The 57,671-nt window shown below is 62.5% G+C and carries 46 protein-coding genes and 1 other annotated feature (2 of these 47 running past the window's edge); of the genes, 27 read left to right on the top strand and 19 right to left on the bottom strand.

Translation table 11 applies throughout. From position 1 onward, the window contains the following. The 3 genes from PAA8504_RS15860 to PAA8504_RS15850 all read left to right on the top strand — a co-directional run. Positions 1 to 1,737 carry the 3' portion of an HD domain-containing protein gene (locus PAA8504_RS15860; RefSeq protein WP_108895173.1) on the top strand. The gene continues 1,023 nt to the left of window position 1, outside the view, so 1,737 of the gene's 2,760 nt are visible here — the last part of the coding sequence; the start codon falls outside the window, past its left edge; it ends in the stop codon at positions 1,735 to 1,737. 226 nt (positions 1,738 to 1,963) lie between these two features. Then, positions 1,964 to 5,251 (top strand): DEAD/DEAH box helicase, encoded by a 3,288-nt coding sequence (locus PAA8504_RS15855; protein WP_108895172.1) that lies wholly within the window; start codon positions 1,964 to 1,966, stop codon positions 5,249 to 5,251. Positions 5,252 to 5,301: 50 nt separating this feature from the next. Then, positions 5,302 to 7,242 (top strand): tetratricopeptide repeat protein, encoded by a 1,941-nt coding sequence (locus PAA8504_RS15850; protein WP_108895171.1) that lies wholly within the window; start codon positions 5,302 to 5,304, stop codon positions 7,240 to 7,242. A gap of 377 nt (positions 7,243 to 7,619) precedes the next feature. On the opposite strand, the gene PAA8504_RS15845 is transcribed toward PAA8504_RS15850, so the two are convergent. The 3 genes from PAA8504_RS15845 to PAA8504_RS21840 form a co-directional block, all read right to left on the bottom strand. Further along, positions 7,620 to 9,248 carry a P-loop ATPase, Sll1717 family gene (locus PAA8504_RS15845; RefSeq protein WP_146190507.1) on the bottom strand — a complete coding sequence of 543 codons (1,629 nt, stop codon included), beginning with the start codon at positions 9,246 to 9,248 and terminating at the stop codon, positions 7,620 to 7,622. A 462-nt stretch (positions 9,249 to 9,710) separates the two neighbouring features. Next, positions 9,711 to 10,541 (bottom strand): hypothetical protein, encoded by an 831-nt coding sequence (locus PAA8504_RS15840; protein ID WP_108895169.1) that lies wholly within the window; start codon positions 10,539 to 10,541, stop codon positions 9,711 to 9,713. Beyond that, complete coding sequence (locus tag PAA8504_RS21840; protein WP_146190506.1) at positions 10,529 to 11,770, bottom strand: hypothetical protein; 1,242 nt, start codon at positions 11,768 to 11,770, stop codon at positions 10,529 to 10,531. Before PAA8504_RS21840 ends, PAA8504_RS15840 begins: the two co-directional genes overlap by 13 nt. A gap of 522 nt (positions 11,771 to 12,292) precedes the next feature. Here PAA8504_RS21840 and PAA8504_RS15835 point away from each other — a divergent pair. Next, complete coding sequence (locus tag PAA8504_RS15835) at positions 12,293 to 12,781, top strand: GFA family protein (RefSeq protein WP_108895168.1); 489 nt, start codon at positions 12,293 to 12,295, stop codon at positions 12,779 to 12,781. A 433-nt stretch (positions 12,782 to 13,214) separates the two neighbouring features. Then, positions 13,215 to 15,065: a TniQ family protein gene (locus tag PAA8504_RS15830; RefSeq protein WP_108895167.1), complete on the top strand. Its 1,851-nt coding sequence runs from the start codon at positions 13,215 to 13,217 to the stop codon at positions 15,063 to 15,065. A gap of 186 nt (positions 15,066 to 15,251) precedes the next feature. On the opposite strand, the gene PAA8504_RS15825 is transcribed toward PAA8504_RS15830, so the two are convergent. After that, positions 15,252 to 17,510, bottom strand: a complete 2,259-nt coding sequence (locus tag PAA8504_RS15825; RefSeq protein WP_108895166.1) for an adenosylcobalamin-dependent ribonucleoside-diphosphate reductase — start codon at positions 17,508 to 17,510, stop codon at positions 15,252 to 15,254. Positions 17,511 to 17,635: 125 nt separating this feature from the next. On the opposite strand from PAA8504_RS15825, the gene PAA8504_RS15820 reads away from it, so the two are divergent. After that, positions 17,636 to 18,061, top strand: a complete 426-nt coding sequence (locus tag PAA8504_RS15820; RefSeq protein WP_108895165.1) for a DUF1489 family protein — start codon at positions 17,636 to 17,638, stop codon at positions 18,059 to 18,061. Here the strand turns inward: PAA8504_RS15820 and hisG are convergent, their stop codons facing one another. From hisG to hisS, 3 genes are read right to left on the bottom strand one after another with little or no spacing between them, the layout of a single operon-like run. After that, positions 18,062 to 18,748: an ATP phosphoribosyltransferase gene (hisG, locus tag PAA8504_RS15815; RefSeq protein ID WP_108895164.1), complete on the bottom strand. Its 687-nt coding sequence runs from the start codon at positions 18,746 to 18,748 to the stop codon at positions 18,062 to 18,064. Further along, a complete protein-coding gene (locus PAA8504_RS15810; RefSeq protein ID WP_108895163.1) occupies positions 18,742 to 19,815 on the bottom strand; it encodes an ATP phosphoribosyltransferase regulatory subunit in 1,074 nt (357 codons plus the stop codon). Before PAA8504_RS15810 ends, hisG begins: the two co-directional genes overlap by 7 nt. Further along, on the bottom strand, positions 19,812 to 21,281 hold the full coding sequence (hisS, locus tag PAA8504_RS15805) for a histidine--tRNA ligase (RefSeq protein ID WP_108895162.1): 1,470 nt from the start codon (positions 21,279 to 21,281) through the stop codon (positions 19,812 to 19,814). Before hisS ends, PAA8504_RS15810 begins: the two co-directional genes overlap by 4 nt. Positions 21,282 to 21,348: 67 nt before the next feature. Between hisS and PAA8504_RS15800 the strand changes: the two genes are divergently transcribed. Next, positions 21,349 to 21,534: a SlyX family protein gene (locus PAA8504_RS15800; RefSeq protein WP_108895161.1), complete on the top strand. Its 186-nt coding sequence runs from the start codon at positions 21,349 to 21,351 to the stop codon at positions 21,532 to 21,534. Between the two features lie 350 nt (positions 21,535 to 21,884). Here the strand turns inward: PAA8504_RS15800 and dnaE are convergent, their stop codons facing one another. Continuing rightward, positions 21,885 to 25,382, bottom strand: coding sequence for a DNA polymerase III subunit alpha (dnaE, locus tag PAA8504_RS15795; RefSeq protein WP_108895160.1), 3,498 nt, complete (start codon positions 25,380 to 25,382; stop codon positions 21,885 to 21,887). Positions 25,383 to 25,504: 122 nt separating this feature from the next. Here dnaE and PAA8504_RS15790 point away from each other — a divergent pair, with 122 nt between their 5' ends. Continuing rightward, positions 25,505 to 25,684 (top strand): hypothetical protein, encoded by a 180-nt coding sequence (locus tag PAA8504_RS15790; RefSeq protein WP_108895159.1) that lies wholly within the window; start codon positions 25,505 to 25,507, stop codon positions 25,682 to 25,684. Between the two features lie 52 nt (positions 25,685 to 25,736). Here PAA8504_RS15790 and PAA8504_RS22115 read toward each other — a convergent pair whose 3' ends face one another. Further along, complete coding sequence (locus PAA8504_RS22115; protein WP_181375824.1) at positions 25,737 to 26,081, bottom strand: hypothetical protein; 345 nt, start codon at positions 26,079 to 26,081, stop codon at positions 25,737 to 25,739. A 200-nt stretch (positions 26,082 to 26,281) separates the two neighbouring features. On the opposite strand from PAA8504_RS22115, the gene xdhA reads away from it, so the two are divergent. From xdhA to PAA8504_RS15755, 6 genes are all read left to right on the top strand, one after another. Further along, on the top strand, positions 26,282 to 27,766 hold the full coding sequence (gene xdhA, locus PAA8504_RS15780; RefSeq protein WP_108895200.1) for a xanthine dehydrogenase small subunit: 1,485 nt from the start codon (positions 26,282 to 26,284) through the stop codon (positions 27,764 to 27,766). After that, a complete protein-coding gene (locus PAA8504_RS15775; RefSeq protein WP_108895157.1) occupies positions 27,763 to 30,237 on the top strand; it encodes a xanthine dehydrogenase molybdopterin binding subunit in 2,475 nt (824 codons plus the stop codon). Before xdhA ends, PAA8504_RS15775 begins: the two co-directional genes overlap by 4 nt. Positions 30,238 to 30,394: 157 nt before the next feature. After that, a complete protein-coding gene (locus PAA8504_RS15770; protein ID WP_108895156.1) occupies positions 30,395 to 31,915 on the top strand; it encodes an ABC transporter ATP-binding protein in 1,521 nt (506 codons plus the stop codon). Positions 31,916 to 31,930: 15 nt separating this feature from the next. Continuing rightward, positions 31,931 to 33,016 (top strand): ABC transporter permease, encoded by a 1,086-nt coding sequence (locus PAA8504_RS15765; protein ID WP_108895155.1) that lies wholly within the window; start codon positions 31,931 to 31,933, stop codon positions 33,014 to 33,016. 97 nt (positions 33,017 to 33,113) lie between these two features. Further along, on the top strand, positions 33,114 to 33,998 hold the full coding sequence (locus tag PAA8504_RS15760) for an ABC transporter permease (RefSeq protein ID WP_370739699.1): 885 nt from the start codon (positions 33,114 to 33,116) through the stop codon (positions 33,996 to 33,998). A 163-nt stretch (positions 33,999 to 34,161) separates the two neighbouring features. Further along, complete coding sequence (locus tag PAA8504_RS15755; protein WP_108895153.1) at positions 34,162 to 35,238, top strand: BMP family ABC transporter substrate-binding protein; 1,077 nt, start codon at positions 34,162 to 34,164, stop codon at positions 35,236 to 35,238. 59 nt (positions 35,239 to 35,297) lie between these two features. Here PAA8504_RS15755 and PAA8504_RS15750 read toward each other — a convergent pair whose 3' ends face one another. Then, positions 35,298 to 36,149 carry a vWA domain-containing protein gene (locus PAA8504_RS15750; protein ID WP_108895152.1) on the bottom strand — a complete coding sequence of 284 codons (852 nt, stop codon included), beginning with the start codon at positions 36,147 to 36,149 and terminating at the stop codon, positions 35,298 to 35,300. A 255-nt stretch (positions 36,150 to 36,404) separates the two neighbouring features. Between PAA8504_RS15750 and PAA8504_RS15745 the strand changes: the two genes are divergently transcribed. From PAA8504_RS15745 to PAA8504_RS15735, 3 genes are all read left to right on the top strand, one after another. Next, positions 36,405 to 37,337, top strand: coding sequence for an aldo/keto reductase (locus PAA8504_RS15745; protein WP_108895151.1), 933 nt, complete (start codon positions 36,405 to 36,407; stop codon positions 37,335 to 37,337). Between the two features lie 214 nt (positions 37,338 to 37,551). Further along, positions 37,552 to 37,863 carry a hypothetical protein gene (locus tag PAA8504_RS15740; protein ID WP_108895150.1) on the top strand — a complete coding sequence of 104 codons (312 nt, stop codon included), beginning with the start codon at positions 37,552 to 37,554 and terminating at the stop codon, positions 37,861 to 37,863. Positions 37,864 to 37,986: 123 nt separating this feature from the next. Further along, positions 37,987 to 38,754: a GH25 family lysozyme gene (locus tag PAA8504_RS15735; RefSeq protein WP_108895149.1), complete on the top strand. Its 768-nt coding sequence runs from the start codon at positions 37,987 to 37,989 to the stop codon at positions 38,752 to 38,754. A 25-nt stretch (positions 38,755 to 38,779) separates the two neighbouring features. Here the strand turns inward: PAA8504_RS15735 and PAA8504_RS15730 are convergent, their stop codons facing one another. Together PAA8504_RS15730 and PAA8504_RS15725 are read right to left on the bottom strand one after the other, a co-directional pair. Then, the gene (locus PAA8504_RS15730) at positions 38,780 to 39,589 is read right to left on the bottom strand and encodes a hypothetical protein (RefSeq protein WP_108895148.1); all 810 of its coding nucleotides are present in this window, start codon (positions 39,587 to 39,589) and stop codon (positions 38,780 to 38,782) included. 274 nt (positions 39,590 to 39,863) lie between these two features. After that, entirely contained in the window at positions 39,864 to 40,520 is a 657-nt protein-coding gene (locus PAA8504_RS15725) for a DUF1236 domain-containing protein (protein WP_108895147.1), read from the bottom strand. 102 nt (positions 40,521 to 40,622) lie between these two features. Between PAA8504_RS15725 and PAA8504_RS15720 the strand changes: the two genes are divergently transcribed. The 7 genes from PAA8504_RS15720 to PAA8504_RS15690 all read left to right on the top strand — a co-directional run bounded on the left by PAA8504_RS15720 (position 40,623) and on the right by PAA8504_RS15690 (position 48,743). Next, a complete protein-coding gene (locus PAA8504_RS15720; protein WP_181375823.1) occupies positions 40,623 to 41,648 on the top strand; it encodes an aldose epimerase family protein in 1,026 nt (341 codons plus the stop codon). Positions 41,649 to 41,897: 249 nt separating this feature from the next. Beyond that, entirely contained in the window at positions 41,898 to 42,506 is a 609-nt protein-coding gene (locus tag PAA8504_RS15715) for a (2Fe-2S)-binding protein (RefSeq protein ID WP_108895145.1), read from the top strand. Positions 42,507 to 42,510: 4 nt separating this feature from the next. Next, on the top strand, positions 42,511 to 43,509 hold the full coding sequence (locus PAA8504_RS15710; protein WP_108895144.1) for an FAD binding domain-containing protein: 999 nt from the start codon (positions 42,511 to 42,513) through the stop codon (positions 43,507 to 43,509). After that, complete coding sequence (locus tag PAA8504_RS15705; RefSeq protein ID WP_181375822.1) at positions 43,509 to 45,773, top strand: xanthine dehydrogenase family protein molybdopterin-binding subunit; 2,265 nt, start codon at positions 43,509 to 43,511, stop codon at positions 45,771 to 45,773. Before PAA8504_RS15710 ends, PAA8504_RS15705 begins: the two co-directional genes overlap by 1 nt. A gap of 119 nt (positions 45,774 to 45,892) precedes the next feature. Beyond that, positions 45,893 to 47,110: an NAD-dependent epimerase/dehydratase family protein gene (locus PAA8504_RS15700; protein ID WP_108895142.1), complete on the top strand. Its 1,218-nt coding sequence runs from the start codon at positions 45,893 to 45,895 to the stop codon at positions 47,108 to 47,110. Beyond that, complete coding sequence (locus PAA8504_RS15695; RefSeq protein WP_108895141.1) at positions 47,107 to 47,901, top strand: glycosyltransferase; 795 nt, start codon at positions 47,107 to 47,109, stop codon at positions 47,899 to 47,901. The genes PAA8504_RS15700 and PAA8504_RS15695 overlap by 4 nt, the downstream gene beginning before the upstream one ends. Beyond that, positions 47,898 to 48,743: an NAD-dependent epimerase/dehydratase family protein gene (locus tag PAA8504_RS15690; protein WP_108895140.1), complete on the top strand. Its 846-nt coding sequence runs from the start codon at positions 47,898 to 47,900 to the stop codon at positions 48,741 to 48,743. Before PAA8504_RS15695 ends, PAA8504_RS15690 begins: the two co-directional genes overlap by 4 nt. Here PAA8504_RS15690 and PAA8504_RS15685 read toward each other — a convergent pair. From PAA8504_RS15685 to PAA8504_RS15655, 7 genes are all read right to left on the bottom strand, one after another. After that, positions 48,740 to 49,591, bottom strand: coding sequence for a universal stress protein (locus PAA8504_RS15685; RefSeq protein ID WP_108895139.1), 852 nt, complete (start codon positions 49,589 to 49,591; stop codon positions 48,740 to 48,742). The genes PAA8504_RS15690 and PAA8504_RS15685 overlap by 4 nt on opposite strands. A 14-nt stretch (positions 49,592 to 49,605) precedes the next feature. Then, positions 49,606 to 51,087, bottom strand: a complete 1,482-nt coding sequence (locus PAA8504_RS15680) for a SulP family inorganic anion transporter (protein ID WP_108895138.1) — start codon at positions 51,085 to 51,087, stop codon at positions 49,606 to 49,608. A 68-nt stretch (positions 51,088 to 51,155) separates the two neighbouring features. Further along, positions 51,156 to 51,213 (bottom strand) — a sequence feature (sul1 is cis-regulatory element that is thought to sense ions involved in sulfur or methionine metabolism; They are found in Alphaproteobacteria). 50 nt (positions 51,214 to 51,263) lie between these two features. Beyond that, positions 51,264 to 52,511, bottom strand: coding sequence for a TRAP transporter large permease (locus PAA8504_RS15675; protein ID WP_108895137.1), 1,248 nt, complete (start codon positions 52,509 to 52,511; stop codon positions 51,264 to 51,266). After that, positions 52,508 to 52,993, bottom strand: a complete 486-nt coding sequence (locus PAA8504_RS15670) for a TRAP transporter small permease (protein ID WP_245897662.1) — start codon at positions 52,991 to 52,993, stop codon at positions 52,508 to 52,510. Before PAA8504_RS15670 ends, PAA8504_RS15675 begins: the two co-directional genes overlap by 4 nt. An 11-nt stretch (positions 52,994 to 53,004) precedes the next feature. Beyond that, positions 53,005 to 54,003 (bottom strand): TRAP transporter substrate-binding protein, encoded by a 999-nt coding sequence (locus tag PAA8504_RS15665; protein WP_108895136.1) that lies wholly within the window; start codon positions 54,001 to 54,003, stop codon positions 53,005 to 53,007. Positions 54,004 to 54,088: 85 nt separating this feature from the next. After that, entirely contained in the window at positions 54,089 to 54,865 is a 777-nt protein-coding gene (locus tag PAA8504_RS15660; RefSeq protein ID WP_108895135.1) for an EcsC family protein, read from the bottom strand. Between the two features lie 5 nt (positions 54,866 to 54,870). Further along, positions 54,871 to 55,368 carry a GNAT family N-acetyltransferase gene (locus tag PAA8504_RS15655; protein WP_108895134.1) on the bottom strand — a complete coding sequence of 166 codons (498 nt, stop codon included), beginning with the start codon at positions 55,366 to 55,368 and terminating at the stop codon, positions 54,871 to 54,873. Between the two features lie 73 nt (positions 55,369 to 55,441). Here PAA8504_RS15655 and PAA8504_RS15650 point away from each other — a divergent pair, with 73 nt between their 5' ends. The 3 genes from PAA8504_RS15650 to PAA8504_RS15640 form a co-directional block, all read left to right on the top strand. Further along, on the top strand, positions 55,442 to 56,047 hold the full coding sequence (locus tag PAA8504_RS15650; RefSeq protein WP_108895133.1) for a flavin reductase family protein: 606 nt from the start codon (positions 55,442 to 55,444) through the stop codon (positions 56,045 to 56,047). Between the two features lie 188 nt (positions 56,048 to 56,235). Beyond that, entirely contained in the window at positions 56,236 to 56,886 is a 651-nt protein-coding gene (locus PAA8504_RS15645; protein ID WP_108895132.1) for a CatB-related O-acetyltransferase, read from the top strand. Between the two features lie 116 nt (positions 56,887 to 57,002). Beyond that, positions 57,003 to 57,671, top strand: partial view of a zinc-dependent alcohol dehydrogenase family protein gene (locus PAA8504_RS15640; RefSeq protein ID WP_108895131.1) — the 5' portion only. 336 nt of this gene lie beyond the right edge of the window; 669 of the gene's 1,005 nt are visible here — the first part of the coding sequence; it begins with the start codon at positions 57,003 to 57,005; its stop codon lies beyond the right edge, outside the window.

Here is a 57,671-nt window from a genome sequence, read left to right as displayed (position 1 = left end):
GTGATAAGGGAACTACTGCAGAACGCGGTAGAAGCCTGCCGGTATAGGCGGCATCATTCGAGCGAGGCAGACGCCTACCAACCGGCTGTCTCGGTTGTCTTCGACCGGAGTCGGCACGAGATCATGGTCGAGGACAACGGTTGCGGCATGACCGAACGTGTGATCCTAAACAACTTGCTTACTGTAGGAAGCAGCCGCTCGGCCGAGCCCGGCTATTCGACTACCGGCTACGCTCCCATCGCTCGCTTTGGTGTCGGTTTCTGGTCAGTCTTCACCTTGGCAAAGACAGCCTACGTCGAAACCGCTTCGTTCGAACCCCACCGAGGTGACCCAAATGGCGCTATCGAGGCCCGTGGGACGGCGTTCGATGTGTCCCTTGATGAACTCAAAGAGTACACGGTCTTCAGCCCTGTCACCCGCCCTTGCGGCACCAAAGTGCGTCTCAAGCTTAGGGACGACGTCGTAATCGATGATACATTCACCAGCGCCTGTGCCCAGATTCTTTGTTCGGAAGTACCAGTGACACTTCGTCTGGACGAGGAACGGGTAACCGTGCCTCCAGTGGTGCCGGACGTCCCCCTTGAGGCACTCTTGGGCAGCCGGCACCGCGCACTTGAGGAACACGGCATAAGGCTCTTCGAGTGGCGGAACTCGTTCGGCAACACTGAGCTCTCGTTGCTCCTCGCCTATCGAATAGAGAACGGAAGGCCGACATTCCTTCTCAATCCGACCAGCTCGCTGATGACTGCGTTAGGCCATTCCCGTCGTCCGCGGACGACGGTGTGCGGCTTTCCCGCGCCGATAAGGGAACGCCACATATGCTTCGATCTGGACCGCGTCGGCATCTACTTTGCCAATCGGCTCACACCGCAAGGCATTTCCTATTCTCTCGACCGCAATCAGCTCGTTGAAAGCGCTTCCTCGGAAGAGTTCTCGCGGGAAGTGACGCGCCTCATCCACGATGGTTATCGGGCGTTCCTCGACGAGACTAACGGGCTGGAGCTCGCGACGGTCACCGCACTACGCCAGCAGGCGGCCATGCATGGCGGCAACGTCTTTGATGTTTACACCGGCAACGAATTGCAGGTTGCTAGCGAGCGCCACCCGGACCTCATGCCGTTCAAATTCCATCCTTTGTCGGGAGAGGGTCCGCTTTACGCCAAAGCCGATGAACTCCCTGCCCTCAAGGGAAAGGTCTTTTTCATGCAACAGAGGCCCATTGCCAAAATGCCCGACGGCCGGTTGATCTCGCTCGAAAACGAAGGTGAGGCTAGCCTCTCCCTCGTCAAAGGCCTGCTGGCGGGCCTCTTCAGCGCGGCAGAGCCAATCTATGTGATGGAATCCGATCGCTCGGCATCTATGCTTTTCGATGCAGACCCTGACAGTTCGGTATTGTACGTAACGGTCCCCCAATTCGGACATCTCTGCCTTCAAATGGTGCAACTCGAGCGGGTCGATACTCATCAGCCCGGCAAAGTGCTTGCGGATGTGCGGGGGCGCTGGACCGGAACCTTATATCTGCGCGATTTCGAAGCGCCCAATGCGAAGCCGTACGTCTTCCTCGGACGGCACCGCGTCCTTATCAATCGTTCCAGCCCGCTTGCTAGGCATTTTCAGGATCTGGCCGATAATGGCAGAGACGCCAAGCTGGCTAGCCTTGTCGCCGACCTTCAAGAGGATCAGGAGGGATACACGCCGCCCAGCGTCGCCGACCTTCTGTCTGCACGCTCAAGCTGAAACAAGCGAAGCGCATGCAAAGTCTAGTATTGGCCAAAAGCAGACATTCGGCAGAGAGATTGTTACAGTAAGAGGGTGACTGTAACCTGGCCTCCGGAATCGCGTTCTGGAAACCGGCATCTTCCAAGGCGGGTCGTTCGTATACCGAAGCTTTTGAGCATGAAGAAGCAGAGAGGGCATAAGGGGTTTGACGGGTAGAAGCAAGAATGTTGGTACACTCTTCGATATGGATGAATCCGCGCTTGAGATCGATGTCGAGTTTGATCGCAGACTGGCGGTTTTTGGATCGCAGTTTGGCGCTATTATTGAGGCAATTGCAGAACCGGCGATTACCCGACGGCTTAGAATAAGACCGTTTTCACAACGACACCTTGCCGGTGTCGTCGGCGAAGATCAGGACGGACACGAAATCCTATTTCTTCCGCGTAAGACAACCTCATCTGTTCCGTTCGACACAGTGTATGTTTGCTCCTCGGCCGTTGATGTCGAGACCTTCGCCAAGAGGGCCTCTGATGCGCCACTCTCACTACTTGCACCCTTGCCGCTAAACCCGAAGAAAGATGCTGACGAAATCTCGAAGCTTTGCAATGAGATCGGCTCCAGCTGGAGTGATGGCGTCGCTTTCGCAAAGGAGCAAACGGACGGCTATCAGGTCATCAAACCAGGTTTCCGCTCTCCTCAAATTGGCGCTCTACACGCTTTGCAAGCCCATTGGACCGTGTCCGAGAAGATCGCCACGGTGGTTATGCCGACAGGAACCGGTAAGACGGAGACGATGATTGCAGCCGGTCTTCAAGAACGGGCAAAGAGCATTCTAGTGATCGTGCCAAGCGACGCGCTCAGAACACAGATTGCAAGTGCGTTCGAGCAACTGGGCATACTGCCTAAAGCTGGCTTGATCGATCAAGGCGCCCAATACCCAGTGGTATCGTTGTTGCGTAAGCGGCCAACGAGTGTCGAGGAAGCACGTGGTCTGTTCGGCATCTCGAACGTCGTTGTCACAACGATGTCGATCGCTGCTGGTGTGTCGCCGGAAATTCAAGCGGCAATGGCTGAGTGTACGTCGCATCTTTTCATCGATGAGGCTCACCATGTGGCTGCAAGAACTTGGCGCGAATTCCGGGAAGCGTTCGGCAACGTCAAGATTGTACAATTCACCGCAACGCCGTTCCGCAATGATGGGATGCGGGTCGATGGCAAGTTCATCTTTGTTTACCCGCTAGGACTGGCTCAAGCTGAGGGCTATTTCAGGAAGATCGACTATCAGCACGTCGATGGGCTTGACCGAGAAGATATCGACGATCAAATCATTGAGAAAGTCGGTGAGGCTCTCGAAGCGGATGAGGCGAGCGGATATCGCCACCTCGCAATGGCGCGGGGAAACAAGCGGACGCGGGCGGAAGAGTTGCATGAGAAGTATCGACGTCGTTGGCCTCAATACAATCCAGTCCTTCTGCACAGCGGTTTGAGGGCATCCGAGCAGGCTGATGCGATCGCGAAGTTACGCGCAGGCGAGCATCGCATCGTCGTCTGTGTCGATATGCTCGGTGAGGGTTTTGATCTGCCCGAGCTCAAGATCGCGGGATTGCATGATCCAAAGAAGTCAGAGGCCGTGACACTACAGTTCGTTGGTCGCTTCACGCGCACTCGCGACGATCTGGGTGAGGCAACCGTTATCGCCGCGGTGACGCGAAATGAAGGAAGCCCGTTGGCAAGTTTGTTCGCTGAGGATGCGGATTGGAACAAGCTCATCAATCAGATCGGTTCAAAAGCAACCGAGCGTGCCGTCCGACGCGAAGAAGTGTTCGAGGGCTTTGGGGGAATTGATGCAGAAATACCTCTGGAAACATTGCACCCGACACTGGGGACGATTGTCTACAAGACAACTCAATCGCCGTGGGATCCAATTGGTGGAATTGAAAGGTTTGACCACCGACAGCTGATCGTCGACGGTCCACACATTAACCACCACGATGCGCTGGCAATCTTCATCACCGAACGCGCCGATCTGCCGAAATGGAGCCGGTTCAAAGGCATCGCCGATGTGACCTACGATCTCTTCATGGTGCATTGGGATCAGGAAGCCGGCCTGCTTTATGTCTCGGCTTCGCATGATGATCGCCTGGACGATTTGGCCAATGCGCTATGCGGTGACGATGTCGAACGAATTCGTGGCGAAGATATCTTTCGAGCGCTCGATCCTTTACGGCGTCCCGTGCTGAACACGCTGGGTTTAAGTGAAACACGTCGCCGCAAGATCCGTTATTCGCAATATCAAGGCAGCGATATTGCTGATGAATTGCGAAGCCGAAGTGGGAACAGGACGCGCAGCAAGACAAACCTGATGGTTGTAGGCTTCACTGACGATGGCAGGGTGTCGCTCGGCTGTTCGCGAAAGGGAAAGATCTGGGCGCAGGAGCGTACCAACGATTTGGGACGCTGGATGGACTGGTGCCACGACCTTGGTCGTTCTCTTCTCGATGAGACGATCTCAACAGCTGGAATCATTGATCGCCTCATTCAGCCCGAGCTTGTCTCGGAGGTTCCCCAAAAGTCGCCAGTCGCAGTCGATTGGTATGAGGGGATGTCTGCCCTTGATGAGGATAGCTGGGTTTTCACCATCAACAGCGAACAGCACTCCATTTATGACTGCGAACTGGAACTTTCGTCGCATGACGCCCAGGACCGCATCGAGTTTGCGATTGTGGCAGGCACTGCGCGAGCAGATTTCACGATGACGATAAACGACGAAGGCGTTCGATACGCGTTGAAGGAAGGTCAATCTGCGTCAGCCGAAAAGAGTGCGGCGCCTGTGCCGCTGTCACGCTGGTTTCATAAGTATCCTCCGACGATCTACTTCGCCGACGGCGACTCTCTCGTGGCGGATGAACTCTTTGCGCTTCCCGATACGGAAGTGCCGTACTTCCCAGATGAGCATTTCGAGGTCTGGGATTGGACCGGTGTGAATATCCGCGTTGAATCGCTCGGGCTTGAGCGGCGGTCTGACAGTGTTCAGGCGCGGACAATCGAGCAGGTTCGCTCAACTACGGGAAGCCACATTATCTTTAATGATGATGGAACTGGAGAAGTCGCTGATGTCGTGGCTTTCGAGCAGGATGGCAATCACGTCACGGTGCGATTGTATCACTGCAAATATTCGTCTTCAGATGCGCCTGGTGCGAGGGTCGGCGACCTCTACGAGGTTTGTGGTCAAGCCCAAAGGTCAGTTCGAAGGTGCGAACGACCACAGAGGTTGATCGATCGGTTGCTTAGGCGTGAAGGTGATCGTTTGCGAGCTGGCAAACCAAGTCGTTTCGAAGAAGGCGGAGTGGACGATTTGAAAATCTTGCGCTCTCAACGAAACCAGCTCGAATACCAATTCGAGATCTTTGTGGTTCAGCCAGGGTACTCGCTCGCGGCCAAGAATAGTACGCATTCACAAGTCTTGGCCTCAACGGAGTCATTCGTTCTTGATACCTTCGCATCAAAATTTCGAATGATATGTAGCACATAGAAGAAGGCAGGCCTCTGCGCACCGTTAGCGGCACGGGTCGAAGATATGAGATGAAGTCATTCGATGATTTACCAAAGCGCGATCGCAACCATTCGTTGGAAGACGAGGCTGAGGCTGCTTTCGGAGCTCTTATTTCGGCCAGCGACGTTTTTGTGTTTCAAGGTTCTGACCGGAAGGACTATGGCGCCGACTGCCAAATAGAGGTGGTCTTGAATGGGCAGGCGACCAATGTGCGGGTGCATGTCCAGCTAAAAGGGACAGAGCGCGCGCTCAACGCGGATGGTTCGTTTAGCATCCCGGTTGATCGAGCCAATCTGAATTATCTGATTGCGCAGCCGTACAGCTTCTATGTCGGATATCATTCACCGTCGAAATCGCTTCGCGTGGGCTTTGTTGATGCGGTCCTGCGCCGTTACGAGCACAGCGGAACGGATTGGACCGATCAACAGAGCCTTACGATATCATTCATCGAAGCTCTCACGGTTGATCGTTTGAGCCGACTAGCAAGTCTTGCGCTTTCGGGGTCGCGGATTGCACGAGATCGCAGGATTGCACAAACGACAGCGACAATTGAAGCCATGCCTGACGTGGTGCGAGAAGCGAAGCCTGAGCTCCACGTGCCGGAGGACCCCAACCTCGCGCGGCAACTATCCGAACGGTTATACGAAAGCGGCGCGGATCGTGTCCTTAGCGCCGCTTTCGAGCAGTTCCTCTCGGTGCTCGGCGCGGATCACGACGCGATGGGCTTTTGCTACATGGCCGAGATTAACTTGGGAATGGGATATCAATCCCCTGACGTGGAGCGGATCGAGGCAGCCTTGACGCATTTCCGATCGAAGCTTGATACAGGCCGCTTTCGAGTCGGAAGCCTGTATTACACTATCGGTAACGCGCTCTCGGCGCTGGACCAGGAGCAAGAAGCCAAGGCATCATACATTGCTGCGCTTGAAGATTCCGATTTCAGTAGCTCATCGGAGATGGCCGCGCAGTGTTACAAGAACCTTGGCACGAGCTTTGAGCGGCTCGGCGACGAAGGTATCGCCGCCGAACACTATCTCGAAGCATTACGACTGAACCCGAATCTGCCAGAGGCACATAACGCTCTTGCCCATTATCACCATCGTAATGGCCGATACGAAGAGGCGCTGAGTTACTTCGACAGCGTTGTTTTTACTGATCGGCAATTGGGTCGAACATCGACGATTGCAGGCTGGCGAATAAACGTCCTATTTAGTCTTGGCGATACTCGTGCAGCCTTCCGCGAAATCAATGGCCTGCTGAGCAAAGCAGATTCTGAACCATGGATATGGCCATGGTGCGCTCGGCAGGTTTCGGCTTTCGGGCGTATCTCTGTCGAGAGCGCACAGCTCGCGCTGGCATTTTGGGATCGCTGCATAGAGATGCATCCACAATTGGGGCGCGTGCGCGCTGAGCGACTGCTCACCAGCTTTTATCTGCGCGCTAAAGGTCACGATATTGGGGAGTATTCTGAGTTCCGATCAGTATTCGACGACCATATCGCGATTGTCGATGCCGAAGATGCCGCACTGCCATGGGATCGCCTCGGTCACTGGGCACAGGACGAAGGAGATTGGGAGGAAGCCGAGTTGTGTTTCCGCAAAGCATACGAGATGGCTGGGGGTCACTATGGTTATTGCTTAGGCACAGCGCTCAATTTTCTTGGGCGGTTTGAAGAAAGTCGCCCGATTCTTCTGGAGCAGGCGGAGCATCTTCAACCCGACGCAATGAGCTGGTTCCAATTAGGTTTGGCGAACAGCAACACTGGACGTGCTTCCGAGGCAATCGCAGCCTATGAAAAGGCAATAGAACTCGACCCCGAATATGACATAGCGATGTTCAACCTCGGCGGTGTTCTTTGGAACGAAGGGGAAATAGTCGCAGCCGAGGACGTGTGGCTAAGAGCTGTCGAGAAATTCCCTAACCATGAACTTGTGCAAAAAGTTTACACGAGACTAGATCTAATTCGTTGAAGCCTAACAGGTAACAGCCCATGCGCAGAAGACGCAGTTTGCTGCGGTCTAAGAATGTCCGCTTTGGAGAAGCTGCATTGCGGCGTTGCAATCTAACATGAATGGCCGGTTTGGGCCGTGAGCAGACGAACTCAGCCAGGCTGTCGGACGGCAGCTATGGGCCGGGAGCGACGCCGCCCTAGGGGCGGCCAGGCGCCTCGCACTGCGGCGCAGCGAATGTCGCCGAGGAGTCCACTTTGACCGATGCTGCGGAGAATAGTGTCGTGACTACTGGGCTCGGATTCTAATGAAACATAGATCAGTATCGAATGGTGTTCGAAACGTTGCGACCAACTCAAACGCAACAATAAAAACGTTTCATTAGAGCCCACGCTCCCCTAAATCATCAAACTACGATGCGCTCCGTTGTCTTCGAATAGGTGCCTGTGTGGGTACACATAGTGGCCACTATCACGGTTCACACTCGACTCGTGTATACCCGAAAAAATAGGGTGAAGACAAAGTTCATCTTTGACGGATAAATTTAGTTTCCCCCTCACGGCGTATTCAAACTCGGCATCCGCGTACAAACCGCTTCTATTATTTGCCCTCCCGATTGCCCCAACTTCAACTAGCATCCTCTTAAATTCACGGTAGTCCGCAACCCCCGCTGAAGCCATAGCTGCCTTGCCATGAAAATTAAAAACTTTATGCAAATCTCCATCGGAAAAAAATCTCGGGAGTTCCGTGATTGTACAAGCGCAGATTGAATCAAGATTCGGATGCTTCTTATGGAACGCGCTTTTCACACCTTCATAGATAGACTGTTCTGCGGTTCTTAGCCCATCACATATTGACACTTCATCGTCAAACACCGACGAAGAGTATCCGTTCGAGAATATTCCGTTCATTATGCCAATCAAATGTCGCGGAAGAAGTTGGGAGTGCCTGAGGATATATACCAAACTATACTCTTTCTTTCCAGAAGAGTTGAGTGTTTCCTGCGGCAAAAAACTATCAAGGATCCTATGCACGTCTTCACGGGAACCCATATCTAGCGTGGAGAATTTTCTTATCTCATCGGGTGCGTATATTCTTAGATAAACTAAATAACGCCACGCTATCACGGTCATAAGCTCTATTGGCAGCCAATGGAGAGCCATTGCATTGACAAAGTCTTTCTCAACATTCTCCGAGAGTTCGCGCAGTTCAAAATACATCTCAGCCGGCAGGCACAACCGAAACGACCTAAATTTCGTTCCGTACTCCCCGGCGCACTTGAGCAACGCGCAAACAGTTTCCGCATTCTCTGGTCTGTCAAGGTGGTAGTTCTCAAGGGAGTCTAGTATTACTATCACTTTAGAATTGGTCTCAGCCAAGTGCCAATCGAGGTCGGCGAGAGCTTTGCGATAGGTACCTTCACCGTCTCCTCGGTAAAGATCAAGGGCCGCGCGAATAAGATATCCAATGTAACCGCCGTCCAAAGCCTCCTTGTTTTCATTCAAGGCTGCCGACAAAGATTGAGAGATTCCTCCGGCTCCGCGATTTATTGCCTCCAAATAGCTAGACACTGAGGGTAGGCTAGCTATCACCTCTTCGGGAAGTAGAGCCATGATTTCGGTATTTAGAAACCTATCCCAGACTTCAGCCGCTTCTTCGACAAAAACCAGCCCAACATCCGAAGCGCTCGGGTATACGGATCGGCGGAACTCGGTTATTGCTTTCGCACTTGGGACATTGACGACGTATCGGTACTCTTCGAGCTGGTGTGTGTGGGAGAGAATTGAAGTCTTTCCAGACCCTTTTCGGCCGATAACAATTCGTGGCCTTCTTTGATAGAACTCCCATACTTTATTTCTGGTATTGAATAGGACATCGTTCGCCACCTTGGATTCGCGCAGTTTTGTTGCGCTTATAGGGCCAAAGGGAGTTGATCTATTCACGAAACCCTTTAACTCTGAGATTTCGTAGGAGTTAAGCTCCAGCAGATCTTGAATGGTCTTGTGTCTCAATTCGACTTTTCGCACCTTCAGTCCCCCTGACAGTATAATGCGCTATGAGGCTACTGTACTGCCTCCCCCCCGCCAAGGGTATTTGAGCGATAGATGTGTAGGCAATACGCTGTTTTGGGAGTATCTCGGGGAACCGGACGTTCATGCGGTGCGCGGCGAATGGTAGCGTTGTCCGCTCTCCCGACCTTCACCCTTTGAAAATGCTGCGGGACGCACGAACGACCGCTTCGGTGAAGCTGCGTCGCGGCGTGGCAACCAAGTCCCAAGGTCGGCAATGGGCCGGGAGCGCCGCCGCGCGAGGGGTTACCAGGCGCTTGGCCCTCCCGCGCAGCGAAGGTCCGGAACGAGCCCAAAGTGACGGCTGCTGTGATGCGCACTAATGGCAGCTTTGTCGCACCGCGCTGTACATAAGCGGGCGGCCTATTGGCTCTAGAGCTCGTAGGAAATATTTCGAAGACGCCGTATAACCTCTGTCGACTAATCAGCGGGAACGTATCTGGAATGGCGTCGTCCCGCATACCCGCAGTCCCATAGAATACCACTCACGATTGTTGCCTTCACCGTATTCAGTTCGCCGCCCGCTACCCGCCCTTCCCATGCGGGGAACGCATCAACATACCAATCCCAGCTCTCCTCGAAGCACAGGTCGAATGTAGTAGGCATTTTGCTGAAGAACTTATAGCTTTCAACGTTCGTATTCAGGGGATCCAGAATTTCTTCCCATGAGTCTCCAGCATCCAATTCCACATACGCGTTTTCTTCACCCGCGGGACTTCGAAGATTACCTTGTTCATGGGGGCGCGGAGCATCGCCGCCCATATCTCGTAGCTCTGCCTGCGCTTCGGCCACCTCATACGCATCAGCAACTTTCAGAATGCCGTTGAATAGACCCATGACCAATGAGTTCATCTTCTGATGATCGATCCTTTGCTGTCTATCTCGCGCAGCTTCTTCCGCTTGCCGCCTTGCGAGTTCTAATTCCTCTTCGATCTCTTGATTGCCTTCAGCGAAGACGCGCCAGAACTCCCTCTCGGCGGCACGAAGTGAGACAACCAGTTCCTTCGCCCTCTCCCTTTCCTGGCCACCCAACGCGTCCAAGCCTCTTTGTCTGCGACGACGGTCAAGGTGTTCAAGGTAAACGCGAGCGTCTACGAGAGAGCTCTGTTGAGCCAGGATCCGCTGGCGGATGCGGTTAGCATCCCGCATTGTTGTTAGAGCGTCCTCGGCGAGAGGTTGTTCCTGCGCCGTTGAGCTTGATGCGATGAGCATTGCCGCTGAGAGAACGATAAAGCGCGCTACGTTTCCCATGACGCCACCTCGTTTAGAAGTCTGCGTCCAGTGTGGTAGGTCGTAGTGAGGGACTCCCAAAGACCGCCCCTCAGCGCCTGATACGCGTTGAAACGTTCAATCTTATTTTCATGCCCTGAAACGATCGCATTATAGATTTGCGTCGCTCTGTCCTTGGCAGCCCTTCCTGAACCTGCGCATCCAGAATGTGGTAATTCACTTCCAGATTCACCACACTCCTCGAACGGCCGACGCTCACAATCGGCAACCCATGTAGAGATCGAGTTGTCTTCCACGTCCATAACCCAATTGTAAAAACGGTTCGGCGAATACGAGGAACTGAGTATTTGGACTTCACCGCTCTCATTCGTTTTATACTGATTTGGTAGACTCTCGGCAACGCGGTAGGTTTCGTCGGTTATCATAACAGAAGGACTCAGGCTGCAGAGATGCTGCTCGCCGCCCAGAACTATTCTGTAGTCGCCGCGCATATTGCTGGCGGGTCCGAAAGTTGCAGCAAGTTGCTGCCCTATGTCATTATCAAGTTGACGAGCCATTGCGACGAGTGAAGATGATTGGCTGGCATCCAAAGCAAATCGAAATTCTTCGAGATATACTCGCCCAACGACTTCCGCTTCGGCTTTTGAGTAATCTAGGATGCGCATTGCGGCAAGCTCACTGTCCATGGATGCGCAAAGCGTAAGTATTGAAAAGTTTGGGCCAGCACGAACACGGTTTCGATATTCACGGATGTCCGCAAGACGAGTTTCTAACTGAGCTCGTGGGCGATCGAGTTCTACCTCTTCTGTGAAGGTTGTAATGGCCGCCATTAGATTGGCTGCGTTCTGCTCCTCGCGAAATTGTCCGAGCTCGGATCGAACAATTTGCGGCACCATGCCGGATATTCGGGAAGCAACGACCTGATCAATCTTCTGAGGAAGAATGGAATGATTGACCATGAGCGCCGTTACCATGTCGCTTACGGCATCGAGTTTTCGGTTGGTCGACGCAAGAAGGCGCCGGTTCTCCCGTAGCGCCACCATCATGGGATCCGCAGCAGGCTGACCTTGTGCCTTCGCTCGGAATGGTTTGCCTGTAGCATCTACTATGACTTTGCAGAGTTCCATCCATGCAGTCATCAGCCCCACGCCTGCGATAGCTGGACGCGCTGAATAGGCCAGTGATCCTAAAGACAAACTGGTGCAAGCGGTAGATTTAAGGAAGGTTCGGCGGGTGAGGACGGAACTCATCGCGGGGGCCTTCTTTTCTAATACCAGCGAACTTTACATCGAAAGAGGTAAAGCTGGCAACACGGCAGGCCGTCGGCTGCGGTTCGAACGCACGATAGGCGCTGTTACAGCCACTTGTCCGCCGCCAGTAGAGCAGTCCAGCGCGTCAGCTTGCCTTCTTGGATTGTTACAACAGGGGTAGACAGACCTTTATGGTGACCACAGCGAATGACCGCTTCGTCCCGCATAGTGTGAGTTCGGCTCCGCCTCGATCTTGCGGCTGCGGCGAATGTCGGGTTTGGCAAGCCGCGCCGCGGCATCAAGAGCAACGGTGAACGGCAGCTGTGGGCCGGACGTTGGCACTGCGAGGCGGCAATCTCTGTCCGCCGCGACGCCGCCTGACCCGTACGAGTCCGAACAGGGCAATCGGCAAGAGGTAGGTTTCAGCCCTACGCCAGCCCTCGGACCAGAACGCTGGATTTCCCAGGTCTGCTCCCTCACACTGGAGGCCTCTTCCTAGGGCCATCAAGCGGAGGGCTGGATATGACGGGCGGTCACCAAGGTCGCTGCCTTTGCGGCGCTGTCGAGTACAATACGGGCAGCGAGCCACTCTGGGTAACAGTCTGCTACTGTCGGTTCTGTCAGCATGCGACCGGTTCGGACAGAATGATTGAACCCATATTCGAGCACGAAACATTTGCCTTCAGCACGGGCCAGCCGACTGTCTTCACGCTTCCCTCAGAAGGTAGCGGGAAAGATATCAACATTCATTTCTGCAACAGGTGTGGGACAAAGCTGGCCTTGACCTTCGAACGCTGGCCTGATCGTTTGGGAATTTACATCGGCACCCTCGATGATCCGGCGTCGATTGTGCCGACGCCTGAAAACAGCAAACACATCTTCGTATGTGAAGCGCGACCGGGAACTATACTGCCGCCTGAATGCAGAACTTTCGACCGCCATGCGACTGAAAACGATGGCTCGCCAATCGAGCCGTTCATTCATTCTTCCCCACACGTAGTTGAGAGGTAAGGCTCTCGACGTGCCTATAGCGAAAGTCTATTGCGCCCCGAAGAGCGGAAGTTTGGTCGCAATAATGCTTTGCAACTGCGGCGAATGTCCGGCTTTACGATGATGTTGTTGAAAAACTCGGGCGGCTCTAACATGGCCCGAAAGACCAGAACGCCTGTTCTAACAGAGTTCAGAAATGTCGCCTTAGAAAATAGAATTTGCCATACGCCAGAACGCAATTCCGGTCCGAGGCCGGTGATTGTCGATCCAGAGAGTTTTTCAACAGCATCACGATCAGTGCCGCAACAGGTTGCCCAATTCAACGGCGGCAATGGGCCGTCTGTACCTAGACCTCGACCTACATGGGCAATCTGCATAAGATCGCTATGCCGCTGATCTGGACAATCGTCCGAGGGTTTAGTCATGCGGATACGAACGCCTTTCAAGGACGGTGATGCCCTCCCTCCCTCTTTCAGTCGGTCTCGGCCATCGCGAGAGCGCGACATCTTACACAGCTCGGCTCGCCGCGCGAAACGGCCTTCCAGCTGCAGAGTTCTGCGTCGACTTCGGGGTGACATTCTCAAATGTAATCGACGGGGAACCGGAGGCACTTGCGGTGATCGCAGATCTTGGGGGCGTGCCTGCATCCGACCTTGCCGCGTGGTCGCCGATCTACGTGGGTAATCGGCGTTACAGCTTCCGCGGCCATATCTTTCACAGCAAAACGATCCGTCGTCCCGAACTGCGTGGGTGCCCCCATTGCCTGAAGCAGGATGCAGAAGGAAACGGGCTGCCGGCCGAGCAGTCCATGGCCATGCAGGGGCATTGGCTCATCCCCCACGTCGGTGTCTGCCTCCTTCATGAGCATCCTCTGGTTCCGCTCTTCCGGGAAGCGCATCCGCTCCACCGATACGATTCCGTGCAGATGCTTTCTCCCGTCATCCCAGCTATATTGGAGGGACAGTTCGACCAGGTCTCAAGCTTGTCTTCTAACTTCGAAGACTGGATCGATGCCCGCCTCGTGAATGGCCCTAGGCCGGACGTCCTATCCAGGCATCCCCTCCATGCGGCCTCGAATTTCTGCCGCCTCCTCGGAATTGCTCTCCTGCGCCTTGAGGGCATGTCCCTCGATCATATCGCCCCAGCTTCTCGTCATGGTCTCTACGAGACAGGCTTCGAGGTTGCGTCTATGGGCGATGAGGCGATCCGGAACGCCCTGAAGCGCTTGGAAGGGCTCGTGGAGACACCGCAGGACGGCCCGAAGAAGATTTATCCGGCTCTCTATGATCGGCTGGCGCACGATTATGCCGACGACCCCGACTATGCGGCCTTTCGGCAGCTCCTGCGAGATCACATGGCCGAGACCTGGCCCTTGGGTCCGGGCGATGAACTTCTCGGGGAGCCCGTGGTGGAGCGACAGCTCCATTCCGTCTCGACCGCGGCGAAAGCAACCGGCGTCGATCCCCGCCGACTTCGAAAGCTACTCGTCGCGGAGGGAATTCTCAGGGCTGATGCGCCAGCCCGCCCGGATGCCTGGGAGGTCTTCGATGCCCAAAGTGTCGCCCCCATACTCGCGTGTCTCGAGAAGCTGGTCCCCGCAACGACCTTTCGGAATCTCATCGGCGCCAGCCGCTCACAGTTCGACAACCTTGTAGCGGACGGTGTCCTTTCGCCCACTAGCAATGCAGATGATACGAACGCCGTCTGGAGCCCGCGCGAGGGTGAGGCGTTTCTCGAAACTCTGCTTGCGGGCGCTGTTCAGCTCCGGCAGCCACAACACGGGTGGGAGCATATCGCGAAATCGGCCCAGCGGCTGAAGATCGGGCCTGGCGCCATCGTTCGGGCAATCCGTGACGGAGACCTTCGACGCGTCGGCAACCTCGAAGGACGCACGGGATATGCCGCCGTTTTCGTCGATCATGACGAAGTCTCCCGCCTTTTGGGCGCCGAGGCCCCTCCGGGATACAGCATCGAGACCTTCGCCAAGACCATCGGGCTACGGCAGCCATCCATGTTGCGTCGTCTGATCCAAGATGGTCTCACGCCGGCGACCCGCATGACGAACCCCCGAACTGGGGCGCAACAGGACTATCTCACCCGGGAAGATGCGGACGCCTTCCATGCCCGTTTTCACACCCTGCGCACATTGTCCCTGGCGTACGGACGGTCGTGGCAAAGCCTCGCGGCGGATCTGACGGCGGGAGGGATCGCGCCATTCCGCCACGAAGGCCGAGAGTACGGCCAACTCTATCTGAAGGAAGACGTTGAGCGCCTTCTGGGGTCGCCGGAGAGCGCAATGCGATAGGAAACCCCCAAGAAAGGTCAAAAGAAGGCAGCCTGTTCAGTACCTTATGCAAAAGCATGCGCTGCCGCGCGCTTCGCGCAAAAAAATTTTCTTCAAAGCAAAAGAAATCTTGACAAGACTTGCGCAGGCTTTTGCTTTCGTTCGCGCATTCATATGCTTTTTCTGACTGAAGTGGACAAAATCTCATCATCCAGAACACTTGGAATGACCGCAGGCCAGGCACGTCATGCAGCCTTCAACCATGCGCAGCTCGAAGCTGCCGCAGTTCGGGCAGGCTTTGGCGGTTTGCCCCACGACCGCGGCTTCGGTATCAGGCTCGGACCTCGAAAACAGCCCTGCGGCAGGGATGAAGCCCGTCTCGACGAGATGGCGTTCGATGACACCACCGATCGCGGCAAGGATTGACGGTATATAGCGGCCCTCCATCCAAGCGCCGCCGCGGGGGTCGAATACCGCTTTCAGTTCTTCGACGACAAAGCTTACATCACCCCCGCGCCGGAACACGGCCGAGATCATGCGCGTCAGGGCTACCGTCCAGGCGAAATTTTCCATGTTCTTGGAGTTCACAAAAATCTCGAAGGGGCGCCGATACCCTGCGAGCACGAGATCGTTGATCGTAATATAAAGCGCGTGCTCGGTTCCGGGCCATTTCAGCTTGTAGGTCCTCCCTTCAAGCTCCGAGGGGCGGTCGAGCGGCTCGGACATGTACACAACCTCGCCGGTGTTGTCGGCGGGCTGGGAAAGTGTCGACGGATCGACGCTGAGGACACTGCCGGTCACGGCATTGGGACGGTAGGTCGTACAGCCTTTACATCCGCTCTCGTAGGCTTCGACATAGACGTCCTTGAAGTCCTCGAAACCGATATCCTCGGGGCAGTTGATCGTCTTCGAGATGGACGAGTCGACCCAGGTCTGGGCGGCCGCCTGCATTTTCACGTGCTCCAACGGGCTGAGGGTCTGGGCCGAGACAAAATGGTCCGGAAGATCCACGTCACCGTGCTTGTCCCTCCAGACCTGGGCCGCATAATCCACGACCTCCTCTTCGGTACGCGATCCGTCCTTCTGCAGAACTTTTCGCGTGTAGGCATGGGCAAAGACAGGTTCGATCCCAGACGAGACGTTGCCGGCGAAAAGGCTGATGGTTCCGGTCGGCGCGACCGATGTCAGAAGCGCGTTGCGAATCCCGTGTCGGGCCACCGCCTCGCGGACGTCATCGTCCATCGCCTCCATCGTTTCCGAGGACAGGAAAGCCGCCTGGTCGAACAGGGGAAAGGCCCCCTTCTCCCCAGCCAGACGCGCCGAGGCCAGATAGGCGGCGCGGGCGATCAAGCGCATCCATCGCGAAGTCAGACGCGCCGCCTCGTCCGAGCCATAGCGTACCCCCACCATCGCAAGCGCGTCGGCAAGCCCCGTGACCCCAAGGCCGATACGACGTTTGGCCTCGGCCTCGCGGGCCTGTGCCTCCAGAGGGAAACGGGACACATCGACGACGTTGTCCATCATGCGAACCGCGACACCGACAAGATCGTCCAGCGCGTCTTCGTCCAGCGAAGCTTCCGGGTCGAACGGATCCGTCACCAGCCGCGACAGGTTGATCGAGCCCAGAAGGCAGGCACCGTAGGGTGGCAGGGGCTGTTCCCCGCAGGGGTTGGTCGCGGCGATCTCCTCGCAATAGGCGAGGTTGTTCATCTGGTTGATGCGGTCGATGAAGATCACCCCGGGCTCTGCGTAGTCATAGGTCGCCTGCATGATCCGGTTCCACAGATCCCGCGCTTGGATGGTGCGATAGACCCGGCCATCGAAGCAGAGGTCCCAGGTCGCGTCCGCTTTCACGGCCTCCATGAACGGATCCGTCACCAGAACGCTGACATTGAAGTTTCGCAACCGTGCGGGGTCGGACTTGGCCTCGATGAACGCTTCGATATCGGGATGGTCGCAGCGCAGGCAGGCCATCATGGCCCCGCGGCGCGCGCCGGCCGACATGATCGTGCGGCACATCGCATCCCACACGTCCATGAAACTGATCGGACCGGATGCATCTGCCGCAACACCCGTCACCGATGCGCCCTTGGGACGAATGGTCGAAAAATCGTAGCCGATCCCCCCGCCCTGCTGCATGGTAAGCGCCGCTTCGCGCAGATGGTCGAAGATGCCCGCAAGCGAGTCGGGGACTGTTCCCATGACAAAGCAATTGAACAGCGTTACGCTCCGGTCCGTTCCCGCACCGGCGACGATCCGGCCCGCCGGTAGGAACTTGAAATCCTCGAGTGCGGTATAGAAGCGATCTTCCCAAGCGTCAGGATCGGCCTCGACGGCGGCCACGGCACGGGCGACCCGGCGCCACGTGTCTTCGACGGTGCGGTCCAGCGCCTCGCCCTCCGCCGTCTTCAGGCGATATTTCATGTCCCAGATCTGCTCGGCGATCGGGGCGGCGAAGCGGCTCATGACGATCACTCCTGCGTTGGCCCGGAAAAGGTATGGCCCAGAGGATGGCGGGTCAACGGAACCGGCGCTATATGAAGGGGTAAGGAAAGCGTTTTCCACATTCTGTGGATAAGTCAGGGGGAAACGTGGCGAAGGTGCACCTGATCAAGCTGTCGGTCGGCAGCGAATCTGTCGAGCAGATGAAAGACTGGCAGACGCGGCGATCCGGACAGCGCAAGGACGGGCGGTATTACCACCTGACGCGCATGTGGCCCAAGCGGGCGGACGAGCTGCTGGACGGCGGGTCGATCTTCTGGGTGATCCAGGGCGTCGTGCTGGCGCGCCAGCGGATCACCGGGCTGGAGGAGATGACGGGCGCAGACGGAATCCGGCGTTGCGCGGTTTTCCTCGACCCTCAGATCGTGCGGGTCGAGGCCATGCCAAAACGGCCCTTCCAGGGGTGGCGCTACCTGGACCCAAAGGATGCACCGCGCGATCTGGCCGGAGGGCGGGAAGAGGCGGATCTGCCCCCTTCCCTTGCCGCCGCACTGGCCGAGATCGGCGTGCGCTGATCAGTCGATCTTGCGGATCAAGCGGGCCAGCAACTCGCGATCCTCGTCTGTCCACTCCGCATTCCGGGCCCGGAACAGCGTCGCCTGGCTGCCATGGATGGTTCCGTCAGACAGGATTTTCAGGTGGTTCGCCCGCAAAGTCTCTCCGGTCGAGGTAATATCCGCAATGGCTTCGGCTGTCTCGTGGCGGACGGTCCCCTCCGTCGCGCCCTGGCTATCGACCAGCTGGTAATCGGCCACCCCGTTCCATGTCAGGAACTCGCGAACCAGCTGGTGATATTTCGTCGCGATCCGCAGGCGAAACCCGTGCCGGCGGCGAAACGCCGACGCGGCGGCGTCCAGGTCGTCCAGCGTGTCGACATCGACCCAGAAGGACGGCACGGCGATCACCAGATCCGCGTGGCCGAACCCCATCTCGGCCAGTTCCTCGACCTGGTCGTCCCAATGGGCCAGCTTGTCGCGCACCAGGTCCGATCCGGTGACGCCCAGGTGGATCCGCCCTGCCGCCAGTTCCCGCGGGATTTCGCCCGCGCTCAGCAGGACGAGCTGAAGCCCGTCGAACCCGTCGACCGTGCCACTGTATTCCCGCTCGCCGCCGTCCTTGACCATCGTCAGGCCACGCGCCCCGAACCAGTCGAACGTCTTCTCCATCAGCCGCCCCTTCGAGGGCACCCCCAGCTTCAGCATTGCGCCGCCTCCAGCGTCAGGGCGGGGCGGATCACACCGCCGACCGCGGGGGTCGCCCTGCCCTGCCCCAGCACGCGGGTCAGCGCGTCATAGCGCCCACCGGTCGACAGGGGCGGCAGGTCCGGGCGCTGCCGGGCCGAGAACGAGAACACGAACCCGTCGTAATATTCCATGGTCGACCGTCCGTGGCTTCCCTCGAACGGCAGGGTCTCGGGCGCGATCCCGGCCGCGTCCAGCGCCTCCAGCCGTCGACCAAGACCGGCAACTGCCGCTTCGATCGCGGGCATGTCTACGGCCATGTCACGAAGCCGTTGCAAGGCCGCGTCCGAGCTTTCCTTCAAATCCAGAATGTCGTCGATCAGCCCTACCTCGGTCGCTGGGATGGGCGGCTCGGCCGCATCGGCGCGCAGGGCCTCGATCCGTGCCATGACGTCGGCACGGTCGCGCAACCCGATCTCGGGGCCCGCACCGGCAAGCGGATCCGCCGCGATAAGAAGCGCGCTTCGCTGCGGAGGCACCGCGACCCGGCCGGCAAAGCGCTCCAACAACGTGCGGAATCGGCGCGGACGCCAGACATGGCGCAGAAGCGCCGCCTTGCGCGTCTCGCTCGTCGTCAGTCCCCGGACAGCAGCGGTCAGGATACCGATGTCGCCCGTCTGGATGCGCGGAGCCAAAGGGGACAAGACCCCGTGGAACAGCGCGAAACACTCGGCATCCGCCACGGCGGGATCACCGCCGAACAGTTCGAACCCGACCTGAAGGTATTCGGCCGGACGGTCGGCCCTCAGGGCCTGACGGCGGAAAACCTCGCCGGCATACGCGTACCTCGCGGGGTCACCACCTTCCCGCATGTGCATCTGGACGACGGGGACGGTGAAGTCAGGCCGCAGCATCGCCTCGCCCCCGGGGCCGTGGGTGGTGAAGGCGCGGGCGCGGATATCCTCACCGTAGAGGTCCAGCAGAGTCTCGGCCGGTTGCAGGATCGCGGTTTCGACCGGTTGCGCCCCGGCGTCGACGAATGCCCCGAGGTAGCGCGCGGCCTCGGCCCGTTCGGTTGCCTTGGTCATCCCAGTCGCTTCCGGATCTCTGTCACCAGGTCCGCACGCGGGCATTCGAACTGCGCCGGTTGGTCCCGCCATTCCTCGTGGCTGAGGTCATCGGCCAGCTTCGCCCCCAGCTTCAGATCCTTGATCTGCACGACATCCCGTGCGGCCTCGTCCTCGCCCTGGATAATCGCGAAGGGGGCATTGCGTTTGTCGGCGTATTTCATCTGGTTGCCGAAGTTCTTCGGGTTCCCAAGGTAAAGCTCGGCGCGGATCCCGGCCCGCCGCAGGTCGCTGACCATAGCCTGATACTCTGCCATCCGGGCGCGATCCATGACCGTCACGATCACCGGCCCTTCGGCAGCCCCTTCGAACCGGCCCTGCGCGGTCAGCGCGGCCAGCAGCCGGTCGACCCCGATCGAGACTCCGGTCGCCGGCACCTCCTGCCCCGTGAACCGTTTGACCAGATCGTCATAGCGCCCGCCCCCGGCGACCGAGCCGAATTGCCGCGGGCGGCCCTTCTCGTCCATGATCTCGAAGGTCAGCTCGGCCTCGTAGACCGGGCCGGTGTAATAGCCGAGGCCCCGGACGACCGAGGGGTCGATGACGATGCGGTCATCTCCATATCCCTGCTCATAGCACAGATCGCAGATTTCCCAGAGTTCCGAGATTCCTTCGAGACCTACCTCCGAGTCGCCGATTAACTCCTTCAAGCGTTCAAGAGTCTTGGTGTCACTTTCCCGTTTAGCGCTGAGGAAGCCCAGCACCACGTCGGCGGCCGCCGGGTCCAGCCCCGCGCCCTTGGTGAAATCGCCACTCTCGTCGCGGCGCCCCTCGCCCAGAAGCGCACGGACGCCGTGCTCGCCCAGACGGTCCAGCTTGTCGATGGCGCGCAGGACGATGCCGCGCTCGGCCTCCTTGTCGTCGCCGCCAAGGCCCGCGACCTCCATCACGCCGTTCAGGACCTTGCGGTTGTTCACCCGCACGATGTAGTCGCCGCGTGCGATCCCCACGGCCTCGAGCACGTCGGCCAGCATCGCGCAGATCTCGGCATCCGCGGCCATCGAGGCGCTGCCCACAGTGTCCGCATCGCATTGATAAAATTGGCGGAACCGCCCCGGCCCCGGTTTCTCGTTCCGCCAGACGGGGCCCATGGTATAGCGGCGATAGGGGCTGGGCAGGTCGTTGCGATACTGCGCCGCGACGCGGGCCAGCGGGGCCGTCATGTCATAGCGCAGGGCCAGCCAGTCGCCGTCCTCTTCCCAGGCGAAGACGCCCTCGTTCGGGCGGTCCACGTCGGGCAGGAACTTGCCCAGCGCCTCGACCGTTTCGACTGCGCTGGTTTCGAGCGCGTCGAACCCGTACAGGTCGTAGATGCGCGCGATCTGGGCCAGCATCGTCTGACGCCGCGTGACCTCGGGCCCGAAGTAATCGCGGAAGCCCTTTGGCGTGACGGCCTTCGGGCGCGGCTGTTTCTTGGTCTTCGCCATGACGGCCCCCCTTGGATGCGCGGATCGTCTAGGTCAACCACACCCCACACGCAAGATGGAGGCGAATATGGAACAGCTGGAAGAACGCATCGCCCACCTGATCCGGGCCAATGACGACCTGTCCGAGGTGGTCTCGGATCAGGCCAAGCGGATCGACACGCTGGAACGGCAGGTCGCGTTCTTGATGGAGCGGGCGCGATCCGATGGCGAGGGGTCGGTATTCCTGGGGGACGAGCGGCCGCCGCATTGGTGACAGGCGTCAGAGGGGGCTTCGCGCCCCCGGCCGGGCAGGCCCGGCCTCCCCCACGGGGTATTTCGCCAAGGGTGAGACGGATGCGCGTTCGGCCCGGTCGCCGTTGCGGCGCCGGGTGGGGGGTGTGTCTGGGGATGTGAAAGGAAAGCCGCGGGCCCGCGTGGATGCGATTGGAGAACGGGGCGTCACCCCCGGCCGTCGATCTCACCGGTGAAACCTGTGGTCAGGTCCGCCCGATTGCCAGGCCGGACGGCCCCTTCCCGATTTCGCTGTCTTCCTTGCGCGCCAGGCGTGTCTAGCGGCGGACCGGTTAAGACCGGGTTGGGGCAGCGCACGCTGGCGGTGACGGGTCAGACGTCCTCGACCGTCATCACGCCGCCGAGGGATTTCAGCGCGCCCTTGATCTGGGGGGTGACGGGGAAGTCGTCGCCAAGGCTAACCTCGACTTCTCCGGGCAGACCCCGGTCCATCAGGCACAGGGTCACCGGCCCGCGGGCGCGGATTTTCCGGTCTTCGCGCGCGCGGGCCAAGACCGAGGCCACCATGCCCACCGCGTCTGACGCCTCTAGATACACCATCAGTCCCGATCCCCCCGCATCGGCCACGGCGCTGTCTATTGGCGCGACCGACCGGCCCAGCAGCTTCAACTGTTCTGACTCCATGGTCGCCTCGACCTGGACCACCACGTTCGTTCCCGGTTCGAGATGTTCGCGCGAGGCTTCCAGCGTGTCCGAGAAGATCGTCACCTCGTAAAGACCCGTGGGGTCGGACAGGCCGACGAACGCGAACCGGTTGCCACGCGCGGATTTCCGTTCCTGCCGGCTGGCGACCACCCCGGCCATCTTGGCGACCATCGGGCCGTTCATCGCCTTGGCGTGCACCTCCTCGTAGGTCAGCACCCCCTTGCGCTTCAGCGGGGCCATGTAGTCGTCCAGCGGATGTCCCGACAGGTAGAAGCCGATCGCGACGTGTTCCTGCGCCAGCCGTTCGGTCGGCAGCCAGTCATCCACGGGCGACAGGCGCGGCTCAGGCAGATCATCGCCCGCTTCGCCGAACAAGGACACCTGGTTCGACGACTTCTGTTCATGCACCGCAGCGGAATAGGCAACCAACGGATCGAGACTGTCGAACACCCGCCGCCGGTTCGCGTCGAGTTGGTCGAACGCCCCGGCGCGCGCCAGCATCTCCATCGCGCGCTTGCCCACGCGTTTGAGGTCCACCCGGCGAGCCATATCATAGAGGTTCACGAACGGCGTGTCGCCCCGCCCCTCGACCACCAGCCGCATCACGTCGAGGCCGACGCCCTTCAGCGCACCCAGCGCATAGACGATCTGCCCGTCCTTCACGCTGAACGTCTCGAGTGAACGGTTGACGCAAGGCGGCACGATCCCGATCTTCAGACCCCGCCGCGCCTCTTCGAGATAGATCGCCAGCTTCTCGGTCAGGTGGATATCGCAGTTCATCACGCCGGCCATGAACTCGACCGGGTGGTTCGCCTTCAGCCAAGCCGTCTGGTAGCTGACGACCGCATAGGCCGCGGCGTGGGACTTGTTGAAGCCGTAATTGGCGAATTTCTCCAGAAGGTCGAAAACCTCCTTGGCCTTTTCTTCCGGGACGCCGTTCTCCATCGCGCCCTTGGTGAACTTGGGCCGTTCGGCGTCCATCGCCTCCTTGATCTTCTTGCCCATGGCGCGACGCAGCAGGTCGGCCCCGCCAAGGGAGTAACCCGCCATCACCTGGGCGATCTGCATCACCTGTTCCTGGTAGACGATGATTCCTTGCGTTTCCTCCAGGATGTCGTCGATCAGCGGGTGGATCGACGCGATCTCTCGCTGGCCGTTCTTGACCTCGCAATAGACCGGGATGTTCTCCATCGGGCCCGGGCGATAAAGCGCCACCAGCGCCACGATATCCTCGATGCAGGTGGGCTTCATGCGCCTGAGCGCATCCATCATGCCCGTCGATTCCACCTGGAACACCGCGACCGTCTTGGCCTTGGCATAGAGCTCGTAGGACTTCGCATCGTCGAGCGGAATCAGGTTCATCTGGTTCTCGGCCCCCGGCGCGGGGATATAGAGCTCCTCTCCGTTCGGGCCGATATGGATGGGGCGGGTCTGGTTGATCAGATCCACCGCGTTCTGGATCACCGTCAGCGTCTTGAGGCCGAGGAAGTCGAACTTCACCAGCCCCGCCTGTTCGACCCATTTCATGTTGAACTGGGTGGCGGGCATGTCGGATTTCGGATCGCGGTAGAGCGGGACCAGCGCGTCCAGCGGCCGGTCCCCGATCACGACCCCGGCCGCGTGGGTCGAGGCATTTCGCAGCAGCCCCTCGACCTGTTGACCGTATTTCAGTAGCCGGTCCACGACCTCTTCGTTGCGCGCCTCCTCGCGCAGGCGAGGCTCGTCCCGCAGGGCCTGTTCGATGCTGACGGGTTTGACGCCTTCGACCGGGATCATTTTGGACAGGCGGTCCACCTGGCCATAGGGCATCTGCAACACCCGCCCGACGTCGCGCACCGCGGCCTTGGACAGAAGCGCGCCGAAGGTGATGATCTGGCCAACCTTGTCGCGGCCATATTTTTCTTGGACGTAGCGGATGACCTCTTCACGCCGGTCCATGCAGAAGTCGATATCGAAGTCGGGCATCGACACCCGTTCTGGGTTGAGAAACCGCTCGAAGAGCAAGCTGTAACGCAATGGATCCAAATCGGTAATCGTCAACGCGTAGGCGACCAGCGATCCCGCGCCCGATCCCCGTCCGGGACCGACGGGGATATCGTTCTCCTTGGCCCATTTGATGAAGTCGGCGACGATCAGGAAATAACCGGGAAAGCCCATGCCCTCGATGATGCCGAGTTCGAAGTCCAAGCGCTCCTTGTACGTCTCGACGCTCGTGGCGTGGGGAATGACGGCCAGCCGCGCCTCTAGTCCTTCCTTGGCCTGACGGCGCAGTTCCTCGACCTCGTCATCGGCAAAGCGCGGCAGGATCGGGTCGCGGCGATAGGCGGCGAACGAACATCTGCGCGCGATCTCGACCGTATTCTCGGTCGCTTCCGGCAGATCCGCGAAAAGGGCGCACATCTCCGACGGCGTTTTCAGGTAATGCTGCGGGGTCAGACGGCGCCGTGCTTCGTTCTGGTCGACATACGCACCATCCGCGATGCAGATCAGCGCATCGTGGGCCTCGTACATGTCCGGCTTCGGGAAATACACGTCGTTCGTCGCGACCAACGGCAGACCCATAGCATATGCCATCTCGACGTGGCCGCGTTCGGTCAAGCGCTCGGCCTCTGGCAAGGCCCCACCTTCACCCGGATGGCGTTGCAATTCAACGTAAAGACGGTCGGGATAGATCGCCGCCAAACGCGTCATGAGAGCCTCTGCCCGATCGCGATGACCTGCCCGCAAAGAGCGCCCCACAGGACCGTCCGGCCCGCCCGAAAGGCAGATCAGGCCATCGCCATGACGCGCCAGATCGTCGAGCGAGACCTGCGGCCAGTTCCGATCCCCCTCCATATAGAGAATCGTGTTCAGCTTCATCAGATTTTCATAACCGGCCTCGCTTTGCGCCAGCAGGACAACGGGGGCCGGCACCGGCACCTGCCCACGCTGCACTTCCGCATCGTAACCGACCGAAACCTGGCAACCTATGATGGGCTGTATTCCAGCGCCCATCGCGCCCACGGAAAACTCCAGCGCGCAAAACATGTTGTCGGTATCGGTCACCGCTATGGCGGGCATACCCATATCCCGGACGAGACCGGGCAGTTTCTTCAGGCGAACCGCCCCTTCGAGAAGCGAGTACTCGGAATGGGTGCGCAGGTGGATGAATCGGGGATCTGACATGGCGGCACGGTATGTCGGTGCGGCGGCAATCGAAAGCCCCGGCGACGCGCTAGCTACAGATATCGCACCGCACAGTTGCCGCGCTACGTTCCGGCGGGAATGCCGCAAACCCGGAAGCCCAGATGCGAACGCTCGTCCTCTTGATTCTCGCCGTCACCGTCATCGTCGCGATCCTGATCGCGACAGGTTTTCTCGATCTCTCGCCCGAGGGGGAAGCAGCGATCGAAGACGCGCGCGAAAACGTCGGCGGCGCGATCGAAGAGGCCGGAGAAGCCGTGCAAGGTGATGGGAAAGCGGACTGACCGGGCCTAGCGCGGCTCCCTTGATCAGTCCGCCGATGGCGCAAGGCCTGGATCAGTTGGTTCCGTTCGTACCCGACGTCGAGACTGTACCTACAGCTTTTTCCGACGTCGCGGCTGCGACCGCGGCCGCGACCGCGGCTGCTGCCGCGACGCCAGCTGCGACAGCGCCCACCCCGAGACCACCGAAGGCAGCCGCGCTCGCGGCGGCACTGGCACCCGCGCCGGCACCCGCTCCGGCGGCGCCGGCAACGCCTGCCCCACCGGCCCCACCGGCCCCTCCACCGCCCGAAACGGCCACACCGGCTGGAGGGACAACTTGGGACTGCGCGGCACCGGCTGCGGCGATGGCAATGACGAGGGCGGCGGGGATCGCGAAGATGCGGGACGTAACGGACATGATCGAAGCTCCGGAGAAAAATGACATTACCTCTTCGTGCACCGGAATCTCTTAAGATTTGGTTGACGCGCGATGGCAATGCGCATTCCCGCATCTTGCAATCCGGAACGGGAGCCGCTTTCTTCGAGACGGACCGTGCGCTCTACGCCGCATCGACCGTGACGGTTCTGGACAGGGCGAGTAACGCGGCGGATACGCATATGCAGGTCACGTTCAGACTGAACGGAAACGTCGTCGAAGCCGTGGTGGCACCGACCACGACCCTCCTCGACTGGCTTCGTGACGAACGCGGGCTGACGGGCACAAAGGAAGGTTGCAACGAAGGCGATTGCGGCGCCTGTTCCGTGATGATGACCGGCGAAGACGGCGCTCGGGCGATGAATGCCTGTATCCTTTTCATGGGGCAACTCGACGGCCACGCAATACGAACGGTCGAGGGGATCGCAGCGCCCGACGGGACACCCCATCCCGTCCAGCAGGCGATGATCGATCATCACGGCAGCCAATGCGGTTTCTGTACGCCCGGCTTTGTCGTGACAATGGCCACGGCACATCTGAACGGGGCCACCGATCACGATGACCAAATGGCCGGCAACCTGTGTCGGTGCACCGGCTACGCCCCGATCGTCCGTGCCGCCAAAGCTGCCGAAGCCAGCGCGGTCCCCCGCCATATGCGCGACGAACCCCTTCGTTCATCCTTGTCCAAATACCCCGGGGGGGACGCGCAGCGTCCGGGGGCAGCGTCCCCGCCTTCTTACGCCACGATCCCCGCCGACTGGGGCGGCACCGATCCGGTTGCCGGCACCGGGGCAGACGATCGTGGGGATGCCTCCCGCACGGCGGCCGCCCATCGCCCCACGTCAGTCGACGAGCTTGCGCGCCTTTACGCCGCAACCCCGGACGCGACACTGGTGGCCGGTGCCACGGACGTCGGATTATGGATCACCAAGGGCTTGCGCGATCTGGGGACCGTCATTTTCCTCAACGGTGTCGCGGACATGCGACGGATCGAGATATCGGATCAGGCGATAAGCATTGGAGCCGGCGTGACGCTGGCGGCGCTACGGCGCGCCATAGCGCCCTACCATCCAAGTTTCGCGGAACTCATTCGCCGCTACGGGTCGACCCAGATTCGCAATGCAGCGACAATAGGCGGAAATATCGCCAATGGATCGCCCATCGGGGACGGCCCCCCCGCCCTGATCGCCCTTGGGGCAACGCTGCACCTGCGCCGCGGTGACACAACTCGAGAGCTTTCCATCGAGGATTTCTTCCTCGACTACGGCAAACAGGATCGCCACCGCGGCGAATTCGTCGATGCCGTGTCGATCCCGCGCCAAACCGATCGGCTGATCTGCCAGAAGATTTCAAAACGGTTCGACCAGGATATCTCGGCCCTGTGCGGCTGCTTCAACATAACAGCAGATGGTGGTGTGGTGACTGCTGCCCGGATCGCCTTTGGGGGCATGGCCGGAATCCCGAAACGCGCCCGCGCCACAGAGGACGCGTTGATCGGGTGCCCGCTGACGCCCGAGGGCATCGGTCCGGCCCAGGCCGCGCTGGGGCAGGATTTCGATCCGATGTCGGACATGCGGGCTTCGGCAGGCTATCGCCTGGAGGCGGCGCGCGGCATGCTGGCCCGGCTTGTCAGTGACGAGCCTTCGGTGCTGGAGGTGCGGGCATGACCGTTCATGCCCCCTCGCCCCACGAAAGCGCGGCTCTTCATGTGTCTGGTGCGGCGCGCTACGTAGATGATATCCCGGTGCCCGCGAACACGCTCCACCTGGCATTCGGCCTGTCCCCCATTGCAAAGGGGACGGTGAGGGTCGACCTTGATCCGGTACGAACCGCCCCAGGCGTTTCGCTTGCCCTTTCCGCCGCTGAGACCGGGTTTGTCGACGTCGCCCCCGCCGCCCATGACGAACCGCTTCTGGCGGAGATTTCTGCCGACGGGGCCGCGTGCGTCCACTATATGGGTCAGCCCTTGTTCCTCGTCGCGGCAACCAGCCACCTTGCCGCGCGTAAGGCTGCGCGACTGGCGAAGGTGGACGCGACCCCCGACAATCCGATCCTGACGATAGACGATGCCTTGGCCGCTGACAGCAGGTTCGAGGACGGCCCGGTAACGTGGAGGAAGGGCGACGCCGACACGGCGCTTGCCCGCGCGCCCCACCGCCTGACAGGGCGGATCGAGATCGGCGGGCAAGAACATTTCTACCTCGAAGGGCAGGCCGCGCTCGCCCTGCCGGGCGAAGGGGGGGACATGGTGGTCCATTCCTCCTCGCAGCATCCGACCGAGATACAGCACAAGGTCGCCGAAGCCCTTGGCGTGCCAATGCATGCCGTCAGGGTCGAAGTGCGGCGCATGGGCGGCGGGTTCGGCGGAAAGGAAAGCCAGGGCAATGCCCTGGCGGTGGCCTGTGCACTGGTCGCCGCACGCACGGGGCGACCGGTCAAAATGCGGTACGACCGCGACGACGACATGACGATCACCGGTAAGCGCCATGATTTCCGCATAGGGTACGACGTCGGATACGACGATACGGGCCGGGTGCTGGGTATCACGTTCGAGCACTTGGTCCGGTGCGGCTGGAGCCAGGACCTGTCCCTGCCGGTGGCCGACCGTGCGATGCTGCACGCCGACAACGCGTATCATCTGACCGACGTGCGCATCGTGTCCCATCGTCTGAAGACGAATACCCAGTCCGCCACGGCGTTTCGCGGCTTCGGCGGCCCGCAGGGCATGGTCGGGATCGAGCGGGTCATGGACGAGATCGCCCACTGCCTTGGCAAGGACCCGCTGGACGTGCGCCGCGTCAATTTCTATGCCCCCGCCGGCCCCAACGACGCAGGGGGGCCGTCCGCCCCCCGCGCTTCGCGCCCCCCCGAGGGTATTTCGCCAAGGGCGAAAGAGCGTGTCGGCTCGGAAGAGGTGACGCCGGGCACCGGGGCGGACGTCGCCAGCCGGGGCGCGCTGCACGAAGTGGCCGAACCGGTAGAGGCGTCGGATCGCGCGGCGCCGGGCGACCAGACCACGCCGTACCACATGCCCGTCCGGGATTTCATCCTGAACGAGATGGTCGACGCGCTGGAAGAGCGCGCGGCGTATCGCGCCCGTCGGGCCGCGATCGACGACTGGAACGCGCGCCACCCGTCGATCAAGCGCGGGATCGCGTTGACCCCGGTGAAGTTCGGGATATCCTTCACGCTGACGCATCTCAACCAGGCCGGGGCGTTGGTGCACGTGTACCAGGACGGGTCGGTTCACCTGAACCATGGCGGAACCGAGATGGGGCAAGGCCTGCACCAGAAGGTCAGTCAGGTGGCCGCCGATCGGTTCGGCCTCGACATCTCGGCGGTGCGGATCAGCGCGACCGATACAGGCAAGGTGCCCAACACCTCGGCCACGGCGGCGTCCTCGGGCGCGGACCTGAACGGGATGGCCGTCAGGATCGCCTGCGACACGATCCGCGACCGGATCGCCGCCTTCCTGGCCGAACGCCACCAAGCCGATCCCGCCGCGGTCCGCTTCGAGGGCGGGAAGGTCACGGTCGCCGGCGAGGACTACGCCTTCCCCGAAGCGGTCCAGTTGGCCTATCAGGGGCGGGTCAGCCTGTCGGCCACGGGGTTCTACAAGACCCCCGGCATCGAATGGGACCGCGTGCGGGGGCGTGGCACGCCGTTCTTCTATTTCGCCCACGGGGCCGCGGTGACAGAGGTCGCGCTGGACGTGCGCACGGGCGAAAACCGCATTCTTTGCACCGATATCTTGCACGATTGTGGCGCATCGCTGAACCCGGCCCTCGATATCGGACAGATTGAAGGGGGTTACGTCCAGGGGGCGGGATGGCTGACCACCGAGGAGCTGGTCTGGGACCAGAAGGGGCGCCTGACCACGCACGCCCCGTCGACCTACAAGATTCCCGCCTGTTCGGATCGCCCGGATATCTTCAACGTCGCGCTTTGGGACGCGCCGAACCGGGCCGACACGATCTATCGCTCGAAAGCGGTGGGAGAGCCGCCCCTGATGCTGGGACTCTCGGTCCTGATGGCACTGGGCCATGCCGCCGCCGCGTGCGGTTCGGCCTATCCCGCGCTGGACGCGCCGGCGACCGCCGAACGGGTATTGTTCGCCTGCCGCAGGGCCGCGGAATGACCGTCCTGCATTTCGGGCGGACTGGCGCGGAACGTGACGCGAAACCGGGCAGATGCGTGGCACCGCGGCCATTCGAGCCGGTCTTCCGGCCTCGGGGCATTGCCGGGCGATGCGGCGCGGGGCTAGGTCTGGGCCCGACCGAGGGACCGACCGCGCGATGACCCAGCCGCTCTTGCAGATCGACGGCCTGACGAAGGCCTATCCGGGCGTGGTCGCCAATGACGACGTGTCGATGGCGATCCGGCCGGGCGAGGTCCACGCGCTTCTGGGCGAGAACGGCGCCGGGAAGTCGACGCTGGTCAAGATGATCTTCGGCCTCGTCCGGCCGAACGCGGGCCGGATGGAGATGAACGGCGCGCCCTATGCCCCGACCTCGCCCGAGGCCGCGCGCGCGGCCGGTGTGGGCATGGTGTTCCAGCATTTTTCGCTGTTCGAGGCGTTGAACGTTGCGGAAAACGTGGCACTGGGCATGTCCGACCCACCCCCGATCAAGGACCTTGCCCCCCGTATCCGCGACGTAAGCCAGAGCTATGGTCTGCCGCTGAACCCGGGGAACATCGTCGGCGATCTGTCCGCCGGCGAACGCCAGAGGGTCGAGATCGTGCGCTGTCTTCTCGGGGCGCCCAAGCTTCTGATCATGGACGAGCCGACCTCGGTCCTGACCCCGCAGGAGGTCGACCTGCTGTTCGCGACCCTTCGCAAGCTGCGCGACGAGGGGACGTCGATCCTGTATATCTCGCACAAGCTCGAAGAGATCCGGGCGCTGTGCGACACCGCGACGATCCTGCGCGGCGGCACGGTGGTGGCGAGTTGCACACCTGCGGAGGAGACCGCCGGGCGGCTGGCCGAGGTGATGGTGGGCCGCCGGCTGGAGGCCCCGCAGCGGCCCGGGACCGCGCGGGACGAGATCGCGGTGCAGATCGACGGATTGTCCCTGCCCCCGGCGCACGAATTTGGGGCGTCATTGAAGGACGTCTCGTTGACGCTGAACGCGGGAGAGGTGCTGGGCATCGGAGGCGTGGCGGGCAACGGACAGGACGAATTGCTGGCCGCGCTGGCCGGCGAGACGCTGTCCGCGCCCGGCACGATCCGGATGGAGGGCCGGGACCTGTCGCGTTTGGGCCCGGAAGCGCGCCGCCGCGCCGGGCTTTTGACCGCCCCGGAAGAACGGTTGGGCCATGCGGCGGCCCCGGATCTGAGCCTGACGGAAAACGCCCTGCTTTCGGCCGCAACGCGCGAGCGGCTGGTGTCGCGCGGCTTCATCGACTGGTCCCGCACGCGCCGCTTCGCCGAAGGGGTGATCGACCGCTTCGACGTGCGCACGCCGGGGGCGGGCACGGCCGCTGGGGCACTGTCCGGCGGGAACCTGCAGAAATTCGTCATCGGGCGCGAGATCGCGCAGACGCCCCGGGTGCTGGTGGTGAACCAGCCGACATGGGGCGTCGATGCCGCCGCCGCCGCGACCATCCGCCAGGCCCTTCTGGATTTGGCGGCGGACGGGTCGGGTGTCATCGTCATAAGCCAGGACCTGGATGAGCTGATGGAGGTTTCGGACCGTTTCGCCGCGCTGACCGAAGGCCGCCTTTCCCGCTTCCGCCCCGCTGCCGGGCTGACGGTCGAACAGATCGGCCTGATGCTGGGCGGCGCCCATGACATGGAGCCTGCCCATGCCGACTGACCCCGTGGCCCGCCCGTGATCTCGCTCGTTCGCCGCCCCCAACCGTCGCGCGTCTGGGCTTGGGCCACGCCCATCCTCGCGGTTCTGCTGACGGTGATTGCCGGCAGCCTGATGTTCGCCGCCCTGGGGAAAGACCCTGTGGCCGCGATCAGGACGATCTTCTACGATCCGCTGTTCGACCCTCAATTCGCGGGCTATTCGCGGCCGCAGCTTCTGGTGAAGGCCGGTCCGCTCATCCTGATCGCAACGGGGCTCGCGTTGGGGTTCAAGGCGGGTGTCTGGAACATCGGGGCGGAAGGGCAATACATCATGGGGGCCATTGCCGGCGCAGCTGCCGGCCTAGCGCTTTACCCTATCGAGGCGACCTTCATCTTTCCCCTCATGGTCATCGCGGGTGCGCTTGGCGGCTGGATCTGGGCGATGATCCCGGCCATCCTGAAGACCCGCTTCAACACGAACGAGATCCTGGTCTCCCTTCTCCTCGTCTACGTGGCCGAGAACCTCCTGGCTTCCGTCGCGGTAGGCGCGCTTCGCAATCCCGAGGGCGGCGGCTTTCCCGGCTCGCGCAACCTGGCGCAATGGGCGTCCTCGGCGAACGCCGAGCTGATCGCGGATACCGGCCTGCACTGGGGCGTCGTCGCCGCCATCATCGCGGTGATCTTCGCCTATGTCCTGCTGCATCGGCACCTGACGGGCGTGCATATCCGGCTGGCCGGCCAGGCCCCGCGCGCGGCGCGGTTCGCGGGGGTAAACCCCAATCGCCTTGTCGTCTTCTGCTTCGCGATCTCGGGCGCGCTGGCCGGCCTTGCCGGCATCTTCGAGGTGACGGGACCCGCCGGGCAGATCTCGATCGATTTCAACGTGGGCTACGGGTTCACAGCGATCATCGTGGCCTTCCTCGGCCGGTTGCATCCCGTCGGGATCCTCTTGGCGGGGCTCTTGATGGCGCTGACCTATATCGGTGGCGAACTCGCCAGCTTCATGCTGGGCATTCCCGCCGCGGCCATCCAGGCGTTTCAGGGCATGCTGTTGTTCTTCCTCCTCGCCGTGGACGTTCTGACCCATTACAGCATCCGCCTGGGATCGAAGCGGCTCGCATGATCTTCACCCTTGTCGAAATACCCAAATTCCCCCGCAGCAAAGGAGCCCGTCCTTGGACCTGAGCGCGATTTCCCCTGCCCTGCTACTGGCCTCCCTGATGATCGGGGCGACGCCCCTCCTGCTCGCGGCGCTTGGTGAACTGGTCGTCGAACGTGCGGGCGTCCTGAACCTCGGGGTCGAGGGTATGATGATCCTGGGCGCCATCTGCGGCTTCGCCATGGCGGTCGAGACGGGATCGCCGCCGCTTGGCTTTCTTGCCGGCGCGGTCGGTGGCGCGCTTCTGTCCCTGGTCTTTGCCGTCCTGACGCAAATCTTCCTGGCCAATCAGGTGGCGACGGGTCTGGCGCTGACGCTGTTCGGTCTGGGTCTGTCGTCGCTCCTCGGGCAGGGCTATGTGGGGATCAAGCCGCCCTCGACCGCCCGGCTGGACCTCGGGCCGCTGTCGGACATCCCGCTTCTGGGCCGCGCATTTTTTTCGCATGACTGGATGGTCTATCTCAGCTTGTTCCTGACGCTTGCCACATGGTTCTTCCTGTCGCGAACCCGCGCCGGCCTTAAACTGCGCGCGATTGGCGAGAACCACGAAGCCGCCCATGCCCTGGGCCTTCACGTCGTGGCGATCCGCTTCGCCGCCATCGCGTTCGGGGGGGCCATGGCGGGCCTCGGCGGGGCTTATCTTTCACTGGTGCGCGTCCCGCAATGGACCGAAGGGATGACCGCGGGGGCGGGGTGGATCGCGCTGGCCATCGTCGTCTTCGCCTCATGGCGGCCGGGACGAGTGCTGCTGGGGGCGTATCTCTTCGGCGGGGTGACTGTCCTTCAGCTCAACCTGCAAGCGGCCGGGTCGGCCCTTCCGGTCGAGTACCTGTCGATGTCGCCCTACGTCGTCACGATTCTCGTCCTCGTTCTGATCTCGGCCCGCCGATCGCGCGGCACCGCAGCGCCCGCCAGTCTTGGAAAGCCGTTCCACGCCGTCTCTTGACGATCGCGCGCCGGCCTGTCGGCTCGGACGCGCATCGAAACCGCCCATGCCGGGCCCGTTCTGCCGATTTTCCGGGCACTCGCCTGTTTCCGCCGCATTCGCAAACTTGCGCCCGCGGCCTCGGCCCATCATGATCGCGCCAATGAACAACGGGAGAATACATATGCTTCGCAGAACCCTTCTGGGCGCCGCCGCGACGACCCTTGCCCTTTCCACCGGCGCTTTCGCCCAGGACGAGCCCACGAAGGTCGGCTTTGTCTATGTCGGCCCGGTCGGCGACGGCGGCTGGACCTACGAACATGAACAGGGCCGCCTTGCGGTCGAGGAAGCTTTTGGCGACCAGGTCGAAACCGTCTTCCAGGAAAGCGTGCCCGAAGGCGCGGATGCCGAACGTGTGATGACCCAGATGGCACTGTCGGGCGCCGATCTGATCTTCACGACGTCGTTCGGATACATGGACCCCACCATAAACGTCGCGCAAAAATTCCCCGACGTGAAGTTCGAACACGCCACAGGCTACAAGACCGCCGACAATGTCGCGAACTATTCGGCCCGCTTTTATGAAGGGCGCATGGTCCAAGGCCATATCGCCGGCAAGATGACCGAAACGAACAAGATCGGCTACATCGCTTCTTTCCCGATCCCCGAGGTCATCCGCGGCATCAATGCCAGCTTCCTGGCGGCGAAGGCCGTCAATCCCGATGTCGAGTTCAACGTCGTCTGGGCGTTCACCTGGTTCGACCCGGCCAAGGAATCCGACGCCGCGCGCGCCCTGATCGAACAGGGGGCCGACGTCATCCTTCAGCACACCGACTCGACCGCGCCCCAGGCCGCCGCAGCCGATGCCGGCGACGTCATCACCTTCGGGCAGGCTTCGGACATGTCCGAATATGCGCCGATGCCGCGCGTCAGCTCGATTATCGACAACTGGGGCCCTTACTATGTCGAGCGGGTCGGTCAGGTCATGGAGGGCACATGGGAGCCGCATTCGATCTGGTACGGCATCGACGAAGGCATGGTGAAGATCGGCGAGATCTCGGACGCCGTCCCCGAGGAGGTGAAAGCCGAAGCCCTGGCCATGCGCGATGCGATTGCCGCGGGCGAGTTGCACCCTTTCACCGGCCCGATCAACCGCCAGGATGGGACCGAATGGCTGGCCGAGGGGGAAACCGCGGATGACGGGACCCTTCTCGGGATGGACTTTTACGTCGAAGGATTGACCGGCGACATTCCCAACTGATCGCACTACCACCTTTGAAAGGCCGACGGGCGCCCCCAACAGGGCGCCCGTTCCTCGTTTCAGCCCGGTAAGAACCAGCTCGGATACTGATCTGCCGGCCGCGCATCGCTCAGAAGCGGACAACCCAGCGTCATGCGAAACGCCGATTCCAGCTCCTCCGCCGTCTCGGCGGCCAGGTACAGACCGCCTGTTTGATGGGCCATGCAGGCCGGCGCCTGCTCGGCTGGGGGTGCGGATATACCCTCGGCTTCGACGCGACGAAAATCCACGACATGGATGACGGTGCGAACGCCCGTATCGGCCAGACGTTTCGCCGTGGCGCACACCGCGCCGCCGCAGGTTTCCTCTCCATCCGTTATAAGGACGATGGTGGATGCGCGGGTTTCATGCCGCAGAACATCGGCCGCGGCTTCGACCGCGGCTGTCATGGGCGTGTCCCCGAATGGTTCCATCCGGTCGACCTCTGCCGCGATGGCAGAGGCTGCGCCCGGGGTCGGGGACAGGCGCAGGTGGATGTTGACGCACATCCCCCGCAACTTGCCCGGCCCGTACGTCAAAAGCCCGATACGGCGTTCCTGCGGGATGCTGGGCAGGCTGCGCGACAGGGCTTGCCGCGCCTCGTCGATGCGCGAGGCAGCACCTGCGTGATAGCCGCGTGTCGCCATCGACCCCGAACCGTCGAAGACCAGCATTGCGTCGTCATAGCAGCCAGCCGCCGCGAGCGAAGGAAGTGTGGCGCCGATCAGAAGCGCCGAAAGTGTGGATCGAAACATGGGCTCTTCTCCATGGTTGATCCTCCCCTTGTGGTAAGACCGGTTCGACCGGCCGTGTTTGCCCGGCATTGGCTGCCCCTGCGCCGCCACGGGAACATTGCCGTGACGCAGGCCAGCCAAGGCCACGTTCTTGGTCATGCCCCTTGCGATACTCGAATTGGGCCCGACGATCCCGGCTTGCGGTCGCCCGGGCGATCAAATCGGGGCCGGCCCCGGTGGGATGCCGCACAAGTCGGCAGGTTGCCCCCCGCATGTCTGTTTTCCGTCCATTGCGCGAACGGCACCCCCGGGACGCGCGGCCCGAAAGCTGTCGCGCGGGCCCGTCTCGGCGCCATTCGGCCATGCAGGCAGAGGGGCCTTGCCATCCCGAGGCGCAACCGCAATTTCGAGGGCATGAGCAATGTGACCTCGCCCGACGGCACCCCGCCTTCCGCCCTGTCCTTCGGCGCCATGCAGTTCGGCGGCACCGCCGACGAAGATGCCAGCCGCGCCATGTTCCGCGCCTGCCGAGAGCGCGGGATCAACATGTTCGACACCGCCCATGTCTATACCGATGGCCGCTCGGAAGAGATCCTGGGAAAGCTTGCCGCGGTCGAGCGCGAGAAAATCATTCTGGCGTCGAAGGTCAACATGCGGCGCGGGAACTCGGCCACGTCGATCCGGGAAAGCTGCGACGAAAGCCGGACCCGTCTTGGGGTCGATACGATCGACCTCTACTACCTTCATCGCTTCGACCCTGAAACGGACCTAGAGGAGACGTTCGAGGCGTTGTCGATCCTGAAGAACCAGGGCTGGATCCGCGCCATCGGCGTGTCCAACTTCGCCGCGTGGCAGGTGATGAAGGCGCAAGCCGTGGCCGCCCGCTTCGACATCCGGATCGACGCCATCCAGCCCATGCTGAACCTCGTGAAGCGCCAGGCCGAGGTCGAGATCCTGCCCATGGCCGAGGATCAGAAGATCGACGTCTATCCTTATTCGCCCCTCGGGGGCGGGCTGCTGACGGGCAAATATCGCGCGGGCGGCGAAGGGCGGCTGCGCGACTCCGAGATGTATGCCAAGCGCTATGCCTCGGACTGGATGCACAACACGGCCGCCGATCTTGCGACGCTCGCCCGCGGGTATCGCATGGACCCAGCGACTTTGGCGGTTGCCTGGGCCATGCACCGTCCGGGTGTGACGTCCCCCATCATTTCAGGTCGCTCGGTCGAACAGCTTCTGCCGTCGCTCGACGCACTGACCTTCGACTGGAATGACGACATTGCAGCCCGCGTCACGGCCCTGACCCGGCAGCCTGCCCCGGCGACGGACCGGTCCGAGCAGGACTGACCCCCGTCCGGTTGATCGAAAGATGGCGTAAGGGAAGGAAAATTGGGAACGGAACGTCCCGAGGTCATCGTGTTTCGAACTGCTTTCGCCCTGCTTCTTCTCACTTCGCCCGCCCTTGCGCAGGACCGCCTCAAGCGGATGGAATTCCTGTCCGAGAAGATGACGACGCGCATGCTTCAAAACGCCCTGAATGGCGACACGACCGGCGTCGAAAATGTCCGCCCTCGAATGGGACGTAGAGATGCGCAGCGCCGCCGATTGCGTGCTGCAAGCCTATATTGCCGAGACATCGCAAGACGGCATCGACGCCCTGTTGACGCGAATGGAAGGCGTTCTGGAAGAGGACAATGGAACCATAGAGGAGATGTCGGAGCGCTTCGCCTCCCCCGACGGGGCCCTGCCCGAGAATCTTGCGACCGGGATAAATCGCAGTTGCGGAGATGGAGTTTCAGATGCGACGGATGCAACAATCCGGCCTGATGCAAGCGTTGACAGAGCGCGGCGCCTTCGATTGATGACGGGATGACGAGAGCGTGACCGGCCTGCCCGTTTGCGCCGGAATGCGCGATTGCGTCCCCATTCGGAACAGGGTCAGACTTGGGTATGCGACGCCCCCGCGGCGCGCGTCCCTTTCAGTCCCGGGTTGTCCATGTTTCGTCGCAGCTTTCTTCTGTTCTCCCTCGCCGCCTGCGCCCGACCGGCCGCGCCACCGATTATCGGCCGGGCCATTCCGCCCGATTTCGGCGATGTCGATCCGACCGATTGGGGTGGGCGCGGACCAGACCGTTTCCCGGTGCATGGCATCGACCTAAGCCGATGGCAGGGCGACATCGACTGGACCGCCGCCCGCGCCGCCGGAGTCAACTTCGCCTGGATCAAGGCAACCGAAGGGGGCGACCGGATCGACCCGATGTTCGCTGCCCATCACGATGCCGCCCAGCGCGCGGGGGTCGCGGTCGGGGCCTATCACTTCTTCTACTGGTGCGGTCCGCCCGAAACGCAGGCCCGCTGGTTCATACAGAATGTCCCCCGCCGTGCGGGCGATCTGCCGCCGGTCCTCGACCTTGAATGGACGCCCTTCTCTCCCACCTGCACGGTGCGCCCGCCCGCAGCCGAAGTGCGCGACCGCGCCACCCGCTTCATGTCGATCCTCGCGCGGCACTACGGGCAGATGCCGCTGATCTATACCACGCGCGAGTTCTATCCCGAGAACCAGATCGCCCGCCTGGGTGCCGAGACGTGGCTGCGATCGACCGCGCGGCCAGTCGAGGATGCTTATCCCGGAGCCCCTTGGCGGGTCTGGCAATACACCGCGACCGGCCGGGTTCCGGGGATCTCGGGGAATGTCGATCTCAACGCGTTCAACGGGTCCGAAGGCGCATGGCACGCTTGGCGCGCTGCCCGGTCCATCCTTTAGCCAGCGGCGCGCGCTCTGATCAGCGTCAGGCGGCGCGGTGCCCGGGCACGGCAAGGCGACGCGCCGCGACCAGCAGGCCACCGATCAGCAACACCGGAAGGACGAGGACCTTGAAGATATAGACGGACAACAGACTGACCAGACTACCGACCAGTTCATCCGCGCGGTTCGACAGGTTGCCGGCCAGGGTCTGATAGCGTTCGACTTGATCCATCATCGCCCGGAAGCCGGACTCGGCTTCGACCCCTTCGACGGTCGCCGTGATTTCGGACACGATGCGGCTGTGTTCCAACCAAGTCTCGGCCACCAAGCGGTCCGCAACGAGGCCCGAGATCAGGAAAGCCAGCGGGATACCAAGCCCCAGAAAGCCGCCATAGATCGTCAACTGCCGCGGCACCCCGCCCAAAGGACGGCTGCGCCCGCTGGCGACGACCGCGGCCCAAAGCACCGCCGCCCCCCCGAGCATGGCAAAACCGACCGCCCCCAGCGGTCCCATGGTCACCGCAAGAACGCCAGAGGCCAGCATGACCGCGAAAACCACCGCTGCGATCCGTTCGACAGTGTCATCGATGGGCTCGAGCACTTTCAACGGCTGCGCCGATCCCGACCCGATCAGAGAGACACCGACCTCGATCTCCTGCGCCGAGGACAGGAAGGCGTTCAGCGTTCTGAGAGTGACGTAAGTCGCCGAAGCCGAAACGCTGATCCCGCGGGCATACTCGGCGGCCCTTGCGCTTTGCGGCAGGTCACGATGATTGACCGAAGCGAAGAAGGCCAGCCCCGCCAAGGCCAACAGGCAAAGTGCACCGACCACTCGGGTCCAGGTGTCCCTCATCGCGGGGTACTCCGTTGTGATATGGTGGCACTCTTAAGTCCTTCCCACCGCAGTGTATGCCCATTCGCAGCCCGCGGTCGCCATGTCGGCGGGAAGACGCCCCTCCATTCCCGGCGCGCAACCCGGTGAAACTTCCCAGCTCGCACAACAACGGCGGTGGACCCTGGGTCAGCCGAAACCCGGAGTGCAGATTTTTTCGGGAAGAATGACATGCGAACAGCCGCACCATCTGTTGGTGCGGCTGCTGAAGACACTTTACGGTGGCCGGGTCGTATTATTCGACGACGCGCACGATCTGACGTGTCTCGGGGTCGATGAGGACCGGGGTTCCGTTGACATATGCGTAGTAATAGTCGTCGTTCGGGACCTCATAGACGTCGACACCTTCAGGGATCCCGGCACCTGCCACAAGATCACCCTCGAGATTGACAGGCTCGACCGGGTTCGCGCGAACGTAATCCATCGTCTCGCCGGCGATGTCGGTTTCGGCACCGACGACCGCCCCGGCGGCAGCACCCGCCGGACCCGCGATGAGAGCGCCGACCGCAGCACCCGTGACCGCGCTTGCGCCCGTGCTGTCAGCCGAAGCGTCAAGCTCCGCGATGACTTCCGCGCGCGGCAGCGAGGGGATGACGCCACGCGTCAGCGCTTGGGCAAAGCTGGAATACTGGTCGTCGACGACCACAGCCATATACTCGGCAAAGGCCCACCCGGTGGTGCCTTCGTGCACGACCTCGCACCAAAGACCCGACGCAATACACCGTGTGACGGTCAGACCGTCCGCCGCAGCGATTGGGGAAATAACGTCGAACTCTTCCCCGGGGCCCGCACGAAGATTCATGTCGGTACTTGCCGATGCGGGAACCTCGGCTTGCGCCGCTCCGGCGATGGTCAGGGCAGATACGCCGGCAATCAGATATGTCTTCAACATTAATCAGTCCTCAATCGAGAAGCGCCGGGTGACTCCCGGCAAGTTATGATAAAGAACGAAGACTGGGCATCCCGTGTTCCCGATGAGCAAAGGAAAGGCATGATGGCAGAGACTTCGGTCGAGATTTTGGAAGGCTCCCTGCCGGACGGGCGGCGGATCCGCCGGTTCGCCATGGCAAATGAGACGCTTTCACTGGGCATTCTGGATTTTGGGGCCGCGTTGCATGGGCTGACGGCCTTCGATCATCCCGATCCACTGACCCTGGGGTCGTTGGACGCAGCGGCCTATGCCGGGATCTTCCAGAACTTCGGAACCGTCGTTGGGCCGGTGGCCAACCGCATCGCGGGAGCCGAGGCCCAGATCGACGGCCGGACGTTGCGGTTCGACGCCAATCAGGATGGCCGCCATACGCTGCATTCCGGGTCCGCCGGGATCAACACCAAGACCTGGACCCTGGCGCGGCACGACTCGGATCATGTCGAGATGACCATCGACCTTCCCGAAGGCGAAGGTGGCCTGCCGGGCAATCGCAGGATCACGTCACGTTACCGGTTGGACGGGGCCATCCTGATCCACGAACTCGAGGCCGAAACCGATGCGCCGACGTTCATGAACCCCGCGCTTCACGGGTACTGGACAATGCAGCCGCCGGAAATGACCTGGGCGGGGCAAAGGCTGACCATTCACGCAGACACCTACCTGCCGGTGGATGATGATATCCTGCCCACCGGGGAAATCCGATCGGTAGAAGGCACCGATTTCGATTTCCGAAAACCCCGGGCGCTCGATCCCCGGAACCTGCCGGATTTCGACCACAATTTCTGCCTCGCGACCGCCCCGAGGGACCTTTCGCCTGCGCTACGCTTGGAAAGCGACGCGACGGGGCTGGCCATGACGGTCCATACCACTGCACCCGGGCTGCAAGTTTTCGGAATGCACCCGTTCTCGGTCGAGAACGAGAGGACGGTACACGGTGTCCCCTATCCGCATCGGGCCGGCTTTGCGATCGAACCGCAGATGTGGCCGGATGCTCCGGGGCGTGACCGTTGGCCCGGGATCGTCCTGCGCCCAGGCGACACTTTCCGCCAAGCCTCGCACTATTCGTTCAAACGGCTGAAGGGGAACTGAGGCCCGCACACCGGATTCCGGCAGTAGGGCCTGTTCTCCGGGCTGAACCCATGCGCGCAGTTTCCCACGGGATCGCGTCGCGATGTCGCGATCCCGTGGGGGACCCGGACGGAGTCTCCCGCAAAATAGCTAAGATCGTCTTTTCCGACTATTTTAGGTCGAAATCTCAAACCAAAACAGCGCATTGCCTTGGAGCAGCCCTGCCCCACGTCCCGACCCGATCGCGTTAAAAGTCGGAAAGGTCGGCGCATGCCCAAGACTCCCCCTGATCTACGTCGCCCGGGCGTTTCCCGCCGCGGGTTTCTGCAAGGCAGTTCGGTCGTGGCCGGATCGCTTGGAATTGCGGCCGGTGCCGCGCAGGCCCAGGATTCGATGCCCAGCGCCGAGGCGCGAACAATCACGATGAACGTGAACGGCAAGGTCCGGTCCCTGTCTGTCGAACCGCGCACCACACTGGTGGAAGCGCTGCGTGACACTCTGGGCATGACCGGCACCAAGATCGGGTGCAACCAGGGTCAATGCGGCGCGTGTACGGTTCTGTTGAACGGCATGCGGGTGAATTCGTGCCTGACACTGGCCGTCATGGCCGAAGGCGCCGAGGTCGTCACGGTCGAGGGGCTGGCCGACCCGAACGGCGACCTTCACCCCATGCAGGCCGCCTTTGCCGAGAACGACGCCTTCCAATGCGGGTACTGCACGCCCGGTCAGATCATGTCGGCCATTGCCTGCATCGACGAAGGGCATGCCGGCGACGAGGCCGAGATCCGCGAATACATGAGCGGCAACCTGTGCCGGTGCGGCGCCTATCCCAACATCGTGGCCGCCATCGTGCAGGTCCGCGACAGCCAGCAGGGGTGAGACAATGAAGAGATTTGCCTATTCCCGTCCGACCTCTGTGTCCGACGCGTCCGACGATGCCGCCGAAGACGGCACGCAGATCATCGCCGGCGGCACCACGATGGTGGACCTGATGAAGATCGGCGTCCTCGAACCCGAGGCGCTGGTCGACATCACCGGGCTTCGCGATCTGGAGAGGTACGAGGTTGGCGCTGACCGCATGCGGTTCGGCGCGCTGGCGAAGATGTCAACCGTGGCCGACGACCCGGCCGTGATCGACGCGTTCCCTGCGCTGTCAGATTCGCTCTGGAAAGCCGCCTCGCCGCAGTTGCGCAATGTCGCGACGCTTGGCGGGAACATCCTGCAGCGCACCCGCTGCCCGTATTTCCGCGACACGGCCTATGCCCAGTGCAACAAGCGCAATCCCGGCTCGGGCTGTGCCGCGCTGGACGGGGGCGAGACGGGGATGCACGCGATCTTCGGCGGCTCGGACGCGTGCGTCGCCATGTATCCCGGCGATTTCGCGCAGGCCCTGGTCGCCTTCGATGCCGAGGTCACGACCCGCGGCCCCGGCGGCACGCGGAGCATTCCCTTCGCGGACCTGCACGTCCTGCCCGGGGACGATCCCCATATCGAAACAGTGCTGGAGCCCGGAGAGATCGTGACCGAGATTGCGCTGCCGATGATCCCGGCCATGCGGAACAGCTTCTACATGAAGGCTCGCAACCGCGAGAGCTATGCCTTCGCCGCAGCCTCGGCCGCCGTCGGGATCGAGATGGACGGTGACACCGTTCGCGATGTCCGCATCGCGCTTGGTGGCGTCGCGGCCACGCCGTGGCGTGCCACCGCGGCCGAGGAGTCGCTGAAAGGCGGCCCCCTGACCGAAGAGACCGCGCGCGAGGCCGGACGGATCGCGTTTCAGGACGCCGAACCCCTGGAAGGTTCGGCCTACAAGATCGAACTGGGCGCCGACGTTGTGGCGGGCGCCCTGATGACCGCGAAATCCCGCATGGGAGGCGAATGATGGCCCAGACGATCAACACCGAAGTCACCCGCACCGACGCGCGCCGCAAGGTCACCGGCACGGCGACCTACGCCGCGGACGAGACGCCCTCGGGCATGCTCCATGGCGCGCTCGTGTGTTCGGCCATCGCGGTCGGGCAGGTCACCGCGATCGACACCTCGGCGGCCGAGTCCGAGCCGGGCGTTGTCGCGGTCTTCACGCACGAGACGCTGCCGGACTACAAGACGGTCAAGGGCTTCTATGCCGGCGGTCCGGGCTCGTCTTCGTTCTGGCCGATGGAGGGCACGGACATCCGCTATGCCGGCCAGCCCGTCGCATACGTCGTGGCCGAAACCGCGGCCGCCGCGCGTCGCGGCGCGGACTTGGTAAACGTGACCTACCAGGAGGCCGACGGGTCGATCCACATGGACCCCGAAGACAGCTTCGTCGTGGGCGCCGGCGAAGACAGCGAAGGCATGGTCCTGACGAAGGGCGATCTGCAAGCCGGCCTCGACGAGGCTGCGCAGACGGTGGACATGACCTTCACCACGCCGTTCCAGCATCACAACCCGATGGAGATGTTCTCGGCCACGGCCGAATGGCGCGGCGACCGGTTGACCGTGTGGATGCCCTCGCAATCCGTGCGGACCCTGCGTCACGGCATTGCCGGGGCTTACGGGCTTCCGGAAACCAGCGTCCGGGTGATCTCTCCCTTCGTGGGGGGCGCGTTCGGATCGAAGGCGGGGATCACGCCCTACGCGATGCTGACCATCGCGGCGGCCAAGGGCGTCGGCGCCCCGGTCCGGCTGATCGTGACCCGTCCGCAGATGTATACTGTGGCCACCTTCCGCCCCGAAAGTCGGCAGCAGTTCCGCCTGGGGGCCGACGCGCAAGGGCGCCTGACCGCGTTCGAACATGTCGAGATCGCCCAGACCCCGCAGTTCGGGGAAATCGTCAATCCCGGCACGCATATCACGCGGGCAATGTATGCCTGCCCGAACATCCACACCGAACAGCGTCTGGCCCGGTCGGACACCAATTCGGGCGGGTTCATGCGCGCCCCGAACGAGATGCAGACCTTCTTCGGCCTGGAATCCGCGATGGATGAGCTCGCGTGGAAACTGGGGATGGACCCGGTCGAACTTCGCCGCGTGAACGACACGATGACCCATCCGACCGAGGATGTCCCGTTCTCGTCCCGGTCGCTGATGGAAAGCTACGATGCCGTCAGCAACAGCTTCGGCTGGGACCAGCGCGGGCGCGAGATCGGGTCGATGACCGATGGCGACTGGTTGGTGGGCTATGGCTGCGCGACGGCCACCTATCCCACCAACATCCTCGCCTCGAACGCGCGGGTGCGGGCCCAGGGCACGGGCAACGCCTATGTCGAACTGGCCGCCCACGATGTGGGCACCGGAACCTACACCATCATGGCACAGATCGCCGCCGCGCGACTTGGCCTGCCGGTAGAGGCGGTCGATGTCGTGATGGGCGAGGCCGATCTGCCCGTCGCCCCGATCTCGGGCGGGTCGACCACCGCGGCCTCGGCCGGGTCGGCCGTTCACGACGCTTGCGTGAAGATTGCGCAGCAATTGGCCACGCAGATCTCTGGAATGTCCGAAGGCCCGCTGTCGGGCGTCGATCCCAGCCGCATCACCCTCGACGACGGCACGCTTCGTGGACCCGACGGACAGAGCCAGAGCGTGATGGAAGCCCTTCAGATGATCCCCGAGGGCGAGATCGAGGTGGTGGGCACGTTCCGCCACCCGGCGCTGACGGACCAGCTGATCAAGGCGACCTTCTCGGGCGGATACGGCACCGCGGGACCTGTGACGCCCGAGTTTGCCATGTTCGCCTTCGGGGCCGAAATGGTCGAGGTGCGGATCCACAAGTACACCCACGAGATCCGCGTGCCCCGCATCCACAGCGCCTTTGCCGCTGGCACTTGGCTGAACCGCAAGACGGCCCACAGCCAGCTGATGGGAGGGATGATCTGGGGCATCTCCTCGGCGCTGCACGAGGTGACCGAGACGGACAAGCCACGCTCTCGCTTCCTGAACGCCAACATCGCCGAATACCTGGTGCCGGTGAATGCCGACATCCGCGAGGTGCGGGTCGAGATGCTGGAAGAACAGGACGACTACGTGAACCCGCTGGGCGTGAAGGGCATCGGTGAGATCGGCATCGTCGGTACCGCGGCGGCAATCGGCAACGCGATCTATCACGCAACGGGCAAGCGGCTGACCGCACTGCCCATGACCATCTCGGACGTGCTGTCCACCTGATACCAAGCGCCCGGACCGGAGATCGGTCCGGGCGATCCCTTGCCGGGGGACAAGTCCGGTGTTGAGAAAACGTCACGCAACGTTGATACCGCACTCACGAATGTGACTGGAGTGACCCCATGAAGATCGCGATCCTCGGCGGCGACGGTTTCGTCGGCTGGCCCACCACCCTGCACCTGTCGAACCTCGGTCACGAAGTGCATATCGTGGACAACCTCTCTCGCCGCTGGATCGATACCGAACTGGGCGTGCAGTCCCTGACGCCCATGGATTCGATCCAGGAACGCTGCCGGATCTGGCATGACGTGACGGGGCGGCGGATCCGCTTCCACCTGCTGGATCTGGCCAAGGAATACGAGCGCCTGAAACAGTGGCTTGCCGAGGAGAAACCCGATGCCATCATCCACTTCGCCGAACAGCGGGCCGCGCCCTATTCGATGAAGACCGACCGCCACAAGGTCTATACCGTCGACAACAACGTCAGCGCGACCCACAACCTTCTGGCCGCGATGGTCGAGACGGGGATCGACGCGCATCTGGTCCACCTCGGGACCATGGGCGTCTATGGCTATTCCAGCGTCGGCGCACCGATCCCCGAAGGCTATCTGGACGTCGAGATCGACACGCCCAGCGGCAAGAAAGAGCAGGAGATCCTGTATCCGACCAAGCCCGGCTCGGTCTATCACATGACCAAGTCGCTCGATCAGATCCTGTTTCAGTTCTACGCCCAGAACGATGGCTTGCGGATCACCGACCTTCACCAGGGCATCGTCTGGGGCACCCACACCGACCAGACCCGCAAGCACGAACAGCTGGTCAACCGCTTCGACTATGACGGCGATTACGGCACGGTCCTGAACCGCTTCCTGATCCAGGCGGCGATCGGTTATCCGCTGACGGTGCACGGCACCGGCGGCCAGACCCGCGCCTTCATCCACATCCGCGACTCGGTCCGCTGCATCGAGCTGGCCCTTGGCGACGCGCCGAAAGCAGGCGAGCGGGTGCGCATCTTCAACCAGATGACCGAGACGCACCGCGTCCGCGACCTGGCCGAGATGATCGCTAAGATGACCGGCGCCAAGATCGCCAACCTGCCGAACCCCCGGAAGGAAGCGCCCGAAAACGACCTGATCGTCAAGAACGACCAGTTCCTGGCGCTCGGCCTCGACCCCACCACGCTGGAAGAGGGTCTTCTGGACGAGGTCGTCGAAGTGGCCCGGAAATACGCCTACCGCATCGACCGCAGCCGCGTGCCGGCCGTGTCGGGCTGGACCAAGGAGCTTGGCGCGAAGGTCGAGCGTGATCCGGAAGGCAAGGCGCTGAAGTCCGTCTCGTGAAACGGGCTTACGTCACACTGGTCACCAACGCGGATTTCGCGCTGGGGGCGAGGGCGCTGCTGAATTCGCTGGCGCTGACCGGCACCACGGCGCACCGGGTGGTGATGCATACGGGCGGCGTTCCGGCCGATGCTCTGGCGCCGCTGACGGCCGCTGGCGCGCGGCTGGTGGCGGTCGATCTGCTGTCGACCTCGGACGCATTCAACGCAGCACACCAGCGCGACCGTTTGCACGGGGCCGCCCCTTTCACGAAGGGCGACAAGCCCGCGTTTCACACGCCCTTGGACAACTTCGCCAAGCTGCGGCTGTGGCAGCTGGACTATGACCGGGTGGTGTTCCTGGATGCCGACACGCTGGTTCTGCGCAATATCGACAAGCTGTTCGACTACCCCGAGTTCTGCGCCGCGCCGAACGTCTATGAAAGCCTTGGCGACTTTCATCGCATGAACTCGGGCGTGTTCACCGCCCGCCCGGCCTCTGCGACCTTCGACGCGATGCTGGCCCACCTGGATCAGCCCGGCGCGTTCTGGCGCCGGACGGACCAGACCTTCCTGCAGGACTGGTTTCCCGACTGGCACGGGCTGCCGGTGACCTGCAACATGCTGCAATACGTCTGGTTCAACCTGCCTACCCTATGGGACTGGGACGCGATCCGCGTGCTGCATTTTCAGTACGAGAAACCGTGGCAGGATCATGCCAAGGCGGATCGGCTGCGCCCGCTGATCGATCTATGGCACCGATATGCGGCAGGCGACCGGCCGGACCTGTCTGCGATGCCGGACCCGCGATGAGGATTGCGGTCACGGGGGCAAGCGGCCTGGTCGGCTGGCCTGTCGCGCAATGGCTTGCGGCACGCGGACATACGATCACCGCCTTAGGGCGCCGCCGCGTGGCGGGGCTGTTGCACCGCGACTGGCAGCTGGGCGACGTGCCGGACCTGTCGGATCAGGACGCCCTGATCCACGCCGCCTTCCAACACGTGACCGGACGGTATCGCGGCGGAGAAGGCGACGATCCGGAGGGTTTCGTCCACGCCAACCTGGACGGGACCCTGGCGCTGTTCGAAGGCGCCGCTGCGCTGGGGCTTCGGACAGTCTTCCTGTCCAGCCGCGCCGTATACGGTGCCTACCCGCCCGGCACCCGTCTGTCGGAGGGGATGGAGCCGCAGCCCGACACCCTTTACGGACAGGTCAAACTGGCCGCCGAACGTGGCCTACCCCCGAACGGCACCGCGCTTCGCGCCACGGGGATCTATGGCCCCCCGGTTCCGGGACGCGGGCACAAGTGGCAGGATCTGTTCGCCGCGTTCGAGGCCGGCGACCGCCCCGCGCCCCGGATCGGCACCGAGGTTCACGCCCATGATGTCGCCGCTGCGGTGGAACTTGTCCTCGGCCTGACCGCGCCGCCGACTCTGCTGAACGTATCGGACATCGTGCTGGATCGGCGCGTCCTGCTGGAAACCAATACGCGCGTGTCGGGCAAGGCCGGGCCCCTCCCTGACCCCTCCGATCCGAAGACCGTCAACGAGATGGAGACCGCGATCCTGCGGGGCCTGGGATGGCAGCCGCAGGGCATGACCGGTCTGGCCGAGGCGTTGGCGGCGAACCTGGCCTACGACCGGTCCGCGGACTAGCGCACCAGCAGGATCGGGATCTTGCAGGTCCGGATCAGTTCCAGACTGGTCGAACCCACGAAAAGCGACCGCAGACGCGAGTGGCCCGAAGCCCCCAGGATCAGGTGGTCGAACCCGCGCTCGTCCACCAGCTTGCCGATGGCGCTTTCGGGCTGCCCCGACACGATCTCGGTTTCCGCTTCGAGGCCCGCCGCCGCGAGCATCGCCCGCGCGTCCTCCAGCCCCCGCTTCGCGCTGTCCGACGGCGATCCGACCGTCACGATGTGGACGGGCAGACCGGCGTAAAGCGGGCTTCTGGCGACATAATCCACCGCGCGCATGGCGCTGGCGCTGCCGTCATAGGCCAGAAGCACCTTCGCGACCGGGTGGAACGCGCGCGAAGCCACGAAAAGCGGCTTCGACACGGCGCGCATCACGCGCTCCAGGTTCGACCCCAGATGCCCCTTGGCGAAATCCACCGCCTCGCCGCGCTTGCCGACCAGGATCAGCTCGGCGTCCTTTTCCTTTTCCGTGACGGCTTCGATCAGATCGCCGTGGCGCAGATGCTCGGTCGCCTTCACACCCGCCTCGGTCATGAGGCCTTTCGCATCCTCGAGGATGGCGCGGCCGCGATGGACGACCAGCTTGGCGCGCTGCTCGTCCACGGTGGACAGCTCGTCCAGAAGCGCGCTGCGTGCCCCCAGCGCGATGGCGCCGGACAGATCGCCGCCCGACCCGCCTTCGCGACGGCCCAGGACGTGCATCAGCTGAACTTCCTGGCCCGTGCGGCCCGCGATCCACGCGGCGTGGTCACAGACGCTTTTCGAATAGGTGGAGCCGTCCACCAGCGCGATGATCTTCCCGGTCATGTCGTCTCCCTCCCTCAATGGGCCATCAGGTCGTCCATCGCGCCCGGCTTGTCATGCACCGCAAGCCGGTCGACGATGGTCTCGGACGCTTCGTTCATGCCCACGATCTCGACCTCGGACCCGTCCCTGCGGAACTTGAGCACGGCCATGTCCAGCGCCGCAACCGAGGAAATGTCCCAAATATGCGCGCGACTGACGTCGATCACGACCTTTTCGGCCGCCTCGCGGAAGTCGAACGCGTTCATGAAATCCTCGGACGAGGCAAAGAACAGCTGCCCTTCGACATGGTACGTCCGGACCCGCCCGTCCTCGGAGATCGAGGACGTGACCCGGAAGAACTGCGCGATCTTGCCTGCGAAGAACAGTCCCGACAGCAGGACGCCAACCAGCACCCCGATGGCCAGATTGTGGGTATAGACCACCACCGCCACCGTCGCCAGCATCACGACCGAGGACGACCGCGGATGCGTGCGCAGGTCCTTGATCGACGACCAAGAGAACGTCCCGATCGAGACCATGATCATGATCGCCACCAGTGCCGCCATCGGGATCCGCGCGACCACGTCGCCCAGCGCCACGACAAGGAACAGCAGCACCACGCCCGCGACGAAGCACGACAAACGGCCACGCCCACCCGACTTGATGTTGATGATCGACTGCCCGATCATCGCGCAGCCCGCCATGCCACCGATGAACCCGGTCGCGGTGTTGGCAAGCCCCTGCCCCACGCATTCCTGGTTCCGGTTCGACTTGGTATCGGTCAGGTCGTCGACGATGTTCGCCGTCATCAGGCTTTCCAGCAGACCAACCACGGCCACCGCGGCGGCGTAGGGAAAGATGATCGCCAGCGTTTCGAAGGTCAGCGGGATATCGGGGATAAGGAACACCGGCAGCGTGTCGGGCAGTTCGCCCATGTCGCCCACGGTGCGCACGTCCCAGCCCATCACCAGCACCACCGCCGTCAGCACGACGATAGTCACCAGTGGCGATGGCACCGCCTTGGTGAGGTATGGGAACAGGTAGATGATCCCGAGGCCCACCGCGACCAGCGGATAGGTCAGCCACGGCACGCCGATCAGCTCGGGGATCTGCGCCATGAAGATCAGGATCGCCAGCGCGTTGACGAACCCGGTCATCACGGATCGCGAGACGAAGCGCATCAGGTGCCCCAGCCCCGCCGCACCCGCGGCGATCTGCAAAAGCCCCGCCAACACGGTGGTGGCCAGCAGATATTGCAGCCCGTGATCGGCCACCAGCGTGACCATCAGCACGGCCGTGGCCGCAGTCGCGGCCGAGATCATGCCAGGCCGTCCGCCGGCGATGGCGGTGACCACGGCGATCGAGAACGAGGCGTAAAGCCCGATCTTGGGGTCCACGCCCGCGATGATCGAGAAGGCGATGGCTTCGGGGATCAGTGCGAGGGCCACGACGAGGCCCGACAGAAGGTCGCCCCGCACGTTGCCCAGCCACTGACGACGATAGGCGTCAAGGTTCATGAATCGAATGTCCCGTTCCAATCCGGCCGGGCGATGGTCCCGCCGGGGATCGTTGAAGTTTATCTACGGTTGCCCCGGCGGATCGGCGGCCGGGAGAGCCACCCGGGAGTTTCACCCGGGTCCGAACGATGTCTGCCCCCTAATGGGGACGGACGGTCGACACAAGCCGTTCCACCTCAGATCAGAAGCGGGCCGTAGGTGACCAGCACCAGAACCGCGATCAGTGCGAAAAGATAAGGCAGCACCGCCCCCGCAATACGCTCGAGCCCGATACCGGTGACCGAGGACGCGACATAAAGATTGATCGCCACCGGGGGCGTGATCATTCCGATCGACAGCCCCACCACCAGGACGATTCCGAAATGCACCGGGTCGAGGCCCAGTTGCAGCACCAGCGGCAGCAGGATCGGGGTCAGGATGATCAGGGCCGACGCCGTCTCGATGAAGATGCCCGTGACGAGGACGACGCACAGGATCATGGCCAGTACCACCATCGGCTCGTCCGACAGCGACAGCACGCTGGCCGCGATGGCCGACGGCACCTGCCAGTTCGACAACGCCCAGCTGAGCGCGGCCGACGCCGAGATGACGAACATGATGACCGCCGTGGTCACCCCCGACCGGATCACGATGCGGTAGATGTCCTTCAAGCCGAGGTCGCGATAGATGAACAGCGACACGAAGATCGCGTAGTCGACCGCGACCACCGCCGCCTCGCTGGGGGTGAAGATCCCCGAGAATATGCCGCCCAGGATAATGACCGGCGTCATCAGGCCCCAGAAGGCCGACCGGAAACTGCGCCAGATCGTGCGCAGGGAAAACGGACTGCCCTTGGGATAGGCGCGGCGATAGCCCTGCACCAGGGCGATGGACATCAGCGCGAGGCCCATCAGCACGCCGGGGATGAACCCGTTCAGGAACAGCTTTGCGACGGATTCCTGCGCGATGACGGCGTAAAGGATCATCGGGACGGATGGCGGGATGACCACTCCGATGGTCCCGCCCGCCGCGATCAGGCTGGCCGCCGAGGCAGGGTCATACCCCTTGGCCTTCAGTTCAGGCACCAGCGTGGCACTGACCGCCGCCGTGGTCGCCGCACCGGACCCCGAGATCGCGGCGAAGAACATCGCCGCGAGGATCGAAACGATGGACAGGCCGCCCTTCAGGAACCCGATCAGCGCATCGGCCAGCTGCACCAGCCGCGCGCTGATCTTGCCCGCCGCCATGATGTCGCCGGCGAGGATAAACATCGGCACCGCCACCAGCGCGAAGCTGTTGATGCCTGCGAACATCTGCTGGGGCACGACAAGGACCGGCACGCCGCTGGCCCAGACGGCGGCGAGCGTACCCGCCCCGATGGCGATGGCCACCGGCACGCCGATCACCAGAAGCCCCGCGAAGATGCCGAACAGAAGCAGGCTCATGGGACGGACCGGTCCGGTTCACGCCCTGTTAGGACCGCCAGAATCTGGCCCAGGCACAGGACGGCCATCAGCGCGCTCGAAAGCGGGATGACCGAGTAGACGTAGATCATGGGGATGCGCAACGACGCGGATCGCTGAAAGCTCTGCATCGACATGTAGGACCAGCCGATCCACGACAGGGCCGCAAGAAAGGCGATCATGGCCAGAAGGCCGGCGGCGGTCACGATCCGGCGTGCGCGGGGCGGAAGTCGGTCGGTCAGAACGGTGACGGCGATGTGGCGCTTCTCGGCCAGGGCCAGGGTGGCCCCGAGGAAGGTCAGCCAGACCAGAAGAAAGCGCGCGACCTCCTCGGTCCAGCTGACGGCGGTGAACAACACGCGCGAGACGATCTGAAGGGTGATGACGACGGCAAGCGCCGCCATCCCCGCGAAGACGACCGGCCGCAGCACTGCCGCGACCGCCCGTTCCGTCAGATCCGCCACGCGGTCCACCTTCAGTTCGTCTGCGACTGGATCCGGCTCAGCAGGTCGCCGAACTCTTCGCCATATTGCTCGTAGACGGGCTGGATCTGCGCCTTGAACGCGTCGAGATCGGGATTCATGTCGATCTCCATCCCGCGCTCGCGAAGCTCGTCCATCTGCTGCTCTTCCATCTCGGCGTTGTGGGCGCGCTCATACTCGGCCGCGTCCTGCGCCGAATCCATCAGCACTTGCTGCGCCTCGCCTGAGAACTGGTTCCACACCGGCAGACCCATGACGAAGATCGCGGGCGCATAGCTGTGCCGCGTCATGGTCATGTAATCCTGCGTCTCGTCCAGCTTGAAGCTGTGGACGACGCCCACGGGGTTCTCCTGCCCGTCGATGGTGTCCTGCTGCATGGCGGTCAGCGCCTCGGTCCAGGCCATGGGGATGGCGTTGGCGCCCAGTTCGCGGAACGTGTCGATGTAGACGGGGTTTTCCATCACGCGGATGCGCATGCCGTCCATGTCGTCGGGGCTGGCCACGGGCCGGACCGAGTTCGTCAGGTTGCGGAACCCACGCTCGGCATAGGCCAAGCCTTTGAGGTTCACGTTTTCCAGACGGCCCAGAACCTCTTGCCCAACCTCGCCATCGAGAACCTCGTAGGCGGCTTCGTTCGACGGGAACAGGAAGGGCAGCTCGAACACCGCCATCTCGGGCAGGAAGTTCGACACCGGACCGGCGGTGATCACGCCCATGTCGATCGACCCGATCTGCATGCCTTCCAGAAGGGTGCGCTCGTCGCCAAGCGTCGCGTTGGGGAAAATCTCGACCGAGATCTTGCCGCCGGTGCGCTCGTCCACAAGCTCGGCGAAGCGTTCGGCGGCGACGTGGAAGCCGTCCTGTTCGTTCACCACATGCGCCAGGCGCAGGTTGACCTGCTCCATGTCGGCGAAATCCTCGGGGGCGGCCTGAACGGCGGTGCCCATGAGGGCGGCGACCGCGGCGGTCGTCAGGAATGAGCGTCGAAGCATCTGGGTCTCCTCCTCTTATGCCGGAGGAGGAATGTTCTTTCCCGAAAGCCGCGTCAACCGGTTCCGGCAGACGCCCGCCGGCGCGCTACAGCATGATTTCGCGCGGCGGCTGAACACGCATTCGAAACTCGCGCAACAGCGTATCGACCTCGACCCCACTGTCGCGCGCCAGGGCGCGAAGGCCGAAATAGACCCGGGCCATTTCCTGATAGTAGCTGGTGAAGGCATAGTTCGTGGCCGCCCCCGCGGCCGCGCCGATCACCGGAACGGCCTGTGCCGCCAGTTTCTGGCCCAGAACCGTCGCCATGCGCGGGGCAATCTTGGCGATCAGGCCGTGAACCGCAGGCCCCGACAGGGTGATCCGGGCGGTCAGGAAGGCCATGTCGGTCCCGTCATCGCGCGACAGGGGTCCCGCCGCCGCGAATACCTGAAGGCATTGCGCGCGCACGACGGGTTCGGTCACGTCGAATCCCAGATCGGACGCGATGCCCTGAATGGCGCGCAGAAGGACGGTGGTGGTCACCGGAAGCTCGGCCAGCGCGGTCGGCATTCCGCCCGCGCCGCCCATGGCCCCCATCGCCGTTGTCGCCACGGTGTTCAGCCAATCGGGGCGATCCTTCAAGCGACCCCGCGAAAACTGCGCGGCATCGAACGCCGACTCCAGCGCGCGGCGGGTGGCCCGGTCCAGTCCCTGACGGACCGACATGGGCAGGCGACCCAGAAGATCCTCGGTCTGGCCACCTATCAGGCTGAGGACCTGCATGCCCACGCCGTCGGCCATGCGGAACCTCTTGGCGAGACGGTCCAGCTCCTCCGAGAGTTCGGGCGAAATTTCTTCGTATTCGACGGGCTCTGTGCTCATGCCGCTCAAGATGGGGGGCAGGCGACCTCTTGCCAAGGCGTGACTTGCCCGGACACGTTCCGCCAAGCGCCTTCCTGCAGTTCCAGCCCGAGAACCCGGTCGGGATTGGTCGGCGGCGGCATCTGGACATGATCCAGGCGTTCGAACCCGAACCTGCCGTAATAGGGTGCGTCGCCCACCAGCATCACCCTGTCATGGCCGAGACTCGCCGCCCGGTCGAGGCTGGTCTGGATCAGCATCGCGCCCAAGCCTTCCCCTTGTCGCGTGGGATGCACGGCGACGGGACCAAGAAGAAGCGCCGGTGCCTCGCCGACCCGCACAGGCCAGTACCGGATGGCACCGCCCACGACGCCCGTCTCGCGACTGACCAGGCATAAAGGCCCGACCGGCGGCACGCCGTCGCGCAGCCGATAGGACGACAGAAGCTCGCGCCCCGGCGCGAAGCTCAGGTCGAAAAGCGACTCGACCTCCCACCAATCCTGAGGCGCCTCGACCGTCAGCATCCCCTGCCCCCCCTTCGGCTGGCGCGCCGCCTAGCACGGTGCTACCCCTGTCGCAAACGCGAAGGAGTACGAGATGTTCTATCGCCCCGAGGACGGCCACGGCCTTCCCCACAACCCGTTCAATGCGATCGTGGCGCCGCGCCCCATCGGCTGGATCTCGACCCGCGGGGCGGACGGATCGGAAAACCTGGCCCCCTACTCCTTCTTCAACGCGGTCGCCTACACGCCGCCGCAGGTAATCTTCTCGTCCACGGGCGCGAAACCTGACCGCGACGGTACGAAGGACAGTGTCTCGAACATCCGCGAAACCGGCGTGTTCTGCTGCAACGTGGTGTCGGACGCGCTGAAGGGGGCGATGAACGAAAGCTCGGGGCCGTGGGACCGCGGGACGGATGAATTCCGGCATACCGACCTGGAAAAAGCGCCGTGCGAGACGATCGATTGCTCGCGCGTGGCGGCGGCCCCGGCCAATCTGGAATGCCGCATGACCCAGATCGTGCAGCTTGAGGGTCAGAGCAATTTTCTGGTCATCGGAACGGTCACCGGCATCCACATTCGCGAGGATGCCCTGGTCGACGGCCGGTTCGATGTTCTCAGCTTCAATCCCGTCTCGCGGTTGGGCTACCGAGATTTCGCCAAGGTCACCGACCTGTTCTCGATGCCGCGGCCTGGGGAATGATCGGGGATCGCGGATAGCCCTCCAAGGGCGCGCTTGCCGCACCCCCCCGATCCAAGGGCAAGCAGTGCTGATCGGGTCTTCCGTGGACTTTTGCCACCTAAACTGCTAACACGCCTCAAAACCGATGGAGGAACCGGTGATTTCACAGCTCTGAGCCCATTCCATGTTACAGAGCCTGAGAGGTCCCCATGCCCTCCCTTCCCGATCCGGATGCGTTGCATCCCATCGCCCTGCCCGACGGCAGCCCACATCTTGGCACCGTTCACCTATCCCGCGCGATTGACCATCCGAACATCCACGTCGGCGACTGGTCCTATTATTCCGCCATCGACCCGCCGTCGGACCCGGACGGATGGGCGGCGATGCTGGCCCCCTATCTCTATCCCGGCGCACCGGATCACCTGCATATCGGCCGGTTCTGCCAGATCGCGAGCGGGGTACGCATCGTGACGGCTTCGGCCAACCACGCCACGGGCGGCATAAGCACCTATCCCTTCCCCGTCTTCGATCCGGCCGCCATGAGGGGATACACCCCGGATGCCCGCGATACCATCATTGGCAATGACGTCTGGATAGGAATGGGCGCGACCATCTCTCCCGCCGCGCAGATCGGCGACGGTGCCATCATCGCCACCGGTGCAGTGGTCCGGGGGCGCGTGCCGCCCTATGCCGTCATGGCCGGGAATCCCGCGCGCCTTCTTCGCATGCGGTTCGACCAAGGGGATGTCGATCGACTGCTTGACCTGAAATGGTGGGCATGGCCACGCGATCGGATCGAGGCCGCGACTGAGGCCTTGCAAGCCTGCGATATCGACAGCCTGGCCCACTTCGCGCCATAGGGCACCGCGATCGATGTCCGAAAGCGCACGTGAAGCCCTTCCGCGGGGTTGGGTCTTGCCTCACTCCGGCCGCGAACGATCTTGACCGGCAGCAACTCGGAACGGAGCGAAACATCATGAAGACCATCCGCCTCGCCGCCCCCGGCGGCCTCGACAAGCTGACCGTGACCGACGGACCCGACGCACCCGATCCCGGGCCGGGCGAGATACGCGTACGCTTGCGGGCCTCGTCCTTGAACTTCCACGACTACGGAGTTGTATCGGGCAACATGCCCAGCGAGGACGGGCGCATCCCCATGTCCGACGGGGCAGGAGAGGTCGACGCGGTGGGTGATGGCGTCACCGACTTCGCAGCAGGTGACCACGTCGTATCCACCTTCTTTCCCGACTGGATGGACGGTCCGCCGCAGATCGCCGATTTCACGCGGACGCCAGGTGACGGGATTGACGGCTATGCCCGCGAAGCCGTCACGCGGCCCGCGAATTACTTCACCAAATCGCCCAAAGGCTGGTCGCACGAGGAAGCCGCGACGATCACCACGGCCGGCCTGACCGCATGGCGCGCGCTGGTCGTCGACGGGGGGCTGAAGGCCGGCGACACCGTGCTGGTACTGGGCACCGGGGGCGTCTCGACCTATGCCTTCCTGATCGCCAAGGCGATGGGGGCGCGTGTCTTCGCAACCTCCTCCTCGGACGAGAAGCTGGCGCGGCTGACCAACATGGGGGCTGCGGGGACCGTCAACTACAAGACCGTGCCCGAATGGGGCCCTGCCATTGCCGAGATG

It is taken from the genome of Palleronia abyssalis (assembly GCF_900302445.1).
In the GTDB taxonomy this organism is placed as follows: Bacteria; Pseudomonadota; Alphaproteobacteria; order Rhodobacterales; family Rhodobacteraceae; genus Palleronia; species Palleronia abyssalis.
Note: the sequence above shows the minus strand (reverse complement) of the source record. Positions and strands in the feature narration are given on the sequence as shown.

What these genes read in the sequence shown, in the direction of transcription:
- PAA8504_RS15855 (WP_108895172.1), top strand. Translation starts at nt 1,964, where the DNA reads ATGGATGAATCCGCGCTTGAGATCGATGTCGAGTTTGATCGCAGACTG.
- PAA8504_RS15850 (WP_108895171.1), top strand. Translation starts at nt 5,302, where the DNA reads ATGAAGTCATTCGATGATTTACCAAAGCGCGATCGCAACCATTCGTTG.
- PAA8504_RS15840 (WP_108895169.1), bottom strand. Translation starts at nt 10,541, where the DNA reads ATGGGAAACGTAGCGCGCTTTATCGTTCTCTCAGCGGCAATGCTCATC.
- PAA8504_RS21840 (WP_146190506.1), bottom strand. Translation starts at nt 11,770, where the DNA reads ATGAGTTCCGTCCTCACCCGCCGAACCTTCCTTAAATCTACCGCTTGC.
- PAA8504_RS15835 (WP_108895168.1), top strand. Translation starts at nt 12,293, where the DNA reads ATGACGGGCGGTCACCAAGGTCGCTGCCTTTGCGGCGCTGTCGAGTAC.
- PAA8504_RS15830 (WP_108895167.1), top strand. Translation starts at nt 13,215, where the DNA reads ATGCCCTCCCTCCCTCTTTCAGTCGGTCTCGGCCATCGCGAGAGCGCG.
- PAA8504_RS15825 (WP_108895166.1), bottom strand. Translation starts at nt 17,510, where the DNA reads ATGAGCCGCTTCGCCGCCCCGATCGCCGAGCAGATCTGGGACATGAAA.
- hisG (WP_108895164.1), bottom strand. Translation starts at nt 18,748, where the DNA reads ATGCTGAAGCTGGGGGTGCCCTCGAAGGGGCGGCTGATGGAGAAGACG.
- PAA8504_RS15810 (WP_108895163.1), bottom strand. Translation starts at nt 19,815, where the DNA reads ATGACCAAGGCAACCGAACGGGCCGAGGCCGCGCGCTACCTCGGGGCA.
- hisS (WP_108895162.1), bottom strand. Translation starts at nt 21,281, where the DNA reads ATGGCGAAGACCAAGAAACAGCCGCGCCCGAAGGCCGTCACGCCAAAG.
- PAA8504_RS15800 (WP_108895161.1), top strand. Translation starts at nt 21,349, where the DNA reads ATGGAACAGCTGGAAGAACGCATCGCCCACCTGATCCGGGCCAATGAC.
- dnaE (WP_108895160.1), bottom strand. Translation starts at nt 25,382, where the DNA reads ATGTCAGATCCCCGATTCATCCACCTGCGCACCCATTCCGAGTACTCG.
- PAA8504_RS15790 (WP_108895159.1), top strand. Translation starts at nt 25,505, where the DNA reads ATGCGAACGCTCGTCCTCTTGATTCTCGCCGTCACCGTCATCGTCGCG.
- PAA8504_RS22115 (WP_181375824.1), bottom strand. Translation starts at nt 26,081, where the DNA reads ATGTCCGTTACGTCCCGCATCTTCGCGATCCCCGCCGCCCTCGTCATT.
- xdhA (WP_108895200.1), top strand. Translation starts at nt 26,282, where the DNA reads ATGCAGGTCACGTTCAGACTGAACGGAAACGTCGTCGAAGCCGTGGTG.
- PAA8504_RS15775 (WP_108895157.1), top strand. Translation starts at nt 27,763, where the DNA reads ATGACCGTTCATGCCCCCTCGCCCCACGAAAGCGCGGCTCTTCATGTG.
- PAA8504_RS15770 (WP_108895156.1), top strand. Translation starts at nt 30,395, where the DNA reads ATGACCCAGCCGCTCTTGCAGATCGACGGCCTGACGAAGGCCTATCCG.
- PAA8504_RS15760 (WP_370739699.1), top strand. Translation starts at nt 33,114, where the DNA reads ATGATCGGGGCGACGCCCCTCCTGCTCGCGGCGCTTGGTGAACTGGTC.
- PAA8504_RS15755 (WP_108895153.1), top strand. Translation starts at nt 34,162, where the DNA reads ATGCTTCGCAGAACCCTTCTGGGCGCCGCCGCGACGACCCTTGCCCTT.
- PAA8504_RS15750 (WP_108895152.1), bottom strand. Translation starts at nt 36,149, where the DNA reads ATGACCAAGAACGTGGCCTTGGCTGGCCTGCGTCACGGCAATGTTCCC.
- PAA8504_RS15745 (WP_108895151.1), top strand. Translation starts at nt 36,405, where the DNA reads ATGAGCAATGTGACCTCGCCCGACGGCACCCCGCCTTCCGCCCTGTCC.
- PAA8504_RS15740 (WP_108895150.1), top strand. Translation starts at nt 37,552, where the DNA reads ATGTCCGCCCTCGAATGGGACGTAGAGATGCGCAGCGCCGCCGATTGC.
- PAA8504_RS15735 (WP_108895149.1), top strand. Translation starts at nt 37,987, where the DNA reads ATGTTTCGTCGCAGCTTTCTTCTGTTCTCCCTCGCCGCCTGCGCCCGA.
- PAA8504_RS15730 (WP_108895148.1), bottom strand. Translation starts at nt 39,589, where the DNA reads ATGAGGGACACCTGGACCCGAGTGGTCGGTGCACTTTGCCTGTTGGCC.
- PAA8504_RS15725 (WP_108895147.1), bottom strand. Translation starts at nt 40,520, where the DNA reads ATGTTGAAGACATATCTGATTGCCGGCGTATCTGCCCTGACCATCGCC.
- PAA8504_RS15720 (WP_181375823.1), top strand. Translation starts at nt 40,623, where the DNA reads ATGGCAGAGACTTCGGTCGAGATTTTGGAAGGCTCCCTGCCGGACGGG.
- PAA8504_RS15715 (WP_108895145.1), top strand. Translation starts at nt 41,898, where the DNA reads ATGCCCAAGACTCCCCCTGATCTACGTCGCCCGGGCGTTTCCCGCCGC.
- PAA8504_RS15710 (WP_108895144.1), top strand. Translation starts at nt 42,511, where the DNA reads ATGAAGAGATTTGCCTATTCCCGTCCGACCTCTGTGTCCGACGCGTCC.
- PAA8504_RS15705 (WP_181375822.1), top strand. Translation starts at nt 43,509, where the DNA reads ATGGCCCAGACGATCAACACCGAAGTCACCCGCACCGACGCGCGCCGC.
- PAA8504_RS15700 (WP_108895142.1), top strand. Translation starts at nt 45,893, where the DNA reads ATGAAGATCGCGATCCTCGGCGGCGACGGTTTCGTCGGCTGGCCCACC.
- PAA8504_RS15690 (WP_108895140.1), top strand. Translation starts at nt 47,898, where the DNA reads ATGAGGATTGCGGTCACGGGGGCAAGCGGCCTGGTCGGCTGGCCTGTC.
- PAA8504_RS15685 (WP_108895139.1), bottom strand. Translation starts at nt 49,591, where the DNA reads ATGACCGGGAAGATCATCGCGCTGGTGGACGGCTCCACCTATTCGAAA.
- PAA8504_RS15680 (WP_108895138.1), bottom strand. Translation starts at nt 51,087, where the DNA reads ATGAACCTTGACGCCTATCGTCGTCAGTGGCTGGGCAACGTGCGGGGC.
- PAA8504_RS15675 (WP_108895137.1), bottom strand. Translation starts at nt 52,511, where the DNA reads ATGAGCCTGCTTCTGTTCGGCATCTTCGCGGGGCTTCTGGTGATCGGC.
- PAA8504_RS15665 (WP_108895136.1), bottom strand. Translation starts at nt 54,003, where the DNA reads ATGCTTCGACGCTCATTCCTGACGACCGCCGCGGTCGCCGCCCTCATG.
- PAA8504_RS15660 (WP_108895135.1), bottom strand. Translation starts at nt 54,865, where the DNA reads ATGAGCACAGAGCCCGTCGAATACGAAGAAATTTCGCCCGAACTCTCG.
- PAA8504_RS15655 (WP_108895134.1), bottom strand. Translation starts at nt 55,368, where the DNA reads ATGCTGACGGTCGAGGCGCCTCAGGATTGGTGGGAGGTCGAGTCGCTT.
- PAA8504_RS15650 (WP_108895133.1), top strand. Translation starts at nt 55,442, where the DNA reads ATGTTCTATCGCCCCGAGGACGGCCACGGCCTTCCCCACAACCCGTTC.
- PAA8504_RS15645 (WP_108895132.1), top strand. Translation starts at nt 56,236, where the DNA reads ATGCCCTCCCTTCCCGATCCGGATGCGTTGCATCCCATCGCCCTGCCC.